Origin of the sequence: Agromyces bracchium, from assembly GCF_009709675.1 — a bacterium.
Lineage (GTDB): Bacteria > Actinomycetota > Actinomycetes > Actinomycetales > Microbacteriaceae > Agromyces > Agromyces bracchium.
Genome location: NZ_WMLB01000033.1, coordinates 112,744 through 170,414, shown reverse-complemented (window position 1 = coordinate 170,414; position 57,671 = coordinate 112,744). Strand labels below are relative to the sequence as shown.

Below are 57,671 nucleotides of genomic sequence, written 5' to 3'. Positions count from 1 at the left end.
GGTGCTGAAGAACCCGTTCAGCTACTTCGGCGGCCCGTCAAGACAGGTCGCCCGCGCGAAGCGACTCGACACGAAGGCGCTCCACGACGTGTTCGCCGATCTCGGATGGACCGACATCGACAACGCAGCGACCAGCATCGACCTGCGTGGAACGCACCTCGAGTTCTTCGGCGTCGACGACCCGCATCGCGGCTACGACCGCCTCGACCTCATCACCGCCGCGATCGACGACCTCCGCTCGGAGGACCCGCTCGGCGACGAGGAGTGGCCCGACCGGCCCTCCGCGCCTGCGCCGAGGCCCACGGTCACGGTCGGCGTCACGCACGCGCCGTACCAGCGCGTGCTGAACTCGTTCGTCACGCACGGTGCGCAGCTCATCCTCGCGGGTCATACGCACGGTGGCCAGGTCTGCGTGCCCGGCTACGGGGCGCTCGTGGCCAACTGCGACATCCCCCGAAGGCAGGCGAGCGGCCTGAGCGTGTGGCGCCACGGACTGCGCTCGGCGTTCCTCAACGTGTCCGCCGGGCTCGGCACGTCGATCTACGCACCGGTGCGCTTCGCGTGCCCGCCTGAGGCGACGCTGCTCACGCTGACCGCCGTCCGCTGACGCCCGCAGCACCCCCTCCGGCGAGGCCCGCGAGTGGTCAGCGGCTCCGGAAATATCCGCTATCCTTGTTGAGGCCCACGGGCCACCGGGGTGTGGCGCAGCTTGGTAGCGCGCTTCGTTCGGGACGAAGAGGTCGCAGGTTCAAATCCTGTCACCCCGACCATCTGGAAGCCCCTCCTTCGGGAGGGGCTTCCGTCGTCTCCGGGACGAGTTCGCGCAGCAGACCCCGCCGGCCGATGCCATCATCGGGACCCGGCTGCCCTGCCGAGGGTTCAGACGTCCCCTGCGCTCGCCTGACGGCCACGGGAGCCCTCCGTCGAGTCGTTCCTCCGGTCCCGCCCGCTCGCGGCCCTCAGGAGCATCTCGAGAGGCCCGCGGCCGACATAGCGCCGCCACAACCACGCGAACACCATCGAACCGACGACCAGGCCGACGAGCAGCCCCCACGAATCATCCGTCACGACGCCGTCGGGGCCGACCCGCTTCGACAGGGAGAGCACCACGAGTTGGCCGGTGTAGATCGTCAGGGGCATCGTTCCCATCGCAGTGATCGGCGAGAGCAGCGTCGAGGCGACCCGGCGCACGGGACCCACCGCGAGGACGGTGATCGCGATGGCGCCGGCGAGGACGCACAATCCGACCCCGACGTTGCCGATCGTCTCCAGCGAGGCGCGCACCGGGATCATCCAGTCCTCGGTCGGGTCGGCACCGAGCACCTGGTTCTCGGGCATCATGGCGGCGATCGGCAGGCACACGGCCGCCGCGGTCACGCCGGCGAGGGCGTACCAGCGAACGATCGAGGCCGCAGCGACATCCAGCCGCGCGAGGCCGAGGCCGATGAGCATCACCGGTACCCAGATGATCACGGGGTAGGCGCCGGTGAGGAACCAGTCGACGATGATCCCCGTGTCGCCGGATGCAGCTGCCTGCAGGACCGGATCACGCTCGGCGAGGGCGGCGAACGCCGGCGCGACGGCCAGCAGGACGCCGCCGGCCGCGAGCGCGACGCGTGCCGGGATGAACAGCAGCGGAACCATCACGAGGAATGCGATCCCGTAGACGTCGAGGATGACGATCACGAGCGGGCGCAGCAGCGCGATCACCAGCAGGCCGATGGCGAGCAGGATGACCGCCCGGATCGCGATCTGCCGTCGCAGCTCTCCGCGGTCGTTCACGCGTGGGCGGGTGGCGCCGGTGATCAGCCCGAGGCCGACGCCTGCGGTCAGTGCGAAGAGCAGGCGCGGCCGCTCATCGGCGAGCGCGATGAGCTGCGACACATCGGGAGAGGCCACGGCGGGCGCGACGTGCGCCACGAACATGCCGATGAGCGCGATGCCGCGCGCGGCGTCGACCCCGGCGATGCGCGACGCCGGACGGCGGCGGGCCTCGGTGCGGGTTTCGACGTCCTCCTGCATGCGGCCCCGCTCATCGCCCCGTCAGGGACGACCCAGGCCGTGGTAGGTCCAGCCCGCGCTGCGCCACGAAGTCGGATCGAGGACGTTGCGGCCGTCGATGACGGTGTGGCTCGCGACGAGATCGCGCACGGTGGCGGGGTCGAGCTCGCGGTACTCGCTCCATTCGGTCACCAGCACGACGAGGTCGGCACCGCGGAGCGCCTCGGTGGTCGAGGCCTCGTAGGCGAGTTGCGGATGCCGCAGCCGGGCGTTGGCCAGACCCTCCGGGTCCGTGGCGATGACGTCGGCACCGAGGCCCTTGAGCTGCACGGCGACATCGAGTGCGGGCGAGTCGCGCACGTCGTCGGAGTCGGGCTTGAAGGTGACACCGAGGACGGCGACGCGTCGTTCGTTCACCGATCCGCCCATCGCCTCCACGGCGAGGTCGACGACGCGCTGACGGCGGCGCAGGTTGATCGCGTCGACCTCCTTGAGGAACGCGACCGCGTCGCCCCGGCCGAGCTCTTCAGCCCGGGCGGAGAACGCCCGGATGTCCTTGGGCAGGCACCCACCGCCGAAGCCGACGCCGGCGTTGAGGAACCGGCGGCCGATGCGCGCGTCGTGCCCGATCGCGTCGGCGAGCTGCGTGACATCGGCCCCGGTCGCCTCGGCGATCTCGGCCATCGCGTTGATGAAGCTGATCTTGGTCGCGAGGAAGGCGTTGGCGGCGACCTTGACGAGTTCGGCCGTCGCGTAGTCGGTGACGATGCGGGGCGTGCCGGCATCGAGGGCCGCGCGGTAGATCTCGTCGAGCGTCGCGGCGGCCGCGTCGTCGGCGACGCCGTAGACGAGACGGTCGGGCTCGATCGTGTCCTTCACGGCGAAGCCCTCGCGGAGGAACTCCGGATTCCACGCGAGCGCGGCGTGCGGGGCGACCTCGGCCAGCCGCGCCGCGAGGCGCGTCGCAGTGCCGACCGGCACGGTGCTCTTGCCCACGACGAGGGCGCCGTCGGCGAGGTGCGGGACGAGGCCCTCGAAGGCGGCGTCGACGAAGCGGAGGTCGGCGGCATGACTGCCGGCCGTCTGCGGCGTGCCCACGGCGAGGAAGTGGACCTCGGCGTCGGCGGCATCCGCCATGTCGGTGCTGAAGCGGAGGCGACCGGAGGCCGTCGCGGAGGTGAGGATCTCGGGGAGCCCGGGCTCGAAGAACGGCGGGCGGCCTGCGGCGAGCTCGCCGATCTTGCGCTCGTCGACGTCGATGCCGATCACGTCGTGGCCGAGTTCCGCCATGGCCGACGCGTGCACGGCGCCGAGGTAGCCGCAGCCGATGACCGAGATCTTCATGGGGTCCTTCCGGTGTGGACCGCGCCCGGAGCGGGCAACCGCTCGGGGAGCGCGGCCGTGGATTACCTGCACCGACGGTTCGCGCGCGCGAACGGAGTGCATTGACAGGGTAGTCGGTCCGGGCTGAGTCGATGCCGACGCGGCCACGGGTCACCCGCAGGCGGCCTCCTCGAGCTTCACCGCGGTCGCGTTGATCATCGGCGTGGTCCGCACCTCGGTCGGCCCGTGTTCGCCGATCGTGCCCTCGAACGTCGCGCGCACGACCGCGACCTGGCCATCGACGAGGTCGACGGTGAACTTCTCCGCGGGCCGTCCGAGATCCACGACCGACGGCCCTGCCACGGAGTTCAGCCCGCCCTCGAGGACCTCGACGGATTCGGTCGTGGCGTCCACCGGCCCGTAGAGGAAGACCTCGGTCCGGTAGAAGTCGTAGAGTCCGCTGTCGACGTACGACGGGAGCTCGACCTCGGGGAGGTCGAACTGCAGCCGCACCTCGACCTCGTACGTGGGCGCTCCCGGTGTGCAGGCGTCGGTCGTGACCGTCGCCTCGGTGTGCAGGTACGTGTCGATCTTCGACGAGGACCGGTCGCGGAAGTAGACGCCGAGCACGCTCGATCCGTCATTCGCCTGCGGCAGCGTCCCTTGAAGACGCGTGCCGTCGAACAGCGCCTGCGTGACGGGATCGTTCGACCACATCATCAACGAACCTGAGCCTGCGACATCCGTCACTGCCTCGGCCATCGCCCACACGTCGTAGTCGACCGACATGATCCGGTCGAATACCGCGGATGCCGCAGCGGCGAAGTACTCGTCGGATCCCGCACCATCGGGGTATCGGAAGTACGCCTCGTTGAGCAGCTTCGACACGACGTTGTCGCTCGTGAGCTGCTCGCCCTCGGTGGTCGTGACGGGTCCGGTGACCTGCAGCAGCCGCGACAGTCCGAGCGGGTCGAGCGAGATCACGACGTCCGGTGTCACCCCCTGGTCGCGCTGCCAGTACGCCGAGATCAACTGCGCCGCCGTCGGGAAGTCCGGGCGGCTCGTCGTCGCATTGACCTGGTTCAGGAGGATGTCGTCGTACAGCTGTTCGGCACTGTCGTCGAGTTCGACGTCGACCGGCACGACATGGAAGTCGCCGCTCGAGACCTGGCGGGTCACATCGACGGCACCGGCGCCGACGGTGAGCAACGTCTGCGCCGCCGGACCGCCGCCGAGCGCCGCCGCCTCGGCGTTGTTGAGGAACGCGAGCACGACGTTCCTCGGGCCGTTCACGCCGAGAAGCTCGGTGACCGCGGTGAGGGCACCGTTCACCTGCGGGATCGCCTCGTCCGCGGTGTCGAGCAGGCCATCGAACTCGGCCACGGCCTCAGCGACCTGCGGGATCGTGGAGTTCGAATCGACTCCGGCGAGCTCGGCGCGCAGGCCGGTGACGATCGAGGCCGCCGACGTCGAGATCTCGCTCGCCGCCCGGAGCGGCGCGACATCGAACCCGCCCGAGGCCGGGTCGCGCTCGAGCGTGAACTCGCCGAGCATGGTCGAGGCGGGTGTGACGACCTCGGCCGACAGGTCGTTCACGCCCTCGGCGATGATGCGCACGGCGCGGAGGTTCTCCCCTGCGACGGGCACGAGTTCGCCGATCCGCCAGATCGGCGAGGTCGTCGGCATGACGGCGTCGGAGCTCGATACGTCGAGCTGTGCGGCGAGCGCGGGCAGGTCGCTGAAGCGCTGTTCGGTGGCTGCCGTCTGGTAGGCGGACACAGTGGCCTTGGAGGCCTCGAGATCGTCGCGGACCGCGAGCGCATTCGCGCCGATCCACCACGCGGCGAGCCCGCCGCCGACGACCAGGAGGGCGAGCACGCCGAGCATCGACCAGGTCCAGGCCCGCGCGGTCGAACGACGTCGGGGCGACCGCTCGCGGGTCCGGTTTCGAGGCGGGTTCGGGTCGGAGGCGCGGGCAGGCGCGCGAACGAGGTGCGGGGACGTCACGAGCATCCATCGTAGATGGGCGTTCGTGGGCGCCCGGCCCGCGCGAGCACGGTGGCCGTCGGGTCGGCTCAGCCGCAGGTCGCCTCGACGACCTCGACGCCGGTGCGGTTGATCATGGGGGTGGTCCGCACCTCGACCGGAGCATCGTCGGGCGTGCCCGCGAAGGTCGCGCGCACGACGGCCGTCTGGCCGTTCACCATGTCGACCGTGAACTTCTCGGCGGGCCGGCCGAGGTCGGTGACGGATGGGCCGGTCGTCGTGCCGTTCGCGGGATTCGGGACGGCGACCTCGGTCGTCGACCCGGCGGCGGGCCCATAGAGGAAGACCTCCGTGCGGTACGCGCCGGGCTCACGCGAGTCGATGTACTCCGGCAGGGCGAACTGCAGGTCGGCCGGGATGTCCATGCGCAAGGTGACCTCGACGGTGTAGGTCGGGGCTTCGGGGGTGCAGGTATCGGTCGTGACCTTCGCCGACGTGTGCAGGTAGTAGTCGATCTTCGAGATCGACCGGTCGCGGAAGTAGACCCCGACCACCGTCGCGCCGAGGTTGGTCTGCGGCAGCGTTCCGTCGAGCCGCGAGCCTTCGAAGAGCGTCTGCGTCGGCTCGCTCTCGGTCCACATCATGAGGCTGCCCGAATTGGTGACGTCGATGAGCGCCTGCGCCATCTGCCAGATGTCATAGTCGCCCGCCATCATCTTGTCGAACATGGCAGCGGATGCCGCGGCGAAGTACGCGTCGGACTCGGCGCCGCCCTCGGGGTAGCGGAAGTAGATCTCGTTCAGGAGCTTCGAGACCACGTTGTCGCTCGTGAGCTGCTCGCCACCCGGCAGGGAGACGGGACCGGTCACCTCCAGAATGCGGGCGACCGCGATCGGGTCCGTCATCACGATGGTGTTCGGCCGCATCCCGAGGTCACGCTCCCACCGGGCTCCGATGAGCGCCGCGGCGGTCGGGAAGTCGGGTCGGCTCGTCGTCGCGTTGATCTCGGTGCGCAGGATGTCGTTGTAGAGCTGATCGGCGCTCTCGTCGAGCTCGACGCCGATCGGCGCCTGGGTGTCGAGTTGGGTGCTGGAGACCTGGCGATCGATCTTCACCGTGCCGTTGTCGACGCTGAGGAGGGTCTGGGCGGCGGGACCGCCACCGAGCGCGGTCGCCTCGGCGTTGTTCTCGAAGGCGAGGAGCACGGTCTGCGGGCCGTCGATGCCGAGCATCGCGCCGGCTCCGGCGAGCGCGGCGTTGATGCCCGGCAACGTCTCCTGGGCGCTCGCGACGACGTCTCCGAACTGCGCCACGGCATCCGAGACCGGACCGATCGTCGCTTCGGTGTCGATCCCCGCGAGGTCGTCTTCGAGTCCGTCGAGGATGGTCTGCGCGTCGGCCGCGATGTCGGTCGCCTCACGCATCGGAGCGAGGTCGAGCGCGCCGCTCTCGTCGCGGGTGATGGCGAACTCCCCGACGAGCCCGCTCGCCGGCTGGACGACCTGCTCGGAGACGTCGTCGACGCCTTCGGCGATGATGCGCACGGCGCGCACGTTCTCCCCCACGCCGGGCACCCACTCGGCCATTCGCCAGACGGGGTTGGCCGTCGGGGCGGCCGCGCTCGATGCCGCAGCCGACAGGTCGTCGGCGATGGGTTGCAGGTCGTCGAACCGGCGTTCGTCGGCGGCCTTCTGGAAGGCGACGACCTGAACACGCGCCTCCTCGAGGTCGTCGCGCACCGCGAGCGCGCTCGTCGCGAGCCACCACGCGGCGAGTCCACCACCGATGATCAGGATCGCCAGAAGCGGCCAGAAGATCGAGTGGAAGATGATGCGACGACGACGCTTCTTCCTGCGGCTGCCGCTGTCGCTGCCGGAACTACGGTGCTGCCGCTCCGGGGCGAGCACGAACTCGGGGGTCGTCACGATGCCCAATGGTAGAGGGGAGATGCCGTGATCCGACCGAGAACCGGATCACGATCGCGACACACCATCAGTAGGCGCCCTGCGCCCTGAGCACGGCACGAGCGGTGCGGTAGAGGATGATGACGTCGCCCGTCAGGGACCAGTTCTCGACGTAGTAGAGGTCGAGGCGCACGCTGTCGTCCCACGAGAGGTCGGAGCGCCCCTGCGTCTGCCAGAGACCCGTGATGCCGGGCCGAACGAGCAATCGTCGTCGCGCCCATTCGTCGTACCGTTCGACTTCGGACGCCAACGGCGGTCGCGGCCCCACGAGCGACATCTCGCCGCGCAGAACGTTGACGAACTGCGGCAGCTCGTCGAGGCTGTACCTGCGGAGGACGGCTCCGATCCGAGTGACGCGGGGATCGGACCGCATCTTGAAGAGCACGCCGTTGCCGTCGGTGCGATCGAGCAGGGTCGGCAGCTGGGCCTCGGCGTCGTGGACCATCGAGCGGAACTTCAGCATGCGGAAGCGCTGGCCGTTCAGACCGACACGCTCCTGCGAGTAGAACGCCGGGCCGGCGCTGTCACGGCGGACGAGCACGGCGATCGCGAGGAAGACCGGGCTGAGGACGATGAGGGCGATCGTGGCGACGACCAGGTCGAACGCGCGCTTGGCCGCGTACTTCCGGCCGCTGAACTCGGGGTAGTCGACCTGGATGAGCGGCAGCCCGGCGACCGGACGCGCGTGGATGCGCGGGCCCGCGACATCCGTCAGTGCCGGTGCCACCACGAGGTTCGTGCTCGTCGCCTCGAGCTGCCAGCCGAGTTCGCGCATTCCGCGCGGGTCGATCGTGTCGGCGCCGGTGAAGACCACCGTGTCGGCGCGCGCGGCCAGCAGCGCGTCATCGAGCGCATCGTAGGCACCGAGGACCGGGATACCGGGCACGAGATCGCGAGTGGATCCACCGTGCTCGGTGACTGCCCCGACGATCTGGATGCCCGAGACCCCGTCCCGCTCGATCTGCTGGGCGACGTGCACCGACTTCTGGCGCTCGCCCATGAGCACGGCGCGGTGCAGGAACCGCCCCGCCGCTCGCTGGCGCAGGAGCCATTTCCGCCAGGCCCAGCGACCGGTGACGAGCAGTGCGAGCCCGAGCGGGAGCGCGACGAGCACGTAGGCGCGGCCGACCTCGGAACGCAGCAGGAAGGCGCCGATCGCGAGTACCGCGAAGACGCGGATGCTGGCGTCGGCGATGCGGCGGTACTCGGCCGTGCCGGCACCGACGATCGTGCGATCCCGCGTGGCGAAGATCGCCAGCGAGGCGAACCAACCGGCGGCGAGGACGGCCGAGACGAGTGCGTAGCTCAGCAGGTAGTCGGCGTCGCCGTCGAGGCCTGGGATGCGGAGCGACGTGCCGGTGGTTCCGAAGCGGATGAACTGGGAACCGTACACGGCGAAGACGATGACGACGAGATCGGTCACGAGCAGTCGGCGAGCGTACGCCTGCTGCCACTCCGCGACCACCTCGGCCGGGGTGGTCTGCGTCGTCTGCCGCGTGAGGGTCATGCACCACCTCCGCCGCGATGGCTCGGCGGCCCGATGACGGCCCCCGAGCACCCGCCGTTCGGGTCGGCGGGCAGGGACAGGCTACCCTGCGCGGTCCCCCAATAGGAGGACCGGATCGAAGTGCCCCCCCGAACTGGGGCGACCCTCGGCGGCGGTTCAGCCGTGACGGCCGTCCAGCACGCCGCCGCTCTCCTGCAGGTAGCAGACCCCGCAGAGCGATTCATAGGTGACCTCGTCCCCGTCGATCGCGACCTGGTCGCCGTCGAAGATGTACCGCTCGCCGATGCGGCGCCCGTTGAAGATGGCCTTCCGTCCGCACCTGCAGATCGTCTTCAGCTCCTCGAGGCTGTGCGCGACCTCGAGGAGGCGGCGGCTGCCGGCGAACGCGACGGTCTGGAAGTCGGTGCGGATGCCATAGGCGAGGACGGGGATGTCGTCGAGCAGCGCGATCCGGAGCAGGTCGTCGACCTGGTCGCCCGTGAGGAACTGCGCCTCGTCGACGAGCAGGCAGCTCACGTCGCGCCCGTTCGACTCGATGACGGGCGTGCGGTGACGCTGGAAGAGGTCGAGCACCTGGTCCCCCGGGGCGATCGTGAAGTCGACCTCGCGCACGACGCCGAGTCTCGAGACGATGTCGCGATCACCCTTCGTGTCGACCGCCGGCTTGGTCAGCAGCACCCGGTGACCCCGCTCCTCGTAGTTGAAGGCGGCCTGCAGCAGGGCGGTCGACTTGCCCGAGTTCATCGCGCCGTACCGGAAGTAGAGCTTGGCCATTACTCGAGCATTCCGTCCTCCGCCGCGCGGCGGATCAGCTCGGACCGACGGCCGGCGGGCCGGCCGACCCTGGCGTACTTGTCGCGAGCACGACGCAGGTACGTCTTGGCGGTCTCGTAGCCGACCTCCATGCTGGCGGCGACGTCGGCCGTCGACACCCCCTGGACGTAGAGCTCGACGGCGCGACGCTCGGCGGCGCTGAGCCCGGCATCCGGCGGGGCCGCGACAACGGGACCCGCGTCACCCGCCTGGCTGGCGCCGGCTCGGTCGCCGGACGCGCGCGATGCGCGCTCGCCCCGGAGCGCACGCCGAGCCGCCGCCACCACGGCGTCGACGGGCAGCGTCTTCGAGACGAAGGCGTCCGCTCCGGCGGCCAGGCATCGCTCGCGCGATGCATCGTCGTCGACCGCAGTGACCACGACCACGATCGCACCGGCGGCCCGGCACGCCCGGATCCGCGACTCGATCGAGACCGTGTCGCCGAGTTGGAGATCCATGAGCACGAGGTCGACGGGGAAGTCGGGGTGTCGGATCAGGTCGAGCCACTGCGTCGTCCGGATGACGACCTCCAGGTCGGGCGAGTGGTCGGCGATCCAGCTCGAGATGCCGTCGACGATGACGGCGTGGTCGTCGAGGATCGCGACCCGGACGACCTCGTCGGCGTCGGGCTCAGGCGTCATATCGGAACTCCACCCGCACATTCTCTCGCGTGATCTCGAGTTCGCCTCGCACGCCGACCGCACGAGCCACCGCGAGGAACCGTTCGACCTCGCGTCGCGTCGGCGACGAAGCGCCGTCCGCGTCCACGATCGCGAGCACGCTCACGATCGCGCCGCCTCCGTTCGCAGCGACCGAGATCCGGATCGATTCCGAGCGCCCGCCGCTGCTCAGCCAGGAGAGCAGCGCGGTCAGGGGCGGCCGCTGATCACTGCGCAGTCGTCCGGCAGTGGCGCCCGGATCCTCCACCGTGATCGGAACCTGACGAGCCGCTTCGATCGAGGCGGCGAGGTCGTCGAGCCAGGTCGACTCGATCCCCGCCTTCAGCGCCCGCCGCAGCAGGTCGGCGAGCTCGCGCGCACGGTCGGCATCCGCGACGCTGATCCGCTGGGAGTTCGTGATGTCCGCGAGGAAGGGCAGCACCTCCCGGCTCAGTACCGAGACACGACCCTGCTGCACCGAGCGGACGATCCCGGCGCGCAGTCCACCGTCGCGCTCGAGTGCGATCGAGTTCGCGTGCCGCTGCCATGCGAGGCTCTCGCGGACGATCGTCGCCGAGTAGGCCGCTCCGGCGGCCGAGAGCGCGAGCACGGCGACGGAGTTGACGGCCACGAGCGCGGCGGCACTGGCCTGGGTCGCGCTGGCACCGGCCGATCCGACCGCGAGGATCGCGAGGACGGCCGCGGCGACCGTTCCGGCCGCGAGCAACGCGATCCACGTGCTGAACGGCGCAAGGGAGAGGATCATCATGCCGACCACGAGCGGCCCGTAGTCGTCGTACAGGTACCGGTCGGCGCCGACCGTGCTCACGTACTCGGCGATCGCCCCACCGACGGCGAGCGCGACGGTGAACCACAGGCGATCCACCGTGAACGGAGCGCGGGCCGGCAGTGCCGACGTCGTCGCCACGGCCCCCGCGGCCGCGACGAGGAGGATGCCGAGGACCGCGGCGAGCGGCGAGGCGACCTCGCCCCAGTGCCATGCGGTCAGGGCGATCGAGGTCGCCACCGAGAGGACCGAACCGATGAGCACGAGCGGGGCCGCCGCCACGCCGCCGATCGGGTCGACCTCCTGTTGCGTGAGCCGGAGTGCGGTGCTCATTCGCCGCCCTCCGGGACTGCGAGCATCACGGTGGTGCCGACGCCGGGCCGCGACCAGATGCGTGCGCGACCGCCCTCCTGCTCGATCCTGCCCCTGATCGACGTGCGGAGCCCGATGCGGTCCTCGGGAACGCGATCGGGATCGAACCCGCGTCCATCGTCCACGACCACGACCGTGATCTCCCCGTCCGCACGCCCCAGGGCGACCTCGACGTCGCCGACGCCGGCGTGGCGGGCCACGTTCATGAGGCACTGGGCGACGGCCGCCTCGATCGCGGCGCGGCGCCGGGGACCGACGCCCGCGAGGACCTCGGGAGTACCCGATACGTTCACGGACAGTCCGGCGTCGCGAGCGATGTCGAGCGCCTCTGCGAGCGGTTCGGTGCGCCCTGGTGCCGCGACGGTCGAGGTTCGGCCGCCCCGGCCCGATCGGCCCGGGGCGCCGCCCGAGGTGTCGGATGCCTCGCCGCCGTCGGCTGCACGGAACACGGCGGCGACCGAACCGCCCGTTCCGGTCGGCGCTCCCACCGCCGCGGCGTCTTCCGTGTGCTCGGTGGCCCAGTCCCGTCCGACGATCAGCGTGAGGTCGTGACGGATCGCGGCGCGGAGGCGCTCGTCGACCGGGCCCGAGCCCGATGCGGCGATCGCGACGAGGTGGCTGAGGGCGGTATCGTGCAGGCGCGCGATGGCGCGCAGTTCGTAGTCGTGGCGGATGACGAGTTCACGCGTCTGCTGACTGGCCCGGTGCAACGCCGCCTCGCGTCGTGCGTCGCTGCGCGTCATGGCGTCGAAGACCCTCGTGACGATCACGATGCCGAGCGCGGCGGCCGCCGCCGCGTTCGGCGCCCACGTACCGCCCGCGGTCTCGGCCCCGAGGAACGCCGCCGCTTCGCCGAGCCCCCAGCCGAGTGCCGCCCAGGTGATCGCGATCCGCGATCCGATCCCGGCGCCGCCGACGAGCAGCAGCGCGGTGCGCGGCATGGCCAGCACGGCGTTGTTCGTGGTCTCGAAGCCGTTGCCCGGGGCCATGACGAGCACGGTGAGTCCGTAGACGACGGCGGTCCCGCCGAGGAGGTACACGACGGTGAGGGTGACGCTCGGATGGAAGGCCACGACCGCGAACAACGCGGCCTGCACTGCGAGCAGCACGAGCGCCGCGATCGCCGCCTGCCGATCCGGTCCGGTCTCGCCGGTCGGCTCGAGGACGATCGATGCGACCGAGATCACCATGGCCGACGCGAGGCACACCGCTCCGGCGGCATGCCCGGCGCTCGCGAGCGCCCGACTGAGGGACGCCTTCGCGAGATGCTCGGGCAGGCCAAGCGTCATGTGTGCTCCGATCCGGCCGTCGGGGGAAACGGCACTGGCCGGATTATCGCATTCGGCAGCCGATCGGCCCAGTCGCGCCATCCGCCGTCAGAAGAGCATCGCGGGAGCGGCGACCGCGTCGAGCGGCCGGTCGGAGGACGGCCGACCGGTCGCGCTGGATCGCACTCCACCGGTGACCGCGTCTTCGCGGCCGCGTTCGAGCCGGTGCGCGCGCATCAGTGGCCGGATCCGCGACGCGAGCCAGGTGCGGTACTCCTTCGGCGCGTAAGCGGCGGCTCCAGGGAACATCGCCCGGTACTTCGGCACGAGTTCCGGATGCTCGCGCGCGAGCCACGCGAAGAACCACGGCTTCACGGCGCCCCTCAGGTGGAGGGCCGAGTAGACGACGCTCGTCGCACCGGCCGCCTTCGCACGTCGCAGGGCCTCATCGAGGTGTGCCCGCGTGTCGGTGAGGAACGGGAGGATCGGCATGAGGAACACCGTGCAGTCGAAGCCGGCCTCGCGCACGGCCGTGACCGTCGCGAGCCGGGCCGCGGTCGTGGGCGTGCCCGGCTCGATCGCACGCTGGAGTTCGTCGTCGTAGACCGCGATCGACATCGCCAGGTCGATCGGCACGTGCTCGCGCGCGCTCGCGAGCATCGGCAGGTCGCGACGGAGGAGCGTGCCCTTCGTGAGCACGCTGAACGGCGTGCCGCTGCCCGCGAGCGCCTCGATGATGCCCGGCATGAGCGCGTAGCGGCCCTCTGCGCGCTGGTAGGGGTCGGTGTTCGTGCCGAGCGCGACCGGCTCGTGCCGCCACGACGGCCTGGCGAGTTCGCGCCTGAGCACGTCGGCGACGTTGACTTTCACGATCAGCTGCCGGTCGAAGTCGTCGCCCGCGCTCAGATCGAGGTACTCGTGCGTGGGCCGAGCAAAGCAATTGTGGCTGACCACGCCGTTCGCGACGAAGTCCTCGGTGCTCGTCGTGATGTCGAGCATCTCGATCTCAGTGCCCAGCGGTTCGACGGCGACGACGCGCAGATCAGCGTGCGTCTTGACCATCGCTCCGATGATCGCCTGACGATATTCCTCCGTCCGCTCGATTTCCGGCCCGGGAGCTCCACTACCGAACCCGATCAGCGAATTCCCGGTGGTGAGGTACGGACGACGCTTCGCTCCATGCATCGCGCCGGTGACATGCTTCCACCCGCGCTCGGTCAAGAAACGGTGATCTCCACTCGCCACGAGCGTCGTGCCGTCGGCCAAGGTGATCCGGTGGGCGCGCTTTCGCGTCGACCACTTGGCAAGCACCTTCGATGGCGCATAGCGCCGGTATCCGTCGCGCCGCACGGTACCGACCACCGTGTCGCCGGGCTCGATGTCGCGCAGTGCGCGCACCGATCCGTCCGCCATCGTGATCCGCGTGCTCGGGTCCAGGCAGTAGACGCAGGCGTGACTGCACCCCCGGTACGGGTTGATGGTCCACCCGAACGGCACGTACGACTGCCCGGGCACCCGGTTCAGCGCGGACTTCGCGAGCACCTCGTGGAACGTGAGGCCGGCGAACTCGGGCGTCTGCACCGACCTGACGAGGTTGTTCAGGCGAGCCAGGCCCGGCAGCGTGCCCTGCTGCTCGACGCCGAGTTCCTGCCCGTTCCACCGCATGCGTTCATTCGAACACATGTTCGAATCGGTCGCAAGCGGGCGCACCGCGCGAGGACACGTCGCCGCAACGTCTCCGGGCTACGCTGTGGCGATGTCCCGGACGCCGCCCGCCGACCATCCGTCGCAGACCGCGATGGCGCCGACACGCACGGCGACTGGCGGCCCCTCACCACGCGCGCTCGCGTGGCGGCGCCTCGTCCTGATCATCCTCGGCATCGCGTACGGGATCGGCCTCTGGACGGTGCTCTTCTGGCCCGTTCACGTCGACGGCGAGGGCGGGCTCATCCGGGTCGACGGGATCATCGACTTCCTGGCACAGATGGGGATGCCCGCCGGAATCCGCTACCCCCTCGTGCAGTCCGGCCTGAACGCCGTCCTCTTCCTGCCCTTCGGCGCGCTGTGGGCGGGGTGGTTCCGCCGCCAGCGCCTGCACCTGGTGATCTCGGCGACGCTGCTCGCGTCGGCCGCGAGCCTCGCCGCCGAGATCGCCCAGGGCCGCTACCTCCCAGAGCGCACGTTCGACCTCCGCGACGTGGTCGCGAACGGCATCGGCGCGGGCATCGGCGCGCTCATCGTGGTCCTCGCGGCCCGGCGCCCGCCGGCGCCCGATCCGAGGGCGTGACGACGGATGCCTCGGCGGCGCCGCGCGCGCCGAGCTCGAGTTCCTCCCCCGCCCAGCGCCGACGCAGCCATCTGTCGTGGCTCGCGACGATCACCGCACCCGGGAACCCGCCGAGCGCGTCCTCGAGTTCGCCCGCAAGCGCGAGCGAGAGGTGGTTCGTCGGCTCGTCGAGGAGGAACACGTGCGGCGGTGCGGCGATGACGAGCGCGAGCGCGAGGCGTCGCTGCTGGCCGACCGAGAGCCGTCCGACCGGCCGATCCAGATCGCGTGGCGAGAAGAGGCCGAGCCCGTCGAGCGGGACCCGCTCGGCGCGCCGCTCCCCCACGGTCCGCGCGTAGATCGCGCGCGGCGAGTCATCCGGGTCGGTGAACCGCACATCCTGCTCGAGCAGGCCGACGCGGAGCCCGCGGCGACGATGCACGGTGCCGTCGTCCGCCTCGAGGCGTCCGGCGAGCACGGCGAGGAGCGTCGACTTGCCCGCCCCGTTCCCGCCGGTCACGAGCAGCCGGGTCCCCGGCGTCACCCGCAGCGCGGCGACGTCGAGGCGGCCGCGCACCGACACGTCCGACAGGTGCAGCAGCATCCCGGACTCCTCCGGCAGCGCGTTCGCGCCCGCCGGGATACCCGTGAAGGCCAACGGCGCCGGCGGTCGGGCGACCTGCGTGCGCTCCAGCTCGACGAGTCGCCCCTCGGCGTTCCGCACGCGGCGCGAGACCGCCTGTTCGACGTTCTCGCCCTTGAAGTGCGTGAGGAACTTGTCGTTGTCGGTCGCGGCTCGCCCGTGGGCGACGCTCCTCGCGGTCTCGGCGACCGCGAGCCGCAATCGCCCGAGCTCGGACTGCTCCGCCTCGTACTGGCGTCGCCAACGCTCGCGCTCGCCCGCACGCACGGCGAGGTACTCGGTGAACGACCCGCCGAAGGCGGTGCCGGCGGATGCCGCGAGCGCCGCCTCCCGGTCGCCGGAGCCGTACGCCCCGCCACCGGTTCGCGCGAGCGCGACCGCGCCGCCACGGCCCGGATCGAGGTCGAGCAGCCCGGTGGCGACCCGGTCGAGGAACTCGCGGTCGTGGCTCGCGAACACGACCGGTCCGCGCCAGGCGCGCAGCCGTTCCTCGAGGAACACGGCCGCGCCGTCGTCGAGGTGGTTCGTCGGCTCGTCGAGCAGCAGCGACTCCGGCGCCGACAGGAGCAGGGCCGCGAGCGCGAACCTGCTGCGCTGCCCGCCGGACAGCTCGTCGATCCGGCGACCGCGGCCCAGGCCGCCGACGCCGAGTCCGTCGAGCAGTTCGTCGCGCCGCCGTTCGACCGACCAGACGTCGGCGCGTTCGGCGGCCTCGAGGGCGCGCGTGTAGCGTTCGGCCGCGAGGTCGGGCGGGAGGTCGGTGCGCGCGCCGGCGGCGGCAGCGCCCGCGAGGGCCGTCGCCGCGGCATCGAGCTCGCGCTCGATCGCACGCACCTCGGCGATCGCCGCCTCGATCACGTCGTCGACGCGGTCGTGGGGCGAGAACGGCAGTTCCTGCAGCAGCAGCCCCGTGCGCAGCGGTCGCACGATGCGACCCTGCGTCGCGGCGCCGGTGAGGTCCGCACCGGCGAGCAGCCGGAGCAGGGTGGACTTCCCGGCCCCGTTCTCGCCGATGAGTCCCAGGCGGTGGCCCGGGGCGACCGCGAGGCCGAGGTCGGCGATGACACGGCGGTCGCCGAAGGCGACGGAGAGGCCGTCGCCGCTGAGATGGGTGGAATGGGTGACGGTGGCAGACATATGGAAGGGATCCCTTCGCGAGATGCCCCCGGGCCGTCGGCAGGCGTCCGCGCGCTTCGGCGAGCACAGGCGACGCATCGACCGGCGGTCGTCGCGCGAGAGCGGCGACGACGGCCCGGGAGCGGGGTGGATCCCGCCGGGCATGTGCCGTCGTCGAGGCGAGCGCGAACACGGTCGCGATCAGTGCTGGTGCGCACACCCCGGTGTCGACGGCGCCTCGGGCGCGGGACGGTGGGATGTACTCACTTCATAGCGCCGTCGACGATAGCAGAGGTCGGGGCGTTCGAGAAGAGCGCGAGTGAGCGGATGCCGCGAGGGCGGGGTCTCCATGCGGGCGCTGCGCGTCCTACTCGACCACCGGGGTCTCGATACGGGCGCTCCGCGTCCTACTCGACCATCGGGGGCGAGTCAGGCCGTGATCTGCAGCGCGGCCGCGGTCCGGGCGAGCGAGGCCGCCGCGGCATCCGGGTCGTCGGAGAGCGTCGTGCCGTACGACGGGATCATCTCGCGGATCTTGGGCTCCCACTCGGCCATGCGGTCGGGGAAGCACTTCTGCATGACCTCGAGCATGATCGGCACGGCGGTCGAGGCGCCCGGCGAGGCGCCGAGGAGGCCGGCGATCGAGCCATCCGCCCCGCTGATCACCTCGGTGCCGAACTGCAGCACGCCGCCCTTCTTCGGGTCCTTCTTCATGACCTGCACGCGCTGGCCGGCCGTGATGAGCTCCCAGTCCTCCGACTTCGCGGTCGGCATGAACTCGCGGAGCGCCTTCATCTTCGCCTCGCGCGAGGCGAGCAGCTCGGAGACGAGGTACTTGACGAGGTCGAAGTTGCGGAGGCCGACCTGCAGCATCGGGACGAGGTTGTGCAGCCGGATCGAGAACGGCAGGTCGAACCACGTGCTCGACTTCAGGAACTTCGGCGTGAAGCCCGCGTACGGGCCGAAGAGCAGCGAGGTCTCGCCGTCGACGACGCGCGTGTCGAGGTGCGGCACCGACATCGGCGGAGCGCCGACGGCGGCCTTGCCGTAGACCTTCGCCTGGTGCTGCGCGACGACCTTGGGGTTCGTGGTGCGGAGGAACTGGCCGGAGATCGGGAAGCCGCCGTACCCCTTGATCTCGGGGATGCCGGAGTGCTGGAGCAGCGAGAGCGCGCCGCCGCCGGCGCCCACGAAGACGAAGCGGGCGCGCACGGTCTCGGGGGTGTTGCCGACGAGGTTGCGGATGCGCAGCTTCCAGGTGCCGTCCTTCTGTCGCTTCAGCCACGTGACCTGGTGGTCGGTGCGGATCTCGGCGCCGCGCGACTCGATGTCGCGGAGCATCTGGACCGTGAGCGCGCCGTAGTCGACGTCGGTGCCCGACTCGATGCGGGTCGCGGCGATCTTCGCCTTCGGGTTGCGCTTCTTGGCCAGCAGCGGCGCCCACTCGGCGATCGTGTCGAGGTCCTCCGAGTACTCCATGCCGGCGAACAGCGGCTCGCCGTCGAGCGCGTCGACGCGCTTCTTCAGGTACTCGATGTTCGACCTGCCGCGCACGAACGTCATGTGCGGCGTGGAGTTGATGAAGCTGTTGGGCTCGGGCAGCGCGCCCGATTCGACCAGGTGCGCCCAGTACTGGCGGCTGACCTGGAACTGCTCGTTGATCGAGACGGCCTTCTCGGCGCTGACGGTGCCGTCGGCCGATTCGGGCATGTAGTTCAGCTCGCAGAGCGCGGCGTGACCGGTGCCCGCGTTGTTCCACGGGTTCGAGGACTCCTGGGCGACGCGACCGAGGCGCTCGTAGAGCCGGATGCTCCAATCGGGCTGCAGCCTCGAGATCAGGGAGCCGAGCGTGGCGCTCATGATGCCCCCGCCGATCAGCACGACGTCGACGGTGTCCTCGGAATTCACGCGTTCCAGTGTATGGGCGCTCGGATGGACGCGATGACCACCGCGTCACCGTCGGATGTACGCGCTGACCAGCCCGGGCGCATGATCAGCGGCTCGTCAGAGCGCCTGGACGCCGCCCGCGATGAGCCCGATGCCCGCCGTGACGAGTCCGATCGTGAGCGAGCCCGCACCGATCCAGAGCAGCAGGATGGCGCGACTCGGCCTGGCGGGATCGCGCCCGAGCACGGAGAGGAAGAAGCCTGCCGGCATGAGGATCGCCGCGATCGGCACGCCGAGCCGGGCGACCCAGAGCCAGCCGCCCTCCAGCGCCGCGGAGGAGAGCACGGCGAGGATCGCGACCGAGAGCACGATGAGGACGCCCGCGTGCGCGTGCCCGGCACGGAAGAAGGACTGCTGGAGCGCGTTCGCCGGCGCGAGGCCGCGCGAGACGCGGGTGAGGAACCATCCGCCGCTCTCGACGGTCACGAGTGCGAGCAGGAGTGCTCCGATGAGGATGGTGTCGATCGGCGACGGCATGGCGCGGCCCTCCGGGTCCGGTGGCATGATTGGATAGCTTGACTCTCCAATATTAGAGAGTGTTGCTATCCAATGCAAGGAGTCCGCATGCGCATCTCGGGCCTGGCCGACGCTTCGGGCGTCGCCGTCGCGACGATCAAGTTCTACCTCCGCGAGGGGCTCCTGCACCCGGGCGTCGCGACGTCGGCGACGCAGGCGACCTACGACGACTCGCACGTGCGCCGGCTCCGCCTCATCCGGGCGCTCACCGGGCCCGTCGGGCTCAGCGTGCAGCAGGCGCGCGCGATTCTCGAGCTCGTCGACGACCCCGGGCACGACCTGTACTCGACGCTCGGACGAGCGGTCGGGGCGCTTCCTCCGACCACGACCGCGGCCGACGCCGCCGATCCCGACCCGTACCCGCGGGCCCGCGCCGCGCTCGAGGCGCTCGAGCAGGTCTACGACCCGCGCTTCCCCGCGGTGGCGCAGCTCGAGACCGCGCTGGCCGCCGCCGAGGACGCGGGGCTGCCCATCAGCCCCGAACGCCTGCTCGCCTACGGGCGAACGCTCCGCGAACTCGCGGCCTACGACCTCGAGCGGATGCCGCCGGAGCCCCGCGCCGCCGTCGAGTACACCGTGCTCGGCACCGCGCTGTACGAGCCCGTCATCCTGGCGCTCCGCCGTCTCGCGCACCAGGACGTCGCGGCTCGGCTCGACCTCGGACAGTGAACGGAGGCGCGGATGGATGCCGCGGCCCGCGTCTGCCGCGCAGGACGGTCACCCCTGACAGCACGAGACCCGGCCGCCTCGGGCGACCGGGTCTCGAGGAACGAATCGGATCAGACCGACGCGAGCGACTTCGCCGCGACGAGCTCCGCGATCTGCACGGCGTTGAGCGCCGCGCCCTTGCGCAGGTTGTCGTTCGAGACGAAGAGCACGAGGCCCTTGCCCTCGGGGGCCGACTGGTCCTGGCGGATCCGGCCGACGTAGCTCGGGTCGGTGCCCGCGGCCTGCAACGGCGTGGGGATGTCGCTGAGCGCGACGCCCGGGGCATCCGCCAGCAGCTCGGTCGCGCGCTCGGGCGTGATCGCGTTCGCGAACTCGGCGTGGATCGAGAGCGAGTGGCCGGTGAAGACCGGCACGCGCACGCACGTGCCGGCGACGCGGAGGCCCGGCAGCTCGAGGATCTTGCGGCTCTCGTTGCGGAGCTTCTTCTCCTCGTCGGTCTCGAGGTCGCCGTCGTCGACGATCGAACCTGCAAGCGGGATCACGTCGAAGGCGATCGGGCGCGGGAACTTGACCGGCTCGGGCATCGTCACGGCGCCGCCGTCGTGCACGAGGCTGATCGCGTCCTGTGCGACCGCCGCGCGCGCCTGCTCGAGCAGTTCCTCACCGCCGGCGAGGCCGGCGCCCGACACGGCCTGGTACGTCGAGACCATGAGGCGCTCGAGCCCGGCCTCGTCGTGCAGCACCTTGAGCACCGGCATCGCGGCCATCGTCGTGCAGTTCGGGTTCGCGATGATGCCCTTCTTCGCCTCGTCGATGGCGTGCGGGTTCACCTCGCTGACGACGAGCGGGACCTCGGGGTCCATGCGCCAACCGCTGGAGTTGTCGATGACGGTGACGCCCGCGGCGGCGAAGCGGGGCGCCTGCGCCTTCGAGAGCGTGGCACCCGCCGAGAAGATCGCGATGTCGAGGCCCGTGGGGTCGGCGGTCGAGGCGTCCTCGACGACGATCTCCTCGCCCTTGAACGGCAGCGTCGTGCCGGCCGACCGCGCCGAGGCGAAGTAGCGGATCGAGGCGACCGGGAAATCGCGCTCCTCGAGGAGGCGGCGCACGACGGCGCCGACCTGTCCGGTGGCGCCGACGACGCCGATGTTCACTCCGTGTGCCATGGTGCTTCCTCTCGTGGCATCAGTTCAGTATTCAGGAGATTCCGCGATGTGCAGGGCCCGAGGCGGCCGATCGTCCTGCATTGGCAGGGTTCTCCTGCAAACCGGCAGTCGGTCGACGGATGGCGCCTGCCGCGCGCGGCGCGGCATCCGCCCTGCCTCAGCGGGTCAGCGACCCGTTCCGGCGTAGACGATCGCGTCGTCGTCGCCGTCGAGGTCGAACGCGGTGTGCACCGCGCGGGCGGCGGCGTTGACGCTGTCGGCGCGCGTGACGACCGAGATGCGGATCTCGCTCGTCGAGATCATCTCGATGTTGATACCCGCCTCGTAGAGGGCTTCGAAGAGTCTCGCCGAGATGCCCGCGGCCGAGCGCATGGCGGCGCCGACGAGCGAGAGCTTGCCGATCTGGTCGTCGTACTGCAGCGACTCGAAGCCGAGCGAGTCCCGCGCGTCGGAGAGCGCCTTCAGCGCCTTCTCGCCGTCGGACTTCGGCACGGTGAACGAGATGTCGGTGCGACCGGTCGCGGCGGCGGAGACGTTCTGGACGATCATGTCGACGTTCGCGTTGGTCCGCGCGACGATCTTGAAGATCTTGGCGGCGGCGCCCGGCACGTCGGGCACGCCGACGACGGTGATCTTGACCTGGCCGAGGTCGACCGCGACACCGGCGATGACGGACTCTTCCACAGCTTCTCCTTCGGGAAGACGCTCGGGGTCGTAGACGATCGTCCCCTCGCTGTTGTTGAACGACGAGCGCACGTGCAGCGTGACGCCGTGGCGGCGTGCGTACTCGACGGCGCGGATGTGCAGCACCTTGGCGCCCGACCCGGCGAGCTCGAGCATCTCCTCGCTCGTGATGCGGTCGAGCTTGTGCGCCTTCGTGACGATGCGCGGGTCTGACGTGAACACGCCGTCGACGTCGGTGTAGATCTCGCAGACGTCGGCGTCGAGCGCCGCCGCGAGCGCGACGGCCGTGGTGTCGCTGCCGCCGCGGCCGAGCGTGGTGATGTCGCGCGACTCGCGGCTGAAGCCCTGGAACCCGGCGACGATGACGACCGCGCCCTCGTCGAGCGCCTCGCGCAGGCGCACGGGCGTGACCTCGACGATGCGCGCAGCGCCGTGCGTGGCATCCGTGATCATGCCGGCCTGGCTGCCCGTGAACGAGCGGGCGTCGTGACCGAGGCTCTTGATGGCCATCGCGAGGAGCGCCATCGAGATGCGCTCGCCCGAGGAGAGCAGCATGTCGAGTTCGCGCGGGGCCTGGATCGGGGTGACCTCGTTGGCGAGGTCCATGAGCTCGTCGGTCGTGTCGCCCATCGCGGAGACCGCGACGACGACGTCGTTGCCCGCCCTGCGGGCCTCGACGATGCGCTTGGCGACCCGCTTGATGCTCTCCGCGTCGGCGACGGATGATCCGCCGTACTTCTGCACGATCAAGCTCACGTGGGCGCTCCCGGGGGTGTCTGGGCCGGGGAAACGTTCACCCGGCGCCGGAAGGACCATCATACGGCGGGCCGCATACGCGCCCGGCCATGTGACGGCGGGACTACAGTGCGGACATGGCGGACGCGCTCGAGGCATGGACGGACTTCAACGTCGCGATGGCGGGGGCGACGGCGGCCCTGGCCGGGCTGCTCATCGTCGCGATGTCGGTGAACATCCGCGAGATCATGTCGTCGGCGGCGCTGCCGGCGAGGGCCGGTGCGGCGATCGCGTCGCTCGTGCTCGCGCTGGTGGCGAGCGCGCTCGGCCTCGTGCCCGGCCAGCCGGCGATCGCGTACGGTCTCGAGGTCGGCGTCGCCGCCCTCGTCGCCGGCGCATTCCAGGTCGTCGCCATGCGCGCGGTGAGCCGGGAGCACTACGGCCGGGCGGGCCTGCGGGCCGCGCGGTCGCTGCTCGGGCTGCTGCCGGTCGGCGCGTACCTCGTCGGCGCGGGCCTCGTTCTCGCGGGCTCCACCGGGGCGGGGCTGGGGGCGATCGCGGCCGGGGCGATCCTCGCGGTGGTCGTGGCGATCGTGATCGCCTGGGTCGTGCTCGTCGAGGTGCTGCGTTAGCGGTCGCGTTCCATGTACCACTCGGTGAACCGCGAGGCGCGGCCGTCGTCGGCGAGGCGGATCACCCAGAGATTGTCGTAGAGCTTGGCGGCCGGGTAGTCGGTGCGGCCCTGCACGACGACGAGGTCGTCGGTCTCGGTGAGCACCTCCCAGTCGAAGTGCCAGTCGCCGGGCTCGTCACGCGAGTCGAGCCATCCGGCGATGATCGCCTCGCGGCCGCGGAGCGCGTCGGGGTCGTCGGGGCTGAACTCGTAGACGGCCTCGTCGGTGAAGAGGGCGGCGATGTCGTCGGCGTCGTTCGACTCCCATGCCCGGACGTAGCCGGCGACCCAGTCGGTTCCTGCGCTCATGGGGTCCGTTCTACTTGCGCGCTGCGCGTGCGTCAACGGATGGCGCCGACGGCGTCCGTGTGGTCAGCCGACGACGCGGCGGCCCTCGAACGCGCGGCCGAGGGTGACCTCGTCGGCGTACTCGAGGTCGCCGCCGACGGGCAGGCCGGAGGCGAGCCGGGTGACGCGGATCTCGAGGGTCGTGAGCAGGCGGCTGAGGTAGGTCGCGGTCGCCTCGCCCTCGAGGTTGGGGTCGGTGGCGATGATGACCTCGGAGACGGTGCCGTCGGCGAGACGCTGCATGAGCTGGCGGATGCGCAGCTCGTCGGGGCCGATGCCGTCGATCGGGCTGATCGCGCCGCCGAGCACGTGGTACAGGCCGCGGAACTCGCGGGTGCGTTCGATGGCGACGACGTCCTTCGCCTCTTCGACGACGCAGATGAGGCTGGGGTCGCGGCGGGGGTCGCGGCAGATCGAGCAGGTCGACTGCTCGGCGACGTTGCCGCAGATCTCGCAGAACTTCACCTTGTCGCGCACCTCGATGAGGATCTCGGCGAGCCGGGAGACGTCGAACTGCTCGGTCTGCACGATGTGGAACGCGATGCGCTGCGCCGACTTCGGCCCGATGCCGGGAAGGCGGCCGAGTTCGTCGATGAGCTCCTGGACGATGCCCTCGTACACGCGTTACCCCCGCTCCCCGAATCGGGCCTGCGGCGCCTCGACCTCTTCGAGGAAGGTGGCGCCGAGCAGGTCGCGCACGACGGCCTCGCCGTAGCGCTGGATTGGCGGGGCCGAGCCGGCGGGCGCGCCTTGGGCGGGGCGGGATGACGGCTTCCGCGCGCCGCCACGGGACGGCGCCGGCGCTGCCGGCCCCCGGCGCACGTCGGCCTCGGACCCGGGCGCGTCGTCGGGCTCGGGCTCGAGCGGGGGGGCGTCGGCGTCGTCGAGCGGCGGCACGTCGTCGTCGAAGGCGGGCGCCGGCGACGTCTCGACCGGTGCGGGCCGTTCCGCGACGGCGGTTCGCGAGGCCGATCGCATCGTGGGGGCGGATGCCGCGGCGGTCGGCTCCGCGGACGGGGCTGCCGACGGGTCGGACGTGGGGATGGCGACGGTGGCCCAGGAATCGACCGGTCCGCTCGAGGCCACGGGGGCGGCATCGGCCGGGCTGCTGGTGGTGCGCGCGCCGGGCGGCGGGGCGACCGGCTCGGATGCCGCGGCCCCCGCCCGACCTTCGGGCCGCGATGCCGCAGCCGACGGGGTGGACAGCGGGGCGGCCGGGGCGCGACCACTGTCGCGGGCCGATGGCGCGGACGGCTCGGGCGCCCCGGAGCCCCGGTCGGCCCCCCCGCCGGCGGACACGACACGGGCGAGGAACTTCACCCGCACGCCCAGGACCTCGTTGATGGCGGCACGGAGCAGGTCGCCGACGCTCTGGCCGGCCGGGCCGGAGCGGAAGCTGCCCATGTCGGACTCGCTCGGGAAGCCGAGCACGAGCACGTCGTCGTCGCGGTACTCGAGCACCTGGGCCGTGAACGCGACCATCCACGCGCTGCGCTTCGTGCGCTGGAGCGACGAGAGCACCTCGGGCCAGGCGTCGCGCATCTGTTCGACGGTCACCGGGCCGACGGGGCGAGCGGGTGCCGTCGCGGCCGCGGTCTCAGCAGGCGCGGGCGAGGCGGCCGGCGCGGCGGAGGCACCCGTCGAGACGGGCTCGGAGGTCTTCGCGGGCTCGGTGCTCGGCGTCTCCCATTTCGGGGGTGACGACGGCGCGGGACGCTCCGATGCAGGCTTCTCTGCCGGCGTCGCCTTCGCAGGTGCGGGCGTCGCCGCGGCGGGGGCGGGCGTTGCCGCGGCGGGGGCGGGGGTTGCGGCCGGAACGGGCGCGGGCGCAGCAGCGGACGTCGGCGCGACACCTGGCCCGGAGGCATCCGTCACCCCGACTCGACGCTCGAGCCGCTCTACCCGTGCGAGCGCGCCGCGCTCGGTCTCGTCGCTCGAGGGCACGAGCACGCGGGCGAGCATGAGCTCGAGGTGCAGTCGCGGCGAGGTCGCGCCGGTCATCTCGGTGAGCGTCTGGTTCACGAGGTCGGCCACGCGCGAGAGTTCGGCGGCACCGAACACCGACGCCTGGGTCGCCATGCGCGCGAGTTCGTCGGCCGGGACGCCGCGCAGCACCGCGGCGGCGGCTTCGGGCGTCGTCGCGGCGACGACGATGAGGTCGCGGAGACGCTCGAGGAGGTCCTCCACGAAGCGACGCGGGTCCTGTCCGGTCTGCATCACGCGGTCGGCCGCGGCGAACGCGCGAGCCGCATCGGCCGCCCCGATCGCCTCGACGACGTCGTCGAGCAGCGCGCCGTGCGTGTAGCCGAGCAGCGCGACGGCGCGCTCGTAGCCGACCGTCGACCCTTCGGACCCGGCGATGAGCTGGTCGAGCAGCGACAGCGTGTCTCGGGGCGAGCCGCCGCCGGCGCGAACGACGAGCGAGAGCACGCCGGGTTCGACCTGCACGCCCTCTTCGTCGCAGAGCTTCTGCACGTAGTCGAGCATCGGCGCGGGCGGCACGAGCCGGAACGGGTAGTGGTGCGTACGCGAGCGGATGGTGCCGAGCACCTTGTCGGGCTCGGTGGTCGCGAAGATGAACTTCACGTGCTCGGGCGGCTCTTCGACGAGCTTCAGCAGCGCGTTGAAGCCCTGCGGCGTCACCATGTGCGCCTCGTCGAGGATGAAGATCTTGTAGCGGTCGCGGGCCGGCGCGAACACCGCGCGCTCGCGGAGATCGCGGGCGTCGTCGACGCCGTTGTGGGATGCCGCGTCGATCTCGACCACGTCCAGCGACCCGCCGCCCGCGCGCGACAGCTCGACGCAGCTCGGGCAGACTCCGCAGGGCGTGTCGGTCGGCCCCTCGGCGCAGTTCAGGCACCGCGCGAGGATGCGCGCCGACGTCGTCTTGCCGCAGCCGCGCGGGCCGGAGAAGAGGTACGCGTGGTTCACCCGATCGGTGCGCAGGGCCGTCATGAGCGGCTCGGTGACCTGCGACTGGCCGATCATCTCGGCGAACGTCTCGGGCCGGTAGCGGCGATAGAGGGCGGTAACCACGCGTCAATGGTAGTTGTCAGGACCGACACCAGCATGAACCGCCTAACCCATCGCCCATCATCCAGCAGGTTCGACGTGCATGCACCACCTTTGCCCGGTCAACTACGTGCCCTCTTCACAACGGCCGGAGCGCCAACCGCGACCGAACGGGCAGGAATGACGCCGCGAACGACACTATTAGCGCCAATGACTGCCCCGTCTCCGACAGCACTACCACGAGTGACGCACACCCCCCGACCGACCCATACATCGCTTCCAATGGTTACCGGAGCAGAGAGGAGTTGATCCCGCATCGGAGCGCCGAGCGCCATGCCATGATCAGAGTCCCGAATGGATGAAGACTCGGCAATCTGCGAATCTTCGCCGATCTCGACGGAATCCGAAACGGCAATGATGGTGTAGTGCATGACCTTCGCCCGATCACCGATCGAGAGCAAGCCAGTGCGATGAACATCGATGATCACACCATTACCCAAATATACATCCGAGCCAATTTGGATTCCGGAATTCGGAGCCCAGCGCAATCTCACACCGCGCTCGATTTCCAATGACCTACCGACGCGCCCGCCCCAAGCACGTATCCACACTGCGAACCACCAGCCACGCAATCGCCGCATGGCCTTATACAGTCCGTGAACAACTCTTACCATCTCGGTGAACCCCTTGTTGACCTGGAACGGACGGACGATCGGTCAGTGCTGAAGCCAGATGATTCTGCCAGCGACTCGTGCATGGCAACCGAAATCGCGATGCCAATCGCACACCACGCCGGGACTGCAGCTATCAACCCGTTCTGGAACATGAGCACTTCCGTCGAGTTGTGAGCCACGAACATTAAGAATAGCGCAGAGCCAAACTGAACGGCCGGCGACCGTCCGAATGCTAGACGTCGCCAGACCACGAGCAACAGGCTCGTGAGAATCGCTAGTCCAACGAGCCCAATCTGAAGGTAGAGTTGAAGATAGTAGTTGTGGGCAGAAAGGTCAGTTTGCATTATATCGCGCGGGAGTGCACCAGAACCCAATCCCATTAGCGGACTGGACTCGACGGCCGACAGAATGGCGGGCCAAAGCCAATCCCTACCAGAGAGCGCTCGACGCCCGGAGGTCTCTGACACTATCCGAGTTATGTCGTTAATCAACTGGTTCTGATTCACGTTCAGGAAGTACCAGAGCGTCGCCGAAATGATAGCAACTGACCCAACGATTCCTACGAGCCAGTATGCGCGCGGGCGAAGGACGTGCGCGCCGACCATAGCCGCCGCAAATACCGCGGCATAACCGAGGAGACCACGGAAGTCCATCCAAAAGCTCAGGAGCACACTGGTCGCAACGAAGAGGGAAGAATACATCCAGAACCCGCGCCGCGCTTGCGAAATTATAGAGATTGTCACGAGAGCGACCAGGTACAGCACTGTACCGCCCGTGATGTTCTTCGGAAGATCGAGGGAACCTAACCCGATCAGGCCAACTGCGCAGATTGCGTACAGTGCAAATCGGAACCCGCGGTACCCAAGCATTTCATTGCCGTACGCCGCAAACAACGCAAGAGTAGATAGGCCCGAAAACGCGGACAGGGTATTCCGAAATCCCTGCTCGGAATACGGCATGAAGACTGTGCCAATGGCATACATGACGAGGAAGGCCAGCCCAAGAAGGACGATTCCCCGAATGCGACGATATCTGGTCAAGAATATGGTGATCGAGAGAGCAGAGGCACCCAATAGCAGGGCGTCCCCAATGGAGCCCGAGAATGAACTGACCGCCGTTGACGCCACTATGACTAGACCTAGCGCTGAGGCTGCCAGTCGCAGGTCCGGTGCTGAGCTTGGCCCGACGGAGCGCTTCGGCCCACGCCGAGCCGCGTAAGGGCCAGTGCCGGTCACCTAGCCACGACCCGTTTAATCACAGGACGAACTCTTGGCGCGAGCCTAGACATCAGATATCCAATTGCTCAGCTGAGGGACACCAGGTCACTCGGGCTCCATGTCCATCGTGTCCTGGCGACCCCATCACCGTCGGGCTCGATCGAACAAATCGTGCCCATCTTCGGCGACATGGGGCCACTCGGGAAGTACTGACCCGGGTTGACAGAGACAATCCGCCCATGCTCCAACTCCACCAGAGCCTCCAGTTCGTCTGAACAAGTCAGCCGAAGAAGTCCGCTGTCGAGTATCTCGACCTCCCACTCCGCTGCGATGATGAACGAGCTTCTCGGTTCAAGCGCCACTCCACCCTCCCAACAGTCCTCAATCGCCATGTGTCCGCCTTCGATGCTCACCGTTCGCTTGACTGTCGCATTCCACGGCTCATAGCCGTCGCAGTCACCCGAAGCCAGAACTTTGGCGCCTCCACCGTTCAGGAAATCCGAGAAGGTCGCACGCCCCCGTCGGCCAACTCGCCATGTACCGAAGAACTCGGCTGGTTCGAGGCCTACGAACGTTGGACCATTATGAGAACCCGCGGAACGGGTCCAAGCGCGCGCAGGACCAGCCGAGATCGACGCGACGCCGGGATCCACGACGAGCCGACGGCCACTCAAGCAAACCTCGACCGAAAGAAAGTCCGCGTGACCATGCCCGATGACCGCATTTGGGCCCATCGGGCCGGCGTCCATCAGCACGCTCCAATTGCCGCCGGCTAGGCGCGCATAGCCGGCTTCAGCCAAGAGACGGGTTTGCTCCCCGTCCACCGGCGTCCATCCGACCGCTGACGGCTTCACTGCATCGTCAATCGCCGCGTCGTTGAAGGTGGCGATCTCCCCATCTGGGTGGACTATACAGAGCAAGGCCTCCTCCATGCGTGCAGAAAGGTCATCCAGGACCGCGGCGTGAGAGCCTTCTGCGACACCACTCGCACGAAGCGCACGACAAAGTAAGAGCATGTGGACGTGGTAGGTCGTCGACCGCTCCGACCACATTCCATCCGCCAGCGTGCCCGCGTCCAGAACGTGCAGCGCGCGAGACAACTGCCGTTTGGCGCGCGATTGATCAGAGAACAACAGCGCTGCTACAAACAGCGCGACTTCGCCGAACGCCGCGTGGTTATACCCTAGATATCGTTCGACCGTGCGTTGAAGAATCTGGTCGCACAGCCAAATATGGCGCGAGATAACAGCCGCAGCCTCATCATCCTGATCCCCGTCTACCTCGGATGCAATCGCGAGGGAAGTTGCGAGGTTGAGAATCCTCGACGACAAGGCAATCGGGCTCCAGTGGAACATCCGGAGTTCCGATTGGTCTTGAGTTGCACAATTCTCGAGAACCTGAAGCATTCGGGCGATAGTTCTCGCACCTCGCCACCCTTCTGACCTCACCACGGGCAGCGAATACGCAAAGAAGGCGAAGTCGTGCTCCCACCGAGAGCGATCAGGAGCACCACGTGTCACGACACCCCAGCGCATCGCTTCGATGCTCCCGAAATCGTGCTGTACGCCGTTGGAGACAAATACGCCGCGATCGAGCGACTCGCTCGGTTGGGCAAGACGGTCCCCCTGTGCTTCGTATGCGTGGGCAACAGCGAGCAAGGATCTGTCACTTCGCCACCGAGCACCCGCAGCAGTCGACCGCGCACGTGCAAACCGTCCACGCAGCAGGAACCGTCGATAGAGCGCCTGACGCAACTTGCCAACAACCATCTGCGGGGGCAAGAATCGCAGGTACGTGAGACGCGCATTCAGTGAGGTCAACCTTCCACCGTTCTCCGAGGAAATCTTGGAAGCGCCAGTACGTGGCGCGTTACCCACAGCCGAGCGATCATCACAGCGTAGATCAAGATGAATCCCAGCGCATACGCGACGGCTAGTCCAATGTTCGAATACAGCAATGCTCCAAGCGCCTCAAACGCAAACGCGACGGCAGTCCCGCCAATCTGCACAAGTAGTACGAAGTAGGCATCCCCGGACATCTTCAGCACCTCGTCGATTGGTCCCCCTAAGCTCTCCCCGACCGTTCCAAGCAGAAGCATGGCAACAAGCGATTCAATTCCCGCGTATCGTTCGCCAAAGAGGATTGGGATGAGAACCGGTCCCAGCGCCAGGATTCCTATAATCGAGACCACCGCGAGCCCTGTCGTGTACGTCGCGATTCGGGCGACCCTCGACTCGATCAGACGCCACTCGCCAGCTACCGCGAGTTCGGCAAGTTCTGGCCGGATAGAGAAACGTACCGTAGCTATGACCGCCGCCACCGCGGAAACTAGCCGCGTCGCAAGTCCGAACAGCGCCGCACTCTCAGGCCCCAGGAAGATCGATGCAACCCAAACCGGGGACCAAAGAAGGCCAGATTGGACAACGCGACCAACGGCTACTGATCCACCCTGGCGCCAGGCAACCCCCAAGACCGACTGATCGGGGCGAGCCGACTGACCGCGCAAGTGACGAATCGCGATCGCTGAGCAAGTCAGCGCAGCAAGTCCTGTCGACAGCACCGTAAGAGGCAGAACAACGGCGAGAGAATTAGCCAACCCGAGGGCGATCATGGGAATGACGATAAGCAGAGACGCGATGTTGGCAGCGGAATAGAACATCGACGTGCCGAGGGCGCCACGACCGCTCGCGACGACCGACTGCGCCGACGCAAATATCGCTGCATAGCCAAGCCACCAGGCCGAAATCCACAAGCACGTTGTAGGCGATTCAGTTCGGCCGAAGACCGTCCAAACGATGACGATCGCGAGGATCGGTGCCGATGCGATAGAAAACGAGAACGTCCGGCGCCGAAGCCAATTCGCACCGGCTTGGTCTCCCTTTGCTCGAAGGGCCGGAGCGAATCGAATGGCGCCGTCCGGGAGCCCGGCCCCGACCGCAAAGTAAGTCGAGAGGACGACACCTGAGAATGTGAAGTATCGGCCAGCTTCGTCGAGCGGGAGAACTCGAGCGATGAGCGTCACGAGCAGTAGTTGGATTCCGACAGACGCATAGCGTGAAGTGATCGGCACAATGTATCGACGCATTAGGGAGTCCTCGGGGGCTGCCAGGTCGACATGGTCTTTCCTGACCGTGCGTAGACGGTCCCGACAGACGCAGCCACAAGAGACGCGACTACATCGGAAACGGCGGCCGCAACACCTTGAGAGCGCTTGAATGCCCAGACAGCCAGTCCAACGATTCCTACAAGGACCGCTAGGCCAGCCCAGATCGACACGACGCCGATCGCCCAAACGCTGCAACCGATACCGAGAATCAGACAGAATCCCGAGTGCCAACGCAACCACTTGTGCGAGAAGTAGCACCACTTGTCTCGCCATGACAAGCTTTGAAGTGCGCGGCCAAACTGTTGGTGAGTATGAAATGCGCGGGTCGAGATGCGCACCTTGCGTCGGATTTCGAGCCTGCGGCGTGAGACTAACTCCTCAAATGCACGAACGTCCTCTGACCGAATCAACCGACGGTTTGCAAAGACGACGGCCATCGAAACAGTGAAGTCATCCTGCACGCTGTCGGGGAAGTCGGGGTAGAGCTCGCGACGGATTGAGAAGATGGAGCCATCGGCCCCCATCACGTTGCCGGACCTAGACTCTTCGCTCTTGATGAACTCCTCTAGCCGCCAATAGGCGCCACCGACACTCTCTGTTGACGTGCCAGCCGCGGACCTATAATGAAGGGTGCCGCAAACGCCACCGACTTCCTGGTCTTTGTAGCAGCGCGCAAGCGCTCCGATCGACTCTGGGTCAACCGTGACGTTCGCATCCGTGAAGACGAGTAGGTCACGGTCGGTCATTCCGACCATGACCTTCATGCCGTGAGCCTTGCCGAGTCGTTCTCGGCCTCGCACCAGACGTATATCGACGTCAGAGTCTTCGAGAATCGCCGCTGAGTCATCGTCTGAACAATCGTCGTATGCCCACAGTTCGATGTTGGGGTAAGCGGCGCGTATTGCGCGAAGGTTATCCACCTTCTCCGGCATGCTGCTGGCTTCATTGAAGAAGGAAAAGAACAGTGCGAAGGTCTCGCCAGTTGAATCCGTCATTGGATCTACATCGAACTGCAACGGTCGAGTCTTCAGGAGGCGCAGAGCAAGCGGATAGATGGTAAACGGGTACACGGCGAGCACAGCGAGAACGGTGGAGACAGCAGTCAACGATAGAGGGTTCATGCCGCAACCGTCTGATCGATGGCCGTAAGGATCGTACCAACGTGATTGCTCCACGCGAGATGCTCCAGGACGAAGCCTCGTCCACGGGAGCCGAGCGCCTGCCTCAGCGTCTCGTCACGCATGAGCATCTGTAACGCGTCTCGGAGTTCTTCCTCGTTCCTCCCGTCCACGAGCATCCCCGTGACTCCGGTTTGAACAAAGTCTCGCGGCCCCCCATCCCTTCCCGCGACCACAACACATCCGAATGACATTGCGTCGGCAATTACGATTCCGAAGCCTTCGAAATCTGCACCCTCATCCGTTGCGATCTGCGGATGAACGAATACGTCGCACTGTTGATACAACTGCACGATTTCCTCGTCGGAAACGTAGCCTAGAAACCGAACGTGCCGTTCTAGCCCGAGTGAGAGCGCCTCTGCCTGCAACTTAGCCCGGTCAGGCCCCGTACCGGCGATGCTGTACTCGAAGTCATCTCTGCCGGACTCCCGCAGTTCGGCGAGGGCCCTCAGCGAGCCGCGAACATTCTTGCGTTCCACAAGACGAGCGATCGTTAGGAAGTTCACGGAGGCTCTTGGCGACTTTGGCAGCGAATCGCGCGCCAGTTCCGGAAAGGTCAGGCCATTCCCCGCGATCTCCCAGCGACCTCGTACCGATCGCCTTCGAAGCTTGTGCTCCGCCCGCGCGAGGGTCGCAGTCGAAACCGCTATAACGACATCAGCCCTCTCGAGAATCCTGCACATTGCACCGGTCGCCCATCGCGGTACCTTCACGATTTCTCGCCCGTGGATCGTGACGACCAATGGGGTTCTTCCTAACCCGCCGAGCACCGCAGCAGCTGGACGCCACGTCGTCGCATGAACGAAGGAGTAGCCACCACGACTAAGCTCCCTGCGGGCCTCGCGCGCGAGTTTCATTGCGACTACTGCCTGATTGCCCGGCCCTGTGTCGAAGATTCGGATCGACCCCTCGGGATACTGTCGCTCACTCCACCCTTTGGCTGTCCCAATCTGAGTGAGCACCGTGACGCTGAAACCTCGGGCAAGATATCCCCGAACCACCTGCTCGGAATAGGTTTCCACACCCCCGGCGATCGGGGGGTAGGCCTTCGCAAGCACCAGTATGGATCTCGCAGAGTTCATTTCATCCTCGGTCGGTGTTCGTCTTAGTTCGTCCGATTGCCTAATGAGCCTGACCGCCAGGCGAGACAACCGCCCGCACTGTCCGCCAGAGAATCACGACGTCCGCCACCATGGACCAGTTCTCCACGTAATACAGGTCGAGGCGGATGGCGTCGTCCCAGTCGAGGTCGGAGCGACCGCTGACCTGCCAGAGGCCGGTGATGCCGGGCTTCATGAAGAGACGGCGGTGCGCCCAATCCTCGTAGAGTGCGACTTCGGCGGGCACCTGCGGGCGCGGGCCGACGAGGCTCATCTCGCCGCGCAAGACGTTGAAGAACTGCGGCAGCTCGTCGAGCGAGTATCGGCGGATGAAGCGGCCGACCGGGGTGATGCGCGGATCGGAATTGATCTTGAACAGGGGCTTCTCTGAGGTGCCCTGCGCGTCGAGCAGGCTCTTGAGCTGGTCGTCGGCGCCGCTGACCATCGAGCGGAACTTGAGCATCTCGAAGGGAGTGCCACGCAGCCCGATCCGCTCCTGGCGGTACAGCACGGAGCCAGGGCTCGTGAACTTCACGGCGAATGCGACGGCGACCATGATCGGTGCCGACAACGCGATGAGGAGCAGCGAACCGACGATGTCGAAGATGCGCTTCGTCGCGCGCTTGCGGCCGTCGAACTCCGGGTACTCGACGTGAATGAGCGGAAGACCGGCGACGGGTCGTGCGTGGATTCGCGGGCCCGCGACATCCGTCAACGCCGGGGCGACGATGAGGCTGACGGAACGCGCCTCGAGATCCCAACCCAGCCGACGCAGTTGCTTCGGGCCGACATGGTCGGAACCGGTGATGATCACGGTGTCGGCGCCAGACTCGGCGATGATGTCGAGCACGTCGTCATAGCCGCCGAGCACCGGGATCGCGCTCGAGAGGCGCCGTTCGACCGATCCGTGATCGGTGACCGCGCCGATGATGGTGATGCCGACATCGTTGTGCCGGCCCATCTGCTGGGCGACGTGCTCCGACTTCTCGCGTTCACCCACGAGGAGCGCGCGATACGTGAATTCGCCCTGTGCGCGGCGAGCGTTCAGCCAGTGCCGCCATCCCCAGCGACCGAGCAGGAGCAGCGCGACGCCCGCCGGGAACGCGATGATCAGGTAGCCCCGGCCGATGAGCGACTGGGTCAGGAACGCGAGGATCGCGAGCAGGCCGAACGTGCGGAAAGTCGCATCGGCGATGCGCTTGTACTCGAGGCTGCCGCTGCCGATGATCTTGTGGTCGCGCGTGGCGAAGAACTCGAGTGCCACCATCCACCCGGCGACCAGCAGCACCGAGAGCGCCGAGTACGTGATCGCGAACTCGGTGACCTCGGCGTGCAGAAGGTCGAGTTCCTCGACCCGCGTTCCGAACCGGAGGAACTGCGACCCGAAGACCGCCGTGAACACGGCGAGGAAGTCGGTGACGAAGAGCCTGCGGGCGTACTGACGCTGCCACCTCGTCACGCGAACCCGCGGCGTCACCCCGAGTCCGACCTCTTCGACTACAGCCACGACAGCCCTCCATCCGTCGAACGACCGATCACGTCACCGGCCCACACCCATGTCGATCCGTCTGTCGCGGTGTCGACGGCCACGGCTCCCGCCGGAACGGCGGCAGCCAGACAGGCGCCGAGCGCGCCCAGCACCGCGGTACCGTCGACGACCGAAAGCTCGCCGAGCTGCGCCCCCGTGCAGCCGGTCTGGTCGATCACGGCCACCCGGAAGACGCCCGCGTCTCCGGCGCCGATCGCGCCCGCCCCCGCGATCGGTCCCGCCGCGAGCCAGGTCTGCCCACCGTCGACCGTCGCGTGCACGGTGGCGTCGTCGCACAACGCGGCAGCACTGGCATCATCGTCGCTCGCAGCGAGCTGCAGCACTGCCCTGCACGGCGCCGGCTGCGCGCCCGTGGGCGAATGGACCGTCGCGCGATCGCCCGGGTCGACGAACCACTCCGCGGTCAGTTCGTCCGGCGCGGAATCCCAGTCGTCACCCGCCGTCCAGGTGAGATCGAACGTCGACGCGCAGCCGTCCGAAGCCGAACCGAGGACGGCGAGGTACGAGTCGCCATCCCAGTCGACGCGCTGCGCCGCCGAGACGGGATCCGCCGGGATCGCTCGCCAGTTCGCCCCCGCATCGGAGCTCACCTCGACCGCGGTCGGCGCCGGGCAGGTGGTCGACACCGCGCGAACCGCGAACGACGCGTCCAGCGCCGTGATCACGCGACCGGGCGCGACTGCCGCGGGGGTGGATTCGGCCGGCTCCTCGAGCGTCGACGGGTCGTCGGATTCGACGACCGCGTCGCCGGTGCTGCTCGGCGCAGCTCCGGGCGTCGACCCCGCCGTCGAGGGCGTCTCGAACTGCGTCATCGCCGCGTACGCGAGTCCGCCGGCGACGACCGCGAGCACGCCGAGCGCCACACCGATCCAGATCCTCCGCGCACGGCTCTCGCGGCTCCGACCCATCTTTCCCGACGCCATCGCTACCGCCGAGCCGCCAAGCGTGCGAGCAGCGCCACGGTGACATCCACCGCGGGGCCGATCTGCTGGGCGGACTGCTCGTACACCGCAGCCGACCGGCGGTACGGGTCGACGACATCGGCGTCGTCGGGCGATTCGAACGGAGCGACGACGCCCCGGAGGGACGCCGTCGCCGTCACTGCGACACCCAATCCGCCAGGCGGAGCATCGGCGAACGGGTCGACGGACGCCGCGAGGTCGGCCTCCGTGACCTCGGCCGCGAGGTGAGCGAACTCCCGCAGCGTGAACGTCTTGCGCGTCGCAGCCGGGACGAGCTCGACGACCGCGCGACGATGCTCGCGCGCGAGCCCGAGCACCAGGTCGGCCTCGCGGACCATGCGTTCGTCGAGCTGACGCGCGCGATGCGCGTCGGCATCCGCGGCACCGAGTCGTGCCGAGAGTTCGCGGGCTTCTGCTGGCATGCCGTCACCGACCATGGCGATGGTGCCCGCGCTCGACACCTCGATGTCGTCGACGCCGCCGAGCCTGGCGCGAAGGAGCTGTTCGGCCATCGGCGACCGGCAGATGTTGCCCGAGCAGACGGTCAGGATGCGGAAGGTCATTCCCCTCGGCCCCGATTCCGCTCGGAATACGGCGCCGCCTCGATCTCATGCGTCATCGCGTACGTGTACTCGCCGTAACCGTAGCTGTCGGGGCCCTTGGTCGGCAGCATCGTCACGACGACGCCCAGCAGCCGGCTGCCGATCGCCTCGAGCGTGCGCACGGCGGCGCCGAGCTGCGGCTTGCGCGTCGAACCCGACGCGGCGATGAGGATCGCGCCACCGGCGAGCTTGGACACCACCGCGGCATCCGTCACGACCAGCACGGGCGGAGCATCGATGAGCACGTAATCGACCCGCTCCGAGAGCGTGGTCAGCAGTCGATCCATCGCCGCGGAGCCCAGCAACTCGCTCGGGTTCGGCGGGATGCGCCCCGCGGGCAGCACGTACAGCTGGCCACGGCCCCACTTCTGCAGCACGTCCGCGAGCTCCGCGCGACCGATGAGCACGTCAGTGAGCCCGACCGCCCCCTCGATGCCGAGGTAGTCCGCCAGCTTGGGCAGTCGAAGATCGCCGTCGATCAGGGCGACACGCGCGCCGGTCTCGGCGAGCGAGATCGCGAGGTTCGCGGCCGTCGTGCTCTTGCCCTCTCCGGGCCCGGCGCTCGTGATGACGAAGCTCCGCGCCCCGCCGCCCTCGACGTTCACGAACTGCAGGTTGGTCCGCAGGCTGCGGAACGACTCGGCACGAGGATTGCGCGGGTCGGCGTGGACGATCAGCGGGCGCTTGGTGGCATCCGGATCCAGCGCGATGCCGCCGAGCAGCGGCTTGTCGGTCACCTGCTCGATGTCGTGCAGCGAGTGGATGCGGGTGTCGAGCACCGTCCGCAGCACGGCGATGCCGATGCCGAGCGCCAGGCCGACGAGCCCGCCGAGCGCGAGGTTCAGCGGCACGTTCGGGCTCGACGGCTTCTCCGGCACCACGGCCGGCTGGATCGTCTCGATCTTCACGAGGCTCGCGGCGTCACCCTCGGGCTTCTCGAGGTCGTTGACGACGACGTCGGCGAAGTTGGACCCGATCGAGTTCGCGATCTCCGCAGCCTGCTCGGGATCACTGTCCGTCACGGCGATATCGATGAGCACGGTGTTCAGGGGCGAACTCGCCTCGACCGACGCCGACAGCTCACCGGAGGTGGCCTCGAGGCCCAACTCCTCGACCACCCGGTCGAGCACGATGGCGCTGTCGACGACGTCGACGTAGCTCGTCACGGCCTGGCGGGCGAAGTTCGTACCCTGCACGAGGTCGCCGGTCGCTGCGGAATCGCCCGCCCGCACCGAAACATACAGCTCGGTCGTGGCGACGTACTTCGGCGTCACGACGAGCGAGTAGGCGGCAGCCGCGGCGACTCCGAGGAGGGTGCACGCGAGGATCAGCACCCAGTTCCGGTGCAGGATGCGCACGTAGTCTCGGAGTTCCAAAGCCTGTCTTCCCTTTCGTCGCAGCGGTGACTCATTCCGCGAGGACCTCGCCGTTCCCGCACGACACGGACCCACGCGAAACTCGCGCAGGTCCGTGGAAGGAGTCTAGCCTCCGATTTGCAGGACACCCACCTCGGGTATGCATTGACCCCCGTTCTGGGGACAACCCGCGCGGCCGATGCTGACGATCGACGCTGCGGGCGCATGGCCCGACCCGCCGGGCCGTTCGGCCCGGCCGCGATGTCGGCGGTCGGGCATAGGATCGGTGGACCGCACCGGCGCGGAAGCGGCATCCGCCCGCCCCGGTGCACGACGACGGAGGTGGTCACGTGACGACGGGGGTCAGCACAGCCGCGCAACTGGAGCGGTTCCGAGAGCTCCTGCTCGCGGAACGGCGCAAGGCCGAGGAGCGCCTCGCCGAGCAGAGCGAGGGGATCACGGCGGTCCGTGCGGCGAGATCCGACACGTCGGTCGACGACGAACACGACCCCGACGGGCCGACCATGAGCCAGGAGTGGTCGCAGCGCACTGCAGTCCTGCACGACGTCGAGCACGAGCTCACCGATGTCGACCGGGCGCTCGCGCGCATCGACGAAGGCACCTACGGCGTCTGCGAACGCTGCGGCAACAAGATCACCGTCGCCCGCCTCGAGGCCCGGCCGACCGCGACCCTCTGCATCGACTGCGCACGCCTGGTGCGCTGACGCACGCTCAGCGCCGCGGTTCGACCGCGTCGGCGACAGATGCCGCACCGCGCACTCCCGCGAGCCCGTCGAACGCGCGCAGCACCAACGGGCTCGCGCCGAGCACCGTGTAGAGCACGGCCGCTCCCGCGACGACCGGCACGAACCCGAACGCGTCGACCGCGGCACCGGCCGCGAACGCCCCGATCGGCATCGACGCCGCGACGCCCGAGGTGATCGCCCCGAAGACCCGGGCGCGCATGCCGTCGGGCACGACGCCGAACAGCGCCGTCGAGATCATCGGGTTCAGCGCACCCGCCGCGAGCCCCGAGAGGGCCAGGACCACGAACAGCAGCTCGACCGGCACCCCGAGCGCCATGGCCGCGTACGGCGGCGCGCCGGCCAGCACGAAGCACACGGCGAACATGAGCCGGCCCGAGGCGCGATGGCCGACGAGTCCGAACACGGCCGAGCCCGTCAGGGCGCCGGCGGCGAAGCATCCGATCATGAACCCCAGCGACGCCGGGTCGCCCAGCACCTGCGAGGCGTACACGGGCTTCAGCACCGTCATGCCCGCCGCGTCGATCGCGTTCGTGAGGGTCACCAGCAGCACGACGGCGAGCGCGAGCGGCGTCTTCGCGATGAAGCGGATGCCGGCCACGAAGCCGGCCGCGCTCTCGGCGGCGCTCCCTCGGGCGGCGCCTGCGGCTTCGGCGGGTGCGGCCGGCACATCGCCCGCCGCTGCGGCACGCGAGGCTTCGGGCTCCGATCGCGCGGCGTCCGTGTCCGGCTGAGACTCCTCCGGTCGCAGCACCGCGTCGATGCGCGCGCGCGACGGCACGAGCAGCGCCACCAGGATCGCCGAGACCGCGAACCCCGCGGCATCCGCCACCAACGCCGTCATCGGCCCGGCCAGGGCCACGAGCGCACCGGCGGTGCCGGCACCGACCATGGTCGCGGTGCGCTGCACGGCCGACTGGGCGCCCGCGGCGCGGGCGAGCGGGGTGCGCGCGAGCGCCGCGAGGTCGGGCATGAGCACCGTCTTCGCGGTGTCGCCCGGCGGGTCGAGTAGTCCGCCGAGGAACACGAGCGCGAGGAGGACCGGGAACGACAGCAGGCCGGCCGCGTCGAGGAGCGGGATCGCCAGCACGGTGACGCCGCTCGCGACATCCGCCGCGATGCTCGACGCGCGGTAGCCGAACCGGTCGACGAGGACGCCGCCGAGCGCGCCGCCGATGACGAGCGGCACGGTCGAGAAGATGCCGGCGACGCCCGCGGCGAGCGGCGAACCGGTCTGCTGCAGCACGATGAGCGGCACGGCGACGATCGCGATCGCGTTGCCGCCGAGCGAGCACAACTGCGCGGCGAACAGCGCCAGAAGCGGCAGTCGTCGACGACGCCCGGCGACGGTCGGGTCGGCCGGCGCGGCGGGGGCGGATGCCACGCTCACGCGTCGGCCCTCGGGAAGACGTGCGTCATCCACCGCACGAGTCGGGTGCCCTCGGCGGGCTCGCCGCGGCGCGCCCACCACTTGTCACGGACGGCGGCGAGGTCGGCCGAGAGCTCCTGGAACTCCTCGAGCGTCAGGTGCGCGGCCCCGTCGGACGAGTCGGTCGGCGCGATCCACTCGGGCTCGAGGGCCGCCTCAGCATCGAGCGCGGCGAGCAGTTCGCGGTGGTAGCTCTCGAGCACCGTGCGGCGCAGGGCGTCGGATGCCGCGTGCCGCGCCGGGTCGTCGATGAAGTCGACGGTGTTCCAGCTCGTCATCTCGTGCGCGGCGCGCCACCAGCGCTCGCGGCGGTCGCGGGCGAGCTCGGGCGCCTCCTCGACGAAGCCGTGCTTGGCGAGCGTCGCCATGTGGTAGCTGACCGAGCCCGCGGACTCCCCCGTCTGCTGGGCGAGCATGCCGACGGTCGCCGGCCCCTCCATGCGGAGGAGTCCGATGATGCGCAGCCGCATCGGGTGCGCCATCGCGCGCATCGGGCCCGGATCGTGCAGGTGCAGGTCGGACGCGGCAGGCGGTCGGGCGGGATCGGTCATGTCGCCAGACTAGACCCACAAGAACTCTTGTACAAGACTTCTTGTACGTATCATCCCGCGGGATCGGACGGCTCGCGGCACCGGCGCGCCCCGGCCCCCGGAGTCCCGGCGCGTCAGCCCGCGACGACCTCGAGGGTCTGGCGTGCGATCTCGAGCTCCTCGTTCGTCGGCACCACGAGCACCGCGGTGCGCGAGTCGTCCGTCGAGATGCGGCGAGCCTCCCCCGACCGCAACGCGTTCAGCGCGGCATCCACCTCGACCCCGAAGCCCTCGAGCCCGGCGAGCGACATGGCGCGCACGTCGGCCGCGTTCTCCCCGACGCCCGCGGTGAACACGATCGCGTCGACTCGGCCCAGCTGCGCCGCGTAGGCGCCGACGTACGCGCGCACGCGGTGCGCGTAGACCTCGAGCGCGATGCGCGCGCGCTCGTCACCGGATGCCGCGGCCTCGGTGAGGTCGCGCATGTCGCCATGCCCGCCGAGCCCGAGCATGCCGCTCCGCTTGTTCAGCAGGTCGTCGACCTCGTCGACGCGAAGGCCCGCTCGCCGCTGCAGGTGCAGCACGACGGCCGGGTCGAGGTCGCCCGAGCGCGTACCCATCGCGAGGCCCTCGAGCGGGGTCATCCCCATGCTCGTCTCGACCGACCGGCCGCCGTCGACCGCACAGGCGGAGGCGCCGTTGCCGAGGTGCAGCACGATGAGCTTCAGCTCCTCGACCGGTCGGCCGAGGAACGCCGCCGCGGCGCGCGAGACGTACCGGTGCGAGGTGCCGTGGAAGCCGTACCGGCGGATGCGGTGCTTCTCGGCGAGGTCGCGGTCGAGGGCGTAGAGGTACGCCTCGGGCGGCATCGTCTGGTGGAACGCGGTGTCGAAGACGGCGACGTGCGGTACCGACGGGAACGCGCGCTCGGCGGCGACGACGCCAGCGAGGTTCGCGGGATTGTGCAGCGGGGCCAGCACCGACAGCTCGTCGATGTTGATCTTCACGAGCTCCGTGATGATCGTCGGCTCGAAGAAGCGGGCGCCGCCCTGCACGACCCGGTGGCCGACGGCCACCGGGGCGTGCTCGTCGAGCGACGGGCCGTGCTCGGCGAAGGCCTGCAGCATCCACGCGAAGGCCGCGTCGTGGTCGGCGACCGAGACCTGCTCGCGGAACGCGCGGCCCGAGGCATCCGTGTGGGTGGCGCGGCCCTCGCCGGCGCCGATGCGCTCGACGAGACCCGAGGCGAGCGGCTCCCCCGCCGTCACGTCGACGAGCTGGTACTTCAGCGACGACGACCCGGAGTTGACGACGAGGACGACGCTCATGCGGGACTCCCGGGTCTCGATACGCGCGCTTCGCGTGCTACTCGACCACCGGGGGTGGAGCGCGCTTCGCGTGCTACTCGACCACCGGCCCCGCTCACGACGCCGCCTGGATCGCCGTGATCGCGACGGTGTTCACGATGTCCTGCACGAGCGCGCCGCGCGAGAGGTCGTTCACGGGCTTCCTGAGGCCCTGGAGCACCGGCCCGATCGCGACCGCGCCCGCCGAGCGCTGCACCGCCTTGTAGGTGTTGTTGCCCGTGTTGAGGTCGGGGAAGACGAACACCGTCGCGCGCCCCGCGACCGACGAGCCCGGCAGCTTGGTGCGCGCCACCGCCGCATCGGCGGCCGCGTCGTACTGGATCGGCCCCTCGACCGGCAGTTCGGGGGCGCGCTCGCGCACGAGCTCGGTCGCGCGGCGCACCTTGTCGACATCCGCCCCCGAGCCGGACTCGCCGGTCGAGTACGACAGCATCGCGACGCGCGGCTCGATGCCGAACTGCACCGCGGTCTGCGCTGACGAGATCGCGATGTCGGCGAGCTGCTCGGCGGTCGGGTCGGGCACGACCGCGCAGTCGCCGTAGACGAGCACGCGGTCGGCGAGCGCCATGAGGAACACGCTCGAGACGACCTGCACGCCCGGCTTGGTCTTGATGACCTCGAACGCCGGGCGGATGGTGTGCGCCGTCGTGTGCATCGCCCCGGAGACCATGCCGTCGGCGAGGCCGAGCTCGACCATCATCGTTCCGAAGTACGACACGTCTTGAACGGTGTCGCGGGCCTGCTCGAGCGTCACGCCCTTGTGCGCGCGGCGGCGCTGGTACTCGTCGGCGAACCGGTAGACGAGCACGTGGTCGTGGTTCGAGAGGACCGTCGCCCGTGAGATGTCGAGGCCCAGGCCGATCGCCCGCGAGCGGATCTCGATCTCCTCGCCGAGGATCGTGAGGTCGGCGACGTCGCGGGCCAGCAGCGTCGCCGCCGCCCGCAGGATGCGGTCGTCGTAGCCCTCGGGAAGCACGATGTGCTTGCGCGCGTCGCGCGCCCGGGCGAGCAGGCCGTACTCGAACATGAGCGGCGTGACGACGTCGGTGCGGGCCACGTCGAGGCGGTCGAGTAGCTCGACCCCGTCGACGTGCTTCTCGAAGAGGGCCAGCGCGGTGTCGCGCTTGCGCTGCGACTCGGCGGCGAGCTTGCCGCGCGTCTGCGTGATCGCGAGCGCGGTGTCGTAGCTGCTGAGCTCGGTGCGGATGATCGGCAGGCCCGACTTCAGGCCCTCGATGAGGCGTTCGACGGTCTCGGAGACCGGGAACCCGCCGTTCAGCACGATGCCCGCGATCGACGGGAACGTCGCCGACGCGTGCGCGGTGAGCACGCCCAGCAGCACCTCGCTCCGGTCGCCGGGCACGACGACGACGGCGGCCTCGGTGAGCCAGGCCAGCACGTTCTCCATCGACATCGCGGCGACCACGACGCCGAGCGCCTCGCGCTCCAGCAGTTCGGGATCGCCCGCGTAGAGCGTTCCGTCGACGGCCCGCATGATCGAGCGCATCGAGGGCGCGACGAGGTACTGGTCCTCCGGGATCGCCCAGACCGACACGGATGCCTCGCCGCCGCCGGCCGCGCCGGCACCGCCGACCGCGACCACTCCGCCCGAGACGGACCGGACGGCCTCGACGATCGCGTCGAGCCGGTCGGGGTCGGCCCGGTTGGCGACGACGCCGAGGAGCGACGCGTGCTCGCGCTCGAGCTCCTCGACCGCGAGTTCGGTGATCTGGGCGAGCTCGTCGGGCGTGCGGGCGTCCGTGTAGCCAAGCCGCTCGCTCGCCCCGCGCCCCTGCGTGACGCGCCCGCCGACCACGAGGAGGACGGGTGCGCCGAGGTTCGCCGCGATGCGCGCGTTGAAGGCCAGCTCGGTGGGGCTGCCGACATCCGTGTAGTCGGACCCGATCACCACGACCACGTCGCAGCGGGCCTCGATCGCCTTGAACCGCCGGACGATGGTGGCGAGCGCAGCCTCGGGGTCGCCGTGCACGTCGTCGTAGGTGACGCCGATCGCCTCGTCGTAGCCGAGTTCGATGACGCCGTCGTGGGCGAGCAGCAGTTCGAGCACGTAGTCGCGCTCCTCGGTCGAGCGCGCGATGGGGCGGAAGACGCCCACTCGGGTCGCCCGTCGGCTCAGGGTATCGAGCGTCCCGAGCGCCACCGTCGACTTGCCGGTGTTCCCCTCGGCGGAGCAGATGTAGATGCTGTGCGCCACCCGGCCAGCCTATCGAGGCGGCTCTCGAGGGCGCAGGTGCACGGGCCCCGCGCCGGCCGCTGTTCCGGAACCCGAGCACTGTTCGCTTATGCTGTTCGGACCCGACCCGGCGTCGGCCCCGACGACGCCGCCCACGCACCAGGAACACCCGTGAACCCCATCGCCCTCATCGGAGCGGGCCCATCAGGTCTCGCCGGTGCCCGCGCGCTCAGCCGCGCCGGCATCCCCTTCATCGGCTTCGAGGCCGGCCCCGACGTGGGCGGCCTCTGGAACATCGACAACCCGCGCTCGACGATGTACGAGTCCGCGCACCTCATCTCCTCGCGCACGACGACCGAGTTCGCCGAGTTCCCGATGGACTCGACCGCCGACTACCCCGGCCACCGCGAGCTGCACCGCTACTTCCGCGACTACGCCGACGCCTACGGGCTGCGCGAGCACTTCCGGTTCGACGCGAAGGTCACGGCCGTCGAGCCGGTCGACGGCGACGCGACCGGGGCGAGCGGATGGCTCGTCACCGCCGTCCACGCGGACGGCACGAGCACCACGACCGAGCACCCGGCCGTCATCCTCGCCAACGGCACCCTCGCCGAGCCGAACGTGCCGAGCTTCCGCGGCGAGTTCGCGGGCGAGGTCATGCACACGAGCGCGTACAAGTCGCCCAAGGTGTTCGAGGGCAAGCGCGTCCTCATCATCGGCGCGGGCAACTCGGGCTGCGACATCGCCGTCGACGCGGTCCACCACGCGGCATCCGTCGACCTGTCGGTGCGCCGCGGCTACTACTTCGTGCCGCGGTACCTGTTCGGGCGGCCGAGCGACACCCTGAACCAGGGGCGGCCGCTGCCCGCGCGGCTCAAGCAGTTCGTCGACACGCGCGTGCTGAAGGCGTTCACGGGCGACCCCGTGCGGTTCGGCTTCCCGAAGCCCGACTACCGCATCTACGAGTCGCACCCGATCGTGAACACGCTGATCCTGAACCACCTCGGCCAGGGCGACCTGCGCGTCGTCGGCGACATCGACCGGTTCGAGGGCGGGGCCGTGCGCTTCGCCGACGGCAGTGCCGGCGACTACGACCTCGTCGTGCTCGCGACCGGCTACAGGCTCGACTACCCGTTCGTCGAGCGCGCCCACCTCAACTGGACGACGGCGGCCCCCGAGCTCTACCTCAACGTCTTCCCGCCGAGCTTCAACGGCCTCTTCGTGCTCGGCATGATCGAGGCGTCGGGCATCGGCTGGCAGGGCCGCTACGAGCAGGCCGAGCTGATCGCCGCCTACCTCGCGGCCGTGCGCGACCAGCCGGATGCCGCGTCCCGCTTCCACGATGCGGCCGCGACGCCGTGGCCCGACCTCACGGGCGGATACCGCTACCTCGGGCTCGACCGCATGTCGTACTACGTGAACAAGGACGCCTACCGCCGCACGGTCAAGCGCCTGCTGCGGACGCTGCCGGCGCCCGCAGCACCCGTCGCGCCCGCGACCGACACGACGAAGGCGGGCACCCGCGCATGAACATCGACGACGTCGTCCTCAACTTCGCGCCCGGCTCGATGATCGCCCTGAACGTCGTGCTCGGCTTCATCATGTTCGGCATCGCGCTCGACACCTCGCCGGCCGACTTCCGCGCGGTCGCGCGTGCGCCGAAGGCGATGCTCATCGCGCTCCTCGCGCAGGTCATCCTGCTGCCCGCGGTCACGTTCGGGCTCACGCTCCTGCTCGACGTGCAGGCCTCCGTCGCGCTCGGCATGCTGCTCGTCGCCGCCTGCCCGCCGGGCAACATCTCGCAGGTGCTGACCTACCGCGCACGCGGCAACGTCGCGCTGTCGGTGTCGATGACCGCGGTCGCGAACGTGATCTACATCTTCGTGCTGCCGCTCAGCATCGCGTTCTGGGGCGGCATCCACCCGAAGGCGTCGGAGCTCGTGCGGGCCGTCAGCCTTGACGGCTGGCAGATGCTGCTCGACATCTTCCTCATCATCGGGTTGCCCTTCATCGCGGGCTTCCTCATCCGAGCGCTCTGGCCGCGCTTCGCGGCCCGCGTGCAGCCGTACGCGCGCTGGATCAGCCTGCTCGCGCTCGTCGGCTTCATCGTCGCCGCGCTCGTGGGCAACTGGGCGATCTTCATGGCGTACATCGGCGTGGTCCTCCTCGCCGTGTTCCTGCACGACGCGATCGCGCTCGGCCTCGGCTACGCCAGCGCCCGCATCGGCGGGCTCGGCGTGCGCGACCGCAAGGCGATCACGTTCGAGGTCGGCATCCGCAACGCCGGCCTCGGCCTCGGCCTCGTCTTCTCGTTCTTCGGCGGGATCGGCGGCATGGCGATCGTCGCCGGCTGGTGGGGCATCTGGGACATCATCGCCGGGCTCGCGCTCGCGACGGTCTGGGCGCGGCGCACCAGGCGAGCGGATGCCGCGGCCGGCCGCGACACGGACTCGTCGGCCGACGGCGACGTCGCGCCCGATGCCGCGGCCGGCCCGGCGACCGCCTCCGGGACGGCGTCGTGAGCCGGCGCATCCTGGTCACCGGCGGCAGCGGGTTCCTCGGCTCGAACGCGGTCCGCGCCCTCGCCTGGGACCCGGACGTCGAGCTGGTCGTCTCGGGCGACGTGCGCCCGCCCGCGGCATCCGCGCCCGAAGGCGTCATCGTCGAGCGGTGCGACGTGACGGATGCCGCGGCCCTCGCCGCCGTCATCGAACGCCACGCGATCGACACGATCGTGCACCTCGCCGCCATCGTGAACCCTGGGGGCCTCAGCGAGGAGGTCGAGTACCGCGTCGACGTCGAGGGCACGCGGAACGTGCTCGAGGCCGCCGTCGCGGGCGGTGTGACCCGGATCGTCGTGTCGTCGTCGGGCGCCGCCTACGGCTACCACGCCGACAACCCCGAGTGGCTGACCGAGGACGACCCCATCCGCGGCAACCAGGAGTTCAGCTACTCGCGGCACAAGCGACTCGTCGAGGAGCTGCTCGCCGACTACCGGGCCCGGCACCCCGAGCTCGGCCAGGTCGTGCTCCGCATCGGCACGATCCTGGGGCCGACCGTCGCGAACCAGATCACGGCGCTCTGGGAGGCCAGGCGCATCCTGCGCATCGCGGGCTCGGAGAGCCCGTTCGTGTTCGTGTGGGTCGACGACGTGGTCGGCGCGATCGTCCGCGGCGCGACCGGCGACGTGACGGGCGCGTTCAACGTCGCGGGCGACGGGCGAGTGACCGTGACCGAGATCGCGGACGCCCTCGGCAAGCCCACCGTGACCGTGTCCGCGCGACTGCTCACCGCGGTGCTGCGCGTCGGTCACGCACTGCGTCTCACCGTCCACGGTCCCGAGCGCGTCGGATTCCTGCGCTACCGGCCGGTGCTCGACAACACGCGCCTCAAGCGCGTGCTCGGCTACTCGCCCGAGCGGACCAGCCGCGAGGCGTTCGACGCGTACCTCGCGGTTCGACGCGCCCGTTCCCTCGGGTAGACTGTCCGAGGCTCCTCACGTGGCGCCATCCAGGCCAACTCCCCCAGGGCGGAAACGCAGCAAGGGTAACCGGGCTCTGGCGGGTGCGTGAGGGGTCCCAGGAGGATTCGCCTAGTGGCCTATGGCGCACGCTTGGAAAGCGTGTTGGGTGAAAGCCCTCGGGGGTTCGAATCCCCCATCCTCCGCCAAGTGAACATGGGTGACGCGCAGCACCCACAACGGGGTTCGAATCCCCCATCCTCCGCCAAGTGAACATCGCCGAACCCCCGGACCCGCGCCGGGGGTTCTGCCATTTCCGCCCCCGAACGGGCGTCGCCGCATCGCACCCGTATACGGGATGATTCCGCCAGCCCGGACGCCGCTGCGCGGCGACGCCACGAGCGTCGCGCGCGACAGGAAGGGGAATCCGTGTCCGCATCCACCCCGCTCCACCGTCGCGGCGTGATCGCCGCCACCGCCGCCGCCGCGTTCGCGGCGTCGCTGCTCGCCGCCCCGCCCGCCATGGCGAAGCCGCTCGAGAATATCCGGTTCGTCGAGGAGGAGTCGTTCACCGACGAGAACTTCTGCGATGCCGGCATCACCGTCGAGGTCGAGTTCCTGCGCGAGATCCACGTGCTGTTCAACTCGCGGAAGCCGGGGACGGCACCGTACTGGATGGCCAACATCGAGTTCCACGGCACCTACACGGGTCCGGGCGGGACCGTCACCGAGACCGGCAAGACGGTCGACAAGGATCTCAAGATCACCGACAACGGCGACGGCACCATGACCATCCTCGTGCTCGGGACCGGCAGTGCGAACGTCTACGACGAGTCGGGCAAGGCCATCGCGCGCAACCCGGGCCAGGTGCGGTACGAGTTGCTGATCGACTACGGCGACGACATCGCCGACCCGTCCGATGACGAGTTCCTCGAGTTCCTCGGCGTCGTGAAGGGCTCGACCGGCCGCACCGACGACTTCTGCGCGGCGGTGCTCCCCGCCGTGTCCTGAGGAGAAGATCCGAGTACGCCCGATCGGCCGGGCGCAAGTCCCCCTTAATGCCGAATAGCGGCATCGCCGTCGCCGGAACATCATGGTTCCGATGTCTGTGGCAGCGATGAGAACGGGATACGGGGACGCAGGGGAATCCCGCATCGGCCAGGCAGGGGGCGGGGGTCTCAGGGTACTCACCCTGAGACCCCGTCGCTCCTTGACTCGGGCCGTGGGGCTCCCGCTGGTCGCCCTCTTGGTGCCCGTGATCCTCACGGTCGCCTGGCTCGTCTCCCCGTTCGGGAGTGCCGCGGTGGGGCTGACGGCGGCGGTCGTCGTCGTGCTCGCCGCCCTCGGCGTCGCCGCGTACATCAGCTACCAGCGGACCGAGGTCGTCGTCAGTCCGCACGGCATCGTCGAGCGCGGGTTCCTGGGGCGCATCCACAGCGTCGCCCGTCGCGACATGGCCGAGGTGCTCCGCATCGACACGTACCGGGGCGACACGCTCGAGACCGTCCAGCAGCTGTTCGTCGTCGATGCCGACGGCACGTGCCTCTTCCGCATGCGGGGCACGTTCTGGGACGATCACTCGCTCGACACGATCGCCGAGATCCTCGAGCTCGAGGAGACCGTCCGCACCGAGCCGGTGACGCTGACCGAACTCCGGGCGTCGGACCCGCACCTGCTCTACTGGTTCGAGGGGCGCGGGCTTCGCAGCTGACTCGTCGGCGGCGGCGGTCGGCCCGGCCCGGGTCTCAGTGCGTCGCGATGCCGAAGCGCGGAACGTCCGGTCGGCTCGAGGGCAGTTCGTGGAAGCCGAGCCGTTCGTAGAACGCGCGAGCGCCGACGTTCGCCGCGTCGATCCCGAGATGCAGCGCGGGAACGCCGCGCTCGGCCAGCGCGGCGCGGAGCCGGTCGATCAGACGGCGACCGAGTCCTCGACCCTGCAATTCGGGCAGCAGGTCGATGTGCAGGTGCGCCGGGTAGTCCTCGAGCTCGGGGATCCGCATTCGCTCGGCGTCGCCGCCGTCCGCGATGAGCTGCGCCTCCGAGTACGCCGGGCGATGCGCGGTGGGCGGGCCCGCGAGCGGGTGCCTCGCCCGGAATCCCGGCGCCCACTCGCGCGCGTACCAGTCGATGAACTCGGCGGTGTCGGCGATGCCGAGCACGTACCCGGCGACGCGACCGTCGAGTTCGACGACGAAGGCGAGATCGGGCGCGAAGTCGACGTAGGGCATCGCGTAGACCTCCGGCATGAGCGCGTCGTCGGAATAGACGCCGGTGGCATCGCCGCCCGCGGCGGCCGTGCGCAGGCACACCTCGGCGACGGCGGCCCGGTCCGCGGCGCGGTACGGGCGGATGACCGGCTCACTCACGGCCTCCTCGGCCGGATTCACTTCCGCTTCGCCATGCCGAACAGACCCGTGAGCACCTGCGTGATCACCTTCTGCGTGGTCTTCGAGCCGAGCACTTCCTCGAGCGCCGACCGCTGCGGGGTCCGCGAGCGCGAGCTTGAGGAGGTCTGCTTGATGAGCCGGTCGTACTCGGCCTGCGCCTTCTTCTCGGCCTTCGCCTGGTCGGCCTCGATCTTCGCCTGCATCTTCGCGTACTCGGCGTCGGCCTTCACCTTCGCCTCGGCGGCCTCGGCCGCGTCCGCTGCGGCCGCGGCATCCGCCATCCGCTTGGTCAGCAGCTCGTGCGCGGATTCACGGTCGATCGCCGTGCCGTACTTCGCGGTGAGGGGGGATGCCGCGACGGCGGCGTCGATCGCGGCATCCGCACTCGGCGACATCGAGGCCTGCGGCGCGCGCAGCCGCGTCCAGGCGACCGGGCTCGGAGCGCCCTTCTCGTTCATGACGGTCACGATCGCCTCGCCCGTGCCGAGCACGGTGAGGGTCTCCTCGAGGTCGTAGCCCGAGTTCGGGTACGTCGAGACGGTCGCGCGGAGCGCCTTCGCGTCATCGGGCGTGAACGCGCGCAGCTGGTGCTGCACGCGCGAGCCGAGCTGTGCGAGCACGTCGCCCGGCACGTCCTTCGGGGTCTGCGTGACGAAGAAGACGCCGACGCCCTTCGAGCGGATGAGCCGCACGGTCTGCACCACCTGCGCGAGGAACTCCTTCGACGCGTCGCGGAAGAGCAGGTGCGCCTCGTCGAAGAAGAACACGAGCTTGGGCTGGTCGAGGTCGCCCACCTCCGGCAGGCCGCCGTACAGGTCGGCGAGCAACCACATGAGGAAGGTCGAGTACAGCGCGGGCTTGTCGGCGACGCCCGGCACCTCGAGGAGGCTGATGACCCCGCGCCCGTCGGCCGCCGTGCGGAGGAACTCGGCCGTGTCGATCTCGGGCTCGCCGAAGAAGACGTCGGCGCCCTGGTCGGCGAACGCGATGAGCTCGCGCAGGATGACGCCCACCGTCGCCTTCGACAGGCCGCCGAGCCCCTCGAGCTCGCCCTTGCCCTCGTCGCTCACGAGGTACGCGAGCACGGCGCGCAGGTCGTCGAGGTCGAGGAGCGCCAATCCGTTCTTGTTCGCGTAGTGGAAGACGAGGCCGAGGCTCGACTCCTGCGTCTCGTTGAGGCCGAGCACCTTGCTGAGCAGTAGCGGGCCGAAGCCCGAGATCGTCGCGCGGATCGGGACGCCCCGGCCGACGCCGCCGAGCGAGAAGAACTCGGTCGGGAAGCTCGCCGCCTCCCACGCCTGCCCGATGCCGTCGGTGCGCTTCAGCAGCTTCTCGCTGCTCGTGCCGGGCGTCGCGACGCCCGAGAGGTCGCCCTTGATGTCGGCCGCGAACACGGCGACACCGGCCGCCGCGAGCTGCTCGGCGAGCACCTGGAGCGTGCGGGTCTTGCCCGTTCCGGTCGCGCCGGCGACGAGGCCGTGCCGGTTGGTCATCGCGAGCGGGATGCGGACGGGCACGTCGGGCATCGCCTCGCCGTTGACGAGCGCGCCCATCTCGAGCGCGGGACCCTCGAAGGCGTAGCCGGCGCGGATGCGGTCGACCTCGGCGGCGTCGAGCGGGCCGTCCGCTGCGGGCGGGGCGGATGCCGCGGGTGCGGTGGGATCGGCGGCCGCGGGTGCCGGAACGGGGGGTTCTGTCGCGTTCGTTCCTGAATCGAAGGACGCCTCCGCGATGTCCTTCGATTCAGGAACGGTTGGGGCATCTTTCGTGCTCGCCGCGGTCGCGGCACCCGTCGTGTCCTTCGATTCAGGAGTGGTTGCGGCACCCGTCGTGCTCGGCGCGGTCGCGGCACCCGTCGTGTCCTTCGATTCGGGAGCGGTTGCGGCATCCGCCGTACGGGTCGCCGACGTGGCATCCGTCGCCGCCGCGGCCGCGGCCTTCGCGAGCGCTGCCGCCTCCTCGGCCTTGCGGATCGCCTCCGCGGCCTGCTCCTGCAGCGCCGCGGCCGCTGCCGCCGCGGCCTCCGCCGCCTCCTGTGCCCGCTTCACCGCGTCGTCCGACATGGGGCCGATCCTAACGTCGTGGTGACCCGCGCGCCGGGATACTGGGCGGGTGAGCGATCTCGGACCGGTGGACCCCGGGCGAGCCGACGAAGCCGCCTGGCTGCGGCGGTGGCGGCTCCGGCCGGACGGGGATCCCTCGACCACGACGACGAGCCGGCTGATCCCCGTGCGCACCGAGGACGGCGCGGCCGCCATGCTGAAGATCGCGCACGAGCCCGAGGAGGCCAGGGGCGCGGCCCTCCTCGCCGCGCTCGACGGACGCGGTGCGGTCCGCGTCCTCCGCCGCGACCACCAGGCCCTGCTCATTGAGCGGGCCATGGGGCGGCGCGACCTCGTCTCGATGGTCCGCGCGGGCGAGGACGACGCGGCGACGCGCATCGTCTGCGACGTCGCCGCGCGACTGCACGCCGAGACCGATCGGGTGCTCGCCCTGCCCGATCCACCGACGCTCGTGCCGTTGGAGGACTGGTTCCGGCAGTTGTTCGCGCATGCCGAGGGACTCGGTCCGCTCCACCGCGCGGGCGCCGACCTCGCGCGGCGGCGGTTCGACGACGGCCGCGAGCCCGTCGTGCTGCACGGGGACCTCCACCACGGCAACGTGCTCGACTTCGGCGAGCGCGGCTGGCTCGCGATCGACCCGAAGGGCCTCGTCGGCGACGCCGAGTTCGACGTGTGCAACCTGCTCTGCAACCCGTCGCACGAGCGCGCGCTCGTGCCGGGACGGCTCGCACGGCAGTTCGGGGTCGTCGTCGACGCGACCGGATTCGAGGCCCGCCGCCTGCGCGACTGGCTCGTCGCGTGGAGCGCGCTGTCGTCGACCTGGTTCGAGCTCGACGGGCGGCCCGAGCGCGCGGCGACCGCCGAGCGCATCGGCGAGGCGGCAGCGGGGCTCGCCGTCTAGCCCGTCGCCTCCGCGATCAGGCGAGGATCGTCACGGGGTGCTCGATCCTCGCGACGAACGCCGACAGCCACCTGGCCGCCACGGCGCCGTCCAGGACCCTGTGGTCGGCCGAGAGCGCCACGTTCATGACGGTGCCGACCGCGAGCGCGCCGTCGACGACGACCGGTGCCTCCCGGGCCGCGCCGACCGCGAGGATTCCCGCGTGCGGCGGATTGATGATGGCACTGAACTCGCGCGTGCCGTACATGCCGAGGTTCGACACCGAGAAGCTGCCGCCCTCGATCTCGTGCTGGCGGAGCCCTCCGCTGCGAGCGCGCCCGGCCAGGTCGGCGATGCGGCGGCCGAGTTCCGAGACGCTGAGCGCCTCGACGCCGCGGATGACGGGCGTCACGAGTCCGTCGTCGATCGCGACGGCGATCGCCACGTCGACCGTGCGATGCTGCAGCACGCCCTCATCCGTCCACGTGCGGTTCGCCTCGGGCACGTCGGCGAACGCGCCGGCGACGGCCTTGACCACCAGGTCGTTGACCGAGATCTTCAGGGTGCCGGACGAGTTGAGCTCGCGGCGCAACTCGAGCAGCCGGTCCACCCGGCACTCGGCCGTGAGGTAGAAGTGCGGCACCTGGGTCTTCGACTCGACGAGACGACGCGCGATCGTGCGCCGCATGCGCGTGTGCGGGATGAGCTCGGCGTCGGCAGCCGCGGGCGCCGAGGGCGCGGGGGCCGATGCCGTCGCCGCGGGCGCCGCGGCCGGTGCCGGCGACGCGGGCGCGGTCGACGGCGTCGTGGCCGGGGCGGATGCCGTCGCGCCGGAGGCCTTCGCATCGATCAGGGGTTCGACGTCCCTGCGGACGATTCGCCCCTCCGGCCCCGACCCGGAAACCCCGGAGAGGTCGATGCCGTGCTCACGGGCGAGCCGTCGGACCAGGGGACTCATGAACCGTCGGCCGGAGGCCGAGTTCCCACCCGCGGCCCCGCCCGCGTTCGTGCCCGCTTCGGGCTCGGCGAGGTCGTGCTGCGACACGCCCCGGGCCACCTCATCGAAGGCGGCTTCGGCGTCGGCGACCGGCGATGCGGACTCGGGATCGGCGGGTGCGGCAACCGTCGGCGCGGCCGGCGGGGGCGCGGCATCCGTCGCCGTCTCACCGGGCTCCCCGACCACGGCGATCGGCGCGCCCACGTCGACGAGGTCGCCCTCGGCGACGAGCAGCTCGAGCACGGTGCCGGAGACCTCCGCCGCGTACTCGACGACCGCCTTGTCGGTCTCGATCTCGGCGAGCGGCTGCCCCACGGCGACCGCGTCGCCCACCGCCACCGACCAGGACTGGATCGCGGCTTCGGTCGTGTTCGCGAGTACCTCGGGCATGCGGACGGTCGTGGCCATCACGCACCTCCCGCGTTCGCGCGCACGGTCTCGAGTGCCGTGACGACCTCCTCGGTCCGGGCGATCGCCGCGCGTTCCAGCACCTTCGAGATCGACGGCGACGTCTCGGAGCCCGTGACCCGCTGCACGGGCTGATCCAGCCAGTCGAAGAGCCGGCGCTGGATCTCGTCGGCGAGCCATCCGCCGTACGACGTGCCCTGCGCACCCTGCTCGACGATGAGCACCGCATTCGTCTTCTTCACGCTCGACTCGATGGTGGCCCAGTCGATCGAGGCCCGGTCGAGCCAGCGAAGATCGATGAGCTCGGCGTCGACGCCGGTCTGCTCGATCGCCTCGAGGCTGTGCCGCACCATCGAGAGGTAGCTGATGACGGTGACCTCGGCACCCTCGCGACGGATGGCGGCGGTGCCGGGCGGGATCACGTAGTCGAGGTCGCCCGCGATGATCGTGTCCTTCTCGTTGTAGAGGTCGACGTGCTCGATGACGAGCACGGGGTCCTGCAGGGCGAGCGCGGCGTTCATGAGGCCGACGTAGTCCTCGGCCGTCGATGGGGCGACGATGCGCCATCCGGGACTCGTCGCGAAGATCCCCGCCGGATCCATCAGGTGCTGCGAGCCGTAGCCCGAGCCCATGGCGACCTTGGTGCGGAGCACGAGCGGCACCGGATTGTCGCCGCCGAACATGTGCCGGGCCTTGCCGATCTGGTTGAACACCTGATCGGCGGCCACCCACATGAAGTCCGGGTACATGAACTCGACCACTGGCCGGAAACGGCCGTCGAGCGCGAGACCGCCGCCGAGGCCGGCGAACGCGTTCTCGCTGATCGGAGTGCCGAGCACGCGCTCGGGGTAGGCCGTCGACAGACCCTTCGTCGCGCCGTTCGTACCGCCCTTCAGCCGATGCACGTCCTCGCCGAGCACGATGATCCGCTCGTCCTCCCCCATGCGGCGCTCCATGACGCCAGCGACCGCGTCGACGAACTTCAGGCTCTCGCGCTCGCGGTCGTCGTCGGTCGGCTCGAGGGTGCGCAGCTCGCCGAGCTCGCTCCCGTCGCCGCGCACGCCGATGTCGACGAACTCGGGGTCGGGCCAGAGTTCGGGGCGGATGCGGCGGCGCCCCTTCGTCTCGGGGTCGTCCTCGAGCAGTTCGCGGGTGGCGGCGTCCATCGCGGCGACCGCCTGCTCGCGCACGGCGTCGACCTGCTCGCGGGTCAGCCGGCCCAGGCGGATGAGCTCGGTCGCGACGCGCTCGAGCGGGTCGCGCTCGCGCCACTCCGCCTCCTCCTCCTTCGTGCGGTAGCCGAAGGCGCTGCCCGGGTACGGGCCGTTCTGGTGGAAGTACCGGTAGACCTCGGCCTCGACGATGACCGGTCCGCCGCCCGAGCGCATGACCTCGGCGGCCTCCTGCATCGCGAGGTGCACCGCCAGCGGGTCCATGCCGTCGACCCGCCACGACGGGATGCCGAAACCCTGGCCGCGAACAGAGAGGCGGGTGTCGGCGACGGCCTCCTCGATGCGCGTCGAGACCGCGTAGAGGTTGTTCTCGATGAAGAAGCAGACGGGGAGCTTCCACGCGGCAGCGAGGTTCATCGACTCGAGCACCGAGCCGATCTGCGCGGCGCCGTCGCCGAAGTAGTTGATCGTGAGGTCGGTCGTGCCCGCATGCTTCTGCGCCCAGGCGTTTCCGGTCGCCATCGGCGCGCCGCCGCCGACGATCGCGTTCGTGCCGAGCGCGCCGGCCTCGAACCACTGCAGGTGCATGGAACCGCCTCGGCCGCGGCAGAAGCCCTGCGCGAGTCCGAGGATCTCGGCGAGGGTGCGCTGAAGCACGGCCTGCACGTCGTCGGTGACCAGCCGCCCGAGATCGAGCCGCCCAGCGGAGGCATGCGTGATGGCCTTCGCGAGGAACTGGTGATGACCTCGGTGCGAACCGTTGACGGCGTCGGTCGACCGCAACGCGACGATCGAACCGACGGCGCCCCCCTCCTGCCCGATCGACGAGTGCGCCGGACCATGGACCAGGCCGTCGGCGGCGAGCTCGAGCACGCGCTCCTCGAACGCGCGGATCAGGTGGAGCTGACCCAGCATCGTCTCGAGGAGTGCCGGGTCGGCGCTCTTCCAGTCCGCTGCGGTCGTCGTGAGTTCGACCCACTCGGGGGTGGTTTCGAGGCGTCGTCGTCTCGGCATGGCTGCGGTCCTCCGTCGGCGGCCGCCCGACGCGGCTGTGCGTGGGCGATGCGATCATGCTACTCCATGATTGGATCCAATCCAAGACCAGGAATGGCCGATGGTTCCGCCGACGTCCACTCTGGGGCTAGAATTGCATCCAGTCGCCGTCGACGGAAGGGTGGATCATGGGTTTGCCGGGCTTGAGGGGAACTGAGCACATCGGGTTCACGGTCCCGGACCTCGACGAGGCGCACCGCTTCTTCGTGGACGTCATCGGTTGCGAGTACGTCTACACGCTCGGTCCGTTCCAGCGGGAAGACGAATGGATGGCCGAGCACCTCAACGTCCACCCGCGATCCGTGATGCGCGAGCTGCGATTCTTCCGCTGCGGACACGGGCCGAACTTCGAGGTCTTCCAGTGGGAGCCGGCGGACGGTCAAGCCTCGCAGCCGCGCAACAGCGACATCGGCGGTCACCACCTCGCGTTCTACGTCGACGATCTCGACGCGGCGATCACCCACCTTCGCGAGCACGGCGTGCGCATCCTCGGAGATCCGACCGCGAGTCGGAACGCGAGCGAGGGGCAGCGCTGGGTCTACTTCCTCGCCCCTTGGGGGATGCAGTTGGAGCTCGTGAGCTTCCCGCAGGGCAAGGCCTATGAGGCGGGGTCCACCGTCAAGCTCTGGGACCCTCGGGATCCACTCGCATGACGTCGGACCTGCAAGCGCCGGCGTCGCGCGACGGCAATGCCGCGATGCGCGTCGCCAGCGGCATCCGCGACGCGATCGCGCACGGCGACCTCGCCCCGGGTTCGCGCCTGCGCCAG

The 57,671-nt window shown here is 69.7% G+C and carries 49 protein-coding genes, 2 tRNA genes and 1 other RNA gene (2 of these 52 only partly in view); 16 read left to right on the top strand and 36 right to left on the bottom strand.

What is annotated here, in order from left to right; all coding sequences use genetic code 11:
- Together GJ743_RS14720 and GJ743_RS14715 are read left to right on the top strand one after the other, a co-directional pair.
- A protein-coding gene (locus tag GJ743_RS14720) for a metallophosphoesterase (protein WP_376861896.1) crosses the window boundary here: on the top strand, positions 1 to 607 show its 3' portion. Its footprint begins 371 nt before the window's first position; only the last 607 of its 978 coding nucleotides appear in the window; its start codon lies off the left edge, out of view; its stop codon occupies positions 605 to 607.
- 86 nt (positions 608 to 693) lie between these two features.
- A tRNA-Pro gene (locus GJ743_RS14715) sits at positions 694 to 770 on the top strand.
- 109 nt (positions 771 to 879) lie between these two features.
- Here the strand turns inward: GJ743_RS14715 and GJ743_RS14710 are convergent.
- The 10 genes from GJ743_RS14710 to GJ743_RS14665 all read right to left on the bottom strand — a co-directional run bounded on the left by GJ743_RS14710 (position 880) and on the right by GJ743_RS14665 (position 14,345).
- A complete protein-coding gene (locus GJ743_RS14710; protein WP_155052646.1) occupies positions 880 to 2,022 on the bottom strand; it encodes a DUF418 domain-containing protein in 1,143 nt (380 codons plus the stop codon).
- Between the two features lie 21 nt (positions 2,023 to 2,043).
- Positions 2,044 to 3,345: a UDP-glucose dehydrogenase family protein gene (locus tag GJ743_RS14705; RefSeq protein WP_155052645.1), complete on the bottom strand. Its 1,302-nt coding sequence runs from the start codon at positions 3,343 to 3,345 to the stop codon at positions 2,044 to 2,046.
- Positions 3,346 to 3,495: 150 nt separating this feature from the next.
- On the bottom strand, positions 3,496 to 5,331 hold the full coding sequence (locus GJ743_RS14700) for a DUF4012 domain-containing protein (protein WP_155052644.1): 1,836 nt from the start codon (positions 5,329 to 5,331) through the stop codon (positions 3,496 to 3,498).
- Between the two features lie 68 nt (positions 5,332 to 5,399).
- The gene (locus GJ743_RS20235; RefSeq protein WP_155052643.1) at positions 5,400 to 7,235 is read right to left on the bottom strand and encodes a DUF4012 domain-containing protein; all 1,836 of its coding nucleotides are present in this window, start codon (positions 7,233 to 7,235) and stop codon (positions 5,400 to 5,402) included.
- 67 nt (positions 7,236 to 7,302) lie between these two features.
- Positions 7,303 to 8,781, bottom strand: coding sequence for a sugar transferase (locus GJ743_RS14690; RefSeq protein ID WP_155052642.1), 1,479 nt, complete (start codon positions 8,779 to 8,781; stop codon positions 7,303 to 7,305).
- Positions 8,782 to 8,937: 156 nt separating this feature from the next.
- A complete protein-coding gene (locus GJ743_RS14685) occupies positions 8,938 to 9,555 on the bottom strand; it encodes a thymidine kinase (protein ID WP_155052641.1) in 618 nt (205 codons plus the stop codon).
- Complete coding sequence (locus tag GJ743_RS14680) at positions 9,555 to 10,235, bottom strand: response regulator (protein ID WP_230386806.1); 681 nt, start codon at positions 10,233 to 10,235, stop codon at positions 9,555 to 9,557. The genes GJ743_RS14685 and GJ743_RS14680 overlap by 1 nt, the downstream gene beginning before the upstream one ends.
- Complete coding sequence (locus tag GJ743_RS14675; protein ID WP_155052639.1) at positions 10,225 to 11,373, bottom strand: hypothetical protein; 1,149 nt, start codon at positions 11,371 to 11,373, stop codon at positions 10,225 to 10,227. Before GJ743_RS14675 ends, GJ743_RS14680 begins: the two co-directional genes overlap by 11 nt.
- A complete protein-coding gene (locus GJ743_RS14670; RefSeq protein WP_155052638.1) occupies positions 11,370 to 12,701 on the bottom strand; it encodes a sensor histidine kinase in 1,332 nt (443 codons plus the stop codon). The genes GJ743_RS14675 and GJ743_RS14670 overlap by 4 nt, the downstream gene beginning before the upstream one ends.
- Positions 12,702 to 12,788: 87 nt before the next feature.
- Positions 12,789 to 14,345 carry an Rv2578c family radical SAM protein gene (locus tag GJ743_RS14665; RefSeq protein ID WP_196217018.1) on the bottom strand — a complete coding sequence of 519 codons (1,557 nt, stop codon included), beginning with the start codon at positions 14,343 to 14,345 and terminating at the stop codon, positions 12,789 to 12,791.
- A 91-nt stretch (positions 14,346 to 14,436) separates the two neighbouring features.
- Between GJ743_RS14665 and GJ743_RS14660 the strand changes: the two genes are divergently transcribed.
- Positions 14,437 to 14,967 carry a VanZ family protein gene (locus GJ743_RS14660; RefSeq protein WP_196217017.1) on the top strand — a complete coding sequence of 177 codons (531 nt, stop codon included), beginning with the start codon at positions 14,437 to 14,439 and terminating at the stop codon, positions 14,965 to 14,967.
- Here GJ743_RS14660 and GJ743_RS14655 read toward each other — a convergent pair.
- The 3 genes from GJ743_RS14655 to GJ743_RS14645 all read right to left on the bottom strand — a co-directional run bounded on the left by GJ743_RS14655 (position 14,915) and on the right by GJ743_RS14645 (position 19,129).
- Entirely contained in the window at positions 14,915 to 16,726 is a 1,812-nt protein-coding gene (locus tag GJ743_RS14655; protein WP_155052636.1) for an ABC-F family ATP-binding cassette domain-containing protein, read from the bottom strand. The two genes, GJ743_RS14660 and GJ743_RS14655, sit on opposite strands and share 53 nt — an antisense overlap.
- 408 nt (positions 16,727 to 17,134) lie before the next feature.
- Positions 17,135 to 18,613, bottom strand: coding sequence for a malate:quinone oxidoreductase (locus GJ743_RS14650; protein ID WP_328289220.1), 1,479 nt, complete (start codon positions 18,611 to 18,613; stop codon positions 17,135 to 17,137).
- A gap of 96 nt (positions 18,614 to 18,709) precedes the next feature.
- Positions 18,710 to 19,129: a hypothetical protein gene (locus GJ743_RS14645; protein WP_155052735.1), complete on the bottom strand. Its 420-nt coding sequence runs from the start codon at positions 19,127 to 19,129 to the stop codon at positions 18,710 to 18,712.
- An 87-nt stretch (positions 19,130 to 19,216) separates the two neighbouring features.
- On the opposite strand from GJ743_RS14645, the gene GJ743_RS14640 reads away from it, so the two are divergent.
- A complete protein-coding gene (locus GJ743_RS14640) occupies positions 19,217 to 19,837 on the top strand; it encodes a MerR family transcriptional regulator (RefSeq protein WP_155052634.1) in 621 nt (206 codons plus the stop codon).
- A 110-nt stretch (positions 19,838 to 19,947) separates the two neighbouring features.
- Here GJ743_RS14640 and GJ743_RS14635 read toward each other — a convergent pair whose 3' ends face one another.
- Together GJ743_RS14635 and GJ743_RS14630 are read right to left on the bottom strand one after the other, a co-directional pair.
- Positions 19,948 to 21,003: an aspartate-semialdehyde dehydrogenase gene (locus tag GJ743_RS14635; RefSeq protein WP_155052633.1), complete on the bottom strand. Its 1,056-nt coding sequence runs from the start codon at positions 21,001 to 21,003 to the stop codon at positions 19,948 to 19,950.
- Positions 21,004 to 21,168: 165 nt separating this feature from the next.
- A complete protein-coding gene (locus GJ743_RS14630) occupies positions 21,169 to 22,443 on the bottom strand; it encodes an aspartate kinase (RefSeq protein WP_328289219.1) in 1,275 nt (424 codons plus the stop codon).
- Positions 22,444 to 22,559: 116 nt separating this feature from the next.
- Between GJ743_RS14630 and GJ743_RS14625 the strand changes: the two genes are divergently transcribed.
- Entirely contained in the window at positions 22,560 to 23,054 is a 495-nt protein-coding gene (locus GJ743_RS14625) for a hypothetical protein (protein ID WP_155052631.1), read from the top strand.
- Here GJ743_RS14625 and GJ743_RS14620 read toward each other — a convergent pair.
- The 13 genes from GJ743_RS14620 to GJ743_RS14565 form a co-directional block, all read right to left on the bottom strand.
- Positions 23,051 to 23,404, bottom strand: coding sequence for a nuclear transport factor 2 family protein (locus GJ743_RS14620; protein WP_155052630.1), 354 nt, complete (start codon positions 23,402 to 23,404; stop codon positions 23,051 to 23,053). The two genes, GJ743_RS14625 and GJ743_RS14620, sit on opposite strands and share 4 nt — an antisense overlap.
- Positions 23,405 to 23,467: 63 nt before the next feature.
- Positions 23,468 to 24,064 (bottom strand): recombination mediator RecR, encoded by a 597-nt coding sequence (recR, locus tag GJ743_RS14615; protein WP_328289218.1) that lies wholly within the window; start codon positions 24,062 to 24,064, stop codon positions 23,468 to 23,470.
- A 3-nt stretch (positions 24,065 to 24,067) separates the two neighbouring features.
- Positions 24,068 to 26,479: a DNA polymerase III subunit gamma and tau gene (locus tag GJ743_RS14610; RefSeq protein ID WP_328289217.1), complete on the bottom strand. Its 2,412-nt coding sequence runs from the start codon at positions 26,477 to 26,479 to the stop codon at positions 24,068 to 24,070.
- Between the two features lie 98 nt (positions 26,480 to 26,577).
- The gene (locus GJ743_RS20230) at positions 26,578 to 26,943 is read right to left on the bottom strand and encodes an acyltransferase (RefSeq protein WP_196217016.1); all 366 of its coding nucleotides are present in this window, start codon (positions 26,941 to 26,943) and stop codon (positions 26,578 to 26,580) included.
- Between the two features lie 179 nt (positions 26,944 to 27,122).
- Positions 27,123 to 27,782 carry an O-antigen ligase family protein gene (locus GJ743_RS20410; protein WP_407645247.1) on the bottom strand — a complete coding sequence of 220 codons (660 nt, stop codon included), beginning with the start codon at positions 27,780 to 27,782 and terminating at the stop codon, positions 27,123 to 27,125.
- Positions 27,783 to 28,432: 650 nt separating this feature from the next.
- Positions 28,433 to 29,701: a heparinase II/III family protein gene (locus tag GJ743_RS14600; protein ID WP_196217015.1), complete on the bottom strand. Its 1,269-nt coding sequence runs from the start codon at positions 29,699 to 29,701 to the stop codon at positions 28,433 to 28,435.
- Between the two features lie 461 nt (positions 29,702 to 30,162).
- The gene (locus GJ743_RS14595) at positions 30,163 to 31,368 is read right to left on the bottom strand and encodes a lipopolysaccharide biosynthesis protein (protein ID WP_155052627.1); all 1,206 of its coding nucleotides are present in this window, start codon (positions 31,366 to 31,368) and stop codon (positions 30,163 to 30,165) included.
- Between the two features lie 62 nt (positions 31,369 to 31,430).
- Positions 31,431 to 32,627, bottom strand: coding sequence for a glycosyltransferase (locus tag GJ743_RS14590; RefSeq protein ID WP_155052626.1), 1,197 nt, complete (start codon positions 32,625 to 32,627; stop codon positions 31,431 to 31,433).
- On the bottom strand, positions 32,570 to 33,712 hold the full coding sequence (locus GJ743_RS14585) for a glycosyltransferase family 4 protein (protein ID WP_155052625.1): 1,143 nt from the start codon (positions 33,710 to 33,712) through the stop codon (positions 32,570 to 32,572). Before GJ743_RS14585 ends, GJ743_RS14590 begins: the two co-directional genes overlap by 58 nt.
- Before the next feature lie 40 nt (positions 33,713 to 33,752).
- Positions 33,753 to 35,237, bottom strand: coding sequence for a sugar transferase (locus GJ743_RS14580; RefSeq protein ID WP_328289216.1), 1,485 nt, complete (start codon positions 35,235 to 35,237; stop codon positions 33,753 to 33,755).
- Entirely contained in the window at positions 35,228 to 36,142 is a 915-nt protein-coding gene (locus GJ743_RS14575; protein WP_155052624.1) for a hypothetical protein, read from the bottom strand. The genes GJ743_RS14580 and GJ743_RS14575 overlap by 10 nt, the downstream gene beginning before the upstream one ends.
- 62 nt (positions 36,143 to 36,204) lie before the next feature.
- Positions 36,205 to 36,804 (bottom strand): arsenate reductase/protein-tyrosine-phosphatase family protein, encoded by a 600-nt coding sequence (locus GJ743_RS14570; protein WP_155052623.1) that lies wholly within the window; start codon positions 36,802 to 36,804, stop codon positions 36,205 to 36,207.
- Positions 36,801 to 38,219 carry a polysaccharide biosynthesis tyrosine autokinase gene (locus GJ743_RS14565; RefSeq protein WP_155052622.1) on the bottom strand — a complete coding sequence of 473 codons (1,419 nt, stop codon included), beginning with the start codon at positions 38,217 to 38,219 and terminating at the stop codon, positions 36,801 to 36,803. Before GJ743_RS14565 ends, GJ743_RS14570 begins: the two co-directional genes overlap by 4 nt.
- Positions 38,220 to 38,548: 329 nt before the next feature.
- On the opposite strand from GJ743_RS14565, the gene GJ743_RS14560 reads away from it, so the two are divergent.
- A complete protein-coding gene (locus tag GJ743_RS14560) occupies positions 38,549 to 38,923 on the top strand; it encodes a TraR/DksA family transcriptional regulator (protein WP_328289215.1) in 375 nt (124 codons plus the stop codon).
- Between the two features lie 7 nt (positions 38,924 to 38,930).
- Here GJ743_RS14560 and GJ743_RS14555 read toward each other — a convergent pair whose 3' ends face one another.
- The 4 genes from GJ743_RS14555 to pta form a co-directional block, all read right to left on the bottom strand.
- A complete protein-coding gene (locus GJ743_RS14555) occupies positions 38,931 to 40,385 on the bottom strand; it encodes an MFS transporter (RefSeq protein ID WP_155052621.1) in 1,455 nt (484 codons plus the stop codon).
- Positions 40,349 to 40,942, bottom strand: coding sequence for an ArsR/SmtB family transcription factor (locus GJ743_RS14550; protein WP_155052620.1), 594 nt, complete (start codon positions 40,940 to 40,942; stop codon positions 40,349 to 40,351). Before GJ743_RS14550 ends, GJ743_RS14555 begins: the two co-directional genes overlap by 37 nt.
- 113 nt (positions 40,943 to 41,055) lie before the next feature.
- Complete coding sequence (locus tag GJ743_RS14545; RefSeq protein ID WP_155052619.1) at positions 41,056 to 42,249, bottom strand: acetate/propionate family kinase; 1,194 nt, start codon at positions 42,247 to 42,249, stop codon at positions 41,056 to 41,058.
- 94 nt (positions 42,250 to 42,343) lie between these two features.
- Positions 42,344 to 44,503 carry a phosphate acetyltransferase gene (pta, locus tag GJ743_RS14540; RefSeq protein ID WP_328289214.1) on the bottom strand — a complete coding sequence of 720 codons (2,160 nt, stop codon included), beginning with the start codon at positions 44,501 to 44,503 and terminating at the stop codon, positions 42,344 to 42,346.
- A gap of 150 nt (positions 44,504 to 44,653) precedes the next feature.
- Here pta and GJ743_RS14535 point away from each other — a divergent pair, with 150 nt between their 5' ends.
- The 7 genes from GJ743_RS14535 to GJ743_RS14505 all read left to right on the top strand — a co-directional run bounded on the left by GJ743_RS14535 (position 44,654) and on the right by GJ743_RS14505 (position 49,653).
- The gene (locus tag GJ743_RS14535) at positions 44,654 to 46,012 is read left to right on the top strand and encodes a flavin-containing monooxygenase (protein WP_328289213.1); all 1,359 of its coding nucleotides are present in this window, start codon (positions 44,654 to 44,656) and stop codon (positions 46,010 to 46,012) included.
- Complete coding sequence (locus tag GJ743_RS14530; protein ID WP_155052618.1) at positions 46,009 to 47,004, top strand: bile acid:sodium symporter family protein; 996 nt, start codon at positions 46,009 to 46,011, stop codon at positions 47,002 to 47,004. The genes GJ743_RS14535 and GJ743_RS14530 overlap by 4 nt, the downstream gene beginning before the upstream one ends.
- Entirely contained in the window at positions 47,001 to 47,963 is a 963-nt protein-coding gene (locus GJ743_RS14525) for an NAD-dependent epimerase/dehydratase family protein (RefSeq protein ID WP_328289212.1), read from the top strand. Before GJ743_RS14530 ends, GJ743_RS14525 begins: the two co-directional genes overlap by 4 nt.
- 6 nt (positions 47,964 to 47,969) lie before the next feature.
- Positions 47,970 to 48,066, top strand: an RNA gene (ffs, locus tag GJ743_RS14520) — signal recognition particle sRNA small type.
- Positions 48,064 to 48,151, top strand: a tRNA-Ser gene (locus GJ743_RS14515). The genes ffs and GJ743_RS14515 overlap by 3 nt, the downstream gene beginning before the upstream one ends.
- A gap of 220 nt (positions 48,152 to 48,371) precedes the next feature.
- Positions 48,372 to 48,953 carry a hypothetical protein gene (locus GJ743_RS14510; RefSeq protein WP_155052617.1) on the top strand — a complete coding sequence of 194 codons (582 nt, stop codon included), beginning with the start codon at positions 48,372 to 48,374 and terminating at the stop codon, positions 48,951 to 48,953.
- 211 nt (positions 48,954 to 49,164) lie between these two features.
- The gene (locus GJ743_RS14505) at positions 49,165 to 49,653 is read left to right on the top strand and encodes a hypothetical protein (protein WP_155052616.1); all 489 of its coding nucleotides are present in this window, start codon (positions 49,165 to 49,167) and stop codon (positions 49,651 to 49,653) included.
- A 34-nt stretch (positions 49,654 to 49,687) separates the two neighbouring features.
- Here GJ743_RS14505 and GJ743_RS14500 read toward each other — a convergent pair whose 3' ends face one another.
- Positions 49,688 to 50,308 (bottom strand): GNAT family N-acetyltransferase, encoded by a 621-nt coding sequence (locus GJ743_RS14500; protein WP_328289211.1) that lies wholly within the window; start codon positions 50,306 to 50,308, stop codon positions 49,688 to 49,690.
- 17 nt (positions 50,309 to 50,325) lie between these two features.
- On the bottom strand, positions 50,326 to 52,392 hold the full coding sequence (locus GJ743_RS14495) for a helicase HerA-like domain-containing protein (protein WP_155052615.1): 2,067 nt from the start codon (positions 52,390 to 52,392) through the stop codon (positions 50,326 to 50,328).
- A gap of 49 nt (positions 52,393 to 52,441) precedes the next feature.
- Here GJ743_RS14495 and GJ743_RS14490 point away from each other — a divergent pair, with 49 nt between their 5' ends.
- A complete protein-coding gene (locus tag GJ743_RS14490) occupies positions 52,442 to 53,293 on the top strand; it encodes an aminoglycoside phosphotransferase family protein (protein ID WP_328289210.1) in 852 nt (283 codons plus the stop codon).
- Between the two features lie 16 nt (positions 53,294 to 53,309).
- Here GJ743_RS14490 and GJ743_RS14485 read toward each other — a convergent pair whose 3' ends face one another.
- Positions 53,310 to 54,677, bottom strand: a complete 1,368-nt coding sequence (locus GJ743_RS14485; RefSeq protein ID WP_155052614.1) for a dihydrolipoamide acetyltransferase family protein — start codon at positions 54,675 to 54,677, stop codon at positions 53,310 to 53,312.
- Positions 54,677 to 56,863 (bottom strand): alpha-ketoacid dehydrogenase subunit alpha/beta, encoded by a 2,187-nt coding sequence (locus tag GJ743_RS14480; protein WP_155052613.1) that lies wholly within the window; start codon positions 56,861 to 56,863, stop codon positions 54,677 to 54,679. Before GJ743_RS14480 ends, GJ743_RS14485 begins: the two co-directional genes overlap by 1 nt.
- Before the next feature lie 182 nt (positions 56,864 to 57,045).
- On the opposite strand from GJ743_RS14480, the gene GJ743_RS14475 reads away from it, so the two are divergent.
- Positions 57,046 to 57,555, top strand: coding sequence for a VOC family protein (locus tag GJ743_RS14475; protein ID WP_230386805.1), 510 nt, complete (start codon positions 57,046 to 57,048; stop codon positions 57,553 to 57,555).
- Positions 57,552 to 57,671: the start of a GntR family transcriptional regulator gene (locus GJ743_RS14470; RefSeq protein ID WP_155052611.1), read on the top strand. It continues 561 nt past the right edge of the window; the window shows 120 of its 681 coding nt (coding positions 1-120); the start codon lies at positions 57,552 to 57,554; its stop codon lies off the right edge, out of view. Before GJ743_RS14475 ends, GJ743_RS14470 begins: the two co-directional genes overlap by 4 nt.

Bases quoted from the DNA above. Each gene is read 5' to 3' on its own strand.
- GJ743_RS14710 (WP_155052646.1), bottom strand. From the start codon at position 2,022: ATGCAGGAGGACGTCGAAACCCGCACCGAGGCCCGCCGCCGTCCGGCG.
- GJ743_RS14705 (WP_155052645.1), bottom strand. From the start codon at position 3,345: ATGAAGATCTCGGTCATCGGCTGCGGCTACCTCGGCGCCGTGCACGCG.
- GJ743_RS14690 (WP_155052642.1), bottom strand. From the start codon at position 8,781: ATGACCCTCACGCGGCAGACGACGCAGACCACCCCGGCCGAGGTGGTC.
- GJ743_RS14685 (WP_155052641.1), bottom strand. From the start codon at position 9,555: ATGGCCAAGCTCTACTTCCGGTACGGCGCGATGAACTCGGGCAAGTCG.
- GJ743_RS14680 (WP_230386806.1), bottom strand. From the start codon at position 10,235: ATGACGCCTGAGCCCGACGCCGACGAGGTCGTCCGGGTCGCGATCCTC.
- GJ743_RS14675 (WP_155052639.1), bottom strand. From the start codon at position 11,373: ATGAGCACCGCACTCCGGCTCACGCAACAGGAGGTCGACCCGATCGGC.
- GJ743_RS14670 (WP_155052638.1), bottom strand. From the start codon at position 12,701: ATGACGCTTGGCCTGCCCGAGCATCTCGCGAAGGCGTCCCTCAGTCGG.
- GJ743_RS14665 (WP_196217018.1), bottom strand. From the start codon at position 14,345: ATGCGGTGGAACGGGCAGGAACTCGGCGTCGAGCAGCAGGGCACGCTG.
- GJ743_RS14660 (WP_196217017.1), top strand. From the start codon at position 14,437: ATGTCCCGGACGCCGCCCGCCGACCATCCGTCGCAGACCGCGATGGCG.
- GJ743_RS14655 (WP_155052636.1), bottom strand. From the start codon at position 16,726: ATGTCTGCCACCGTCACCCATTCCACCCATCTCAGCGGCGACGGCCTC.
- GJ743_RS14645 (WP_155052735.1), bottom strand. From the start codon at position 19,129: ATGCCGTCGCCGATCGACACCATCCTCATCGGAGCACTCCTGCTCGCA.
- GJ743_RS14640 (WP_155052634.1), top strand. From the start codon at position 19,217: ATGCGCATCTCGGGCCTGGCCGACGCTTCGGGCGTCGCCGTCGCGACG.
- GJ743_RS14635 (WP_155052633.1), bottom strand. From the start codon at position 21,003: ATGGCACACGGAGTGAACATCGGCGTCGTCGGCGCCACCGGACAGGTC.
- GJ743_RS14625 (WP_155052631.1), top strand. From the start codon at position 22,560: ATGGCGGACGCGCTCGAGGCATGGACGGACTTCAACGTCGCGATGGCG.
- GJ743_RS14620 (WP_155052630.1), bottom strand. From the start codon at position 23,404: ATGAGCGCAGGAACCGACTGGGTCGCCGGCTACGTCCGGGCATGGGAG.
- GJ743_RS20410 (WP_407645247.1), bottom strand. From the start codon at position 27,782: ATGGACTTCCGTGGTCTCCTCGGTTATGCCGCGGTATTTGCGGCGGCT.
- GJ743_RS14600 (WP_196217015.1), bottom strand. From the start codon at position 29,701: ATGTTCCACTGGAGCCCGATTGCCTTGTCGTCGAGGATTCTCAACCTC.
- GJ743_RS14585 (WP_155052625.1), bottom strand. From the start codon at position 33,712: ATGAACTCTGCGAGATCCATACTGGTGCTTGCGAAGGCCTACCCCCCG.
- GJ743_RS14570 (WP_155052623.1), bottom strand. From the start codon at position 36,804: ATGACCTTCCGCATCCTGACCGTCTGCTCGGGCAACATCTGCCGGTCG.
- GJ743_RS14550 (WP_155052620.1), bottom strand. From the start codon at position 40,942: ATGACCGATCCCGCCCGACCGCCTGCCGCGTCCGACCTGCACCTGCAC.
- GJ743_RS14545 (WP_155052619.1), bottom strand. From the start codon at position 42,249: ATGAGCGTCGTCCTCGTCGTCAACTCCGGGTCGTCGTCGCTGAAGTAC.
- GJ743_RS14530 (WP_155052618.1), top strand. From the start codon at position 46,009: ATGAACATCGACGACGTCGTCCTCAACTTCGCGCCCGGCTCGATGATC.
- GJ743_RS14495 (WP_155052615.1), bottom strand. From the start codon at position 52,392: ATGTCGGACGACGCGGTGAAGCGGGCACAGGAGGCGGCGGAGGCCGCG.
- GJ743_RS14485 (WP_155052614.1), bottom strand. From the start codon at position 54,677: ATGGCCACGACCGTCCGCATGCCCGAGGTACTCGCGAACACGACCGAA.
- GJ743_RS14480 (WP_155052613.1), bottom strand. From the start codon at position 56,863: ATGCCGAGACGACGACGCCTCGAAACCACCCCCGAGTGGGTCGAACTC.